General features: G+C 43.5%; 33 protein-coding genes and 4 tRNA genes. 17 read left to right on the forward strand and 20 right to left on the reverse strand.

Annotated elements, in window-relative coordinates:
- Nucleotides 1–225: 225 nt before the first annotated feature.
- Nucleotides 226–555: a hypothetical protein gene (locus QXD64_06530; protein MEM3396970.1), complete on the reverse strand. Its 330-nt coding sequence runs from the start codon at nt 553–555 to the stop codon at nt 226–228.
- Nucleotides 556–737: 182 nt separating this feature from the next.
- On the opposite strand from QXD64_06530, the gene QXD64_06535 reads away from it, so the two are divergent.
- The 3 genes from QXD64_06535 to QXD64_06545 are packed head-to-tail and all read left to right on the forward strand — an operon-like array spanning nt 738 to nt 14,136.
- The gene (locus QXD64_06535) at nt 738–7,397 is read left to right on the forward strand and encodes a CARDB domain-containing protein (protein MEM3396971.1); all 6,660 of its coding nucleotides are present in this window, start codon (nt 738–740) and stop codon (nt 7,395–7,397) included.
- On the forward strand, nt 7,382–13,708 hold the full coding sequence (locus QXD64_06540; protein ID MEM3396972.1) for a CARDB domain-containing protein: 6,327 nt from the start codon (nt 7,382–7,384) through the stop codon (nt 13,706–13,708). The genes QXD64_06535 and QXD64_06540 overlap by 16 nt, the downstream gene beginning before the upstream one ends.
- Before the next feature lie 44 nt (nt 13,709–13,752).
- Nucleotides 13,753–14,136, forward strand: a complete 384-nt coding sequence (locus QXD64_06545) for a DUF3198 domain-containing protein (GenBank protein ID MEM3396973.1) — start codon at nt 13,753–13,755, stop codon at nt 14,134–14,136.
- A 4-nt stretch (nt 14,137–14,140) separates the two neighbouring features.
- On the opposite strand, the gene QXD64_06550 is transcribed toward QXD64_06545, so the two are convergent.
- From QXD64_06550 to QXD64_06560, 3 genes are all read right to left on the reverse strand, one after another.
- Nucleotides 14,141–16,186 carry a phospholipase D-like domain-containing protein gene (locus tag QXD64_06550; protein ID MEM3396974.1) on the reverse strand — a complete coding sequence of 682 codons (2,046 nt, stop codon included), beginning with the start codon at nt 16,184–16,186 and terminating at the stop codon, nt 14,141–14,143.
- A 62-nt stretch (nt 16,187–16,248) separates the two neighbouring features.
- Entirely contained in the window at nt 16,249–17,094 is an 846-nt protein-coding gene (locus QXD64_06555; protein MEM3396975.1) for a Rab family GTPase, read from the reverse strand.
- A gap of 10 nt (nt 17,095–17,104) precedes the next feature.
- Nucleotides 17,105–17,962, reverse strand: a complete 858-nt coding sequence (locus QXD64_06560; GenBank protein ID MEM3396976.1) for a ribose-phosphate diphosphokinase — start codon at nt 17,960–17,962, stop codon at nt 17,105–17,107.
- Between the two features lie 103 nt (nt 17,963–18,065).
- Here QXD64_06560 and nadA point away from each other — a divergent pair, with 103 nt between their 5' ends.
- Both nadA and QXD64_06570 read left to right on the forward strand, forming a co-directional pair.
- Nucleotides 18,066–18,968 carry a quinolinate synthase NadA gene (nadA, locus tag QXD64_06565; GenBank protein ID MEM3396977.1) on the forward strand — a complete coding sequence of 301 codons (903 nt, stop codon included), beginning with the start codon at nt 18,066–18,068 and terminating at the stop codon, nt 18,966–18,968.
- A complete protein-coding gene (locus tag QXD64_06570) occupies nt 18,965–19,879 on the forward strand; it encodes a 2-dehydropantoate 2-reductase (GenBank protein ID MEM3396978.1) in 915 nt (304 codons plus the stop codon). The genes nadA and QXD64_06570 overlap by 4 nt, the downstream gene beginning before the upstream one ends.
- On the opposite strand, the gene QXD64_06575 is transcribed toward QXD64_06570, so the two are convergent.
- Nucleotides 19,856–20,926: a DNA primase large subunit PriL gene (locus QXD64_06575; GenBank protein ID MEM3396979.1), complete on the reverse strand. Its 1,071-nt coding sequence runs from the start codon at nt 20,924–20,926 to the stop codon at nt 19,856–19,858. The genes QXD64_06570 and QXD64_06575 overlap by 24 nt on opposite strands.
- 79 nt (nt 20,927–21,005) lie before the next feature.
- Here QXD64_06575 and aspS point away from each other — a divergent pair, with 79 nt between their 5' ends.
- Nucleotides 21,006–22,319: an aspartate--tRNA(Asn) ligase gene (gene aspS, locus QXD64_06580; protein MEM3396980.1), complete on the forward strand. Its 1,314-nt coding sequence runs from the start codon at nt 21,006–21,008 to the stop codon at nt 22,317–22,319.
- Here aspS and QXD64_06585 read toward each other — a convergent pair.
- Both QXD64_06585 and QXD64_06590 read right to left on the reverse strand, forming a co-directional pair.
- Entirely contained in the window at nt 22,302–22,964 is a 663-nt protein-coding gene (locus QXD64_06585; GenBank protein MEM3396981.1) for an HAD-IB family phosphatase, read from the reverse strand. The two genes, aspS and QXD64_06585, sit on opposite strands and share 18 nt — an antisense overlap.
- 44 nt (nt 22,965–23,008) lie before the next feature.
- Nucleotides 23,009–26,095 (reverse strand): PKD domain-containing protein, encoded by a 3,087-nt coding sequence (locus QXD64_06590; GenBank protein ID MEM3396982.1) that lies wholly within the window; start codon nt 26,093–26,095, stop codon nt 23,009–23,011.
- A 142-nt stretch (nt 26,096–26,237) separates the two neighbouring features.
- Between QXD64_06590 and QXD64_06595 the strand changes: the two genes are divergently transcribed.
- From QXD64_06595 to QXD64_06620, 6 genes are all read left to right on the forward strand, one after another.
- Nucleotides 26,238–26,741: a hypothetical protein gene (locus QXD64_06595; protein MEM3396983.1), complete on the forward strand. Its 504-nt coding sequence runs from the start codon at nt 26,238–26,240 to the stop codon at nt 26,739–26,741.
- Nucleotides 26,742–26,749: 8 nt separating this feature from the next.
- Entirely contained in the window at nt 26,750–28,720 is a 1,971-nt protein-coding gene (tgtA, locus tag QXD64_06600; protein MEM3396984.1) for a tRNA guanosine(15) transglycosylase TgtA, read from the forward strand.
- Entirely contained in the window at nt 28,692–29,222 is a 531-nt protein-coding gene (locus tag QXD64_06605; GenBank protein ID MEM3396985.1) for a DUF402 domain-containing protein, read from the forward strand. Before tgtA ends, QXD64_06605 begins: the two co-directional genes overlap by 29 nt.
- 233 nt (nt 29,223–29,455) lie before the next feature.
- Nucleotides 29,456–31,165 carry a hypothetical protein gene (locus QXD64_06610; GenBank protein ID MEM3396986.1) on the forward strand — a complete coding sequence of 570 codons (1,710 nt, stop codon included), beginning with the start codon at nt 29,456–29,458 and terminating at the stop codon, nt 31,163–31,165.
- A gap of 11 nt (nt 31,166–31,176) precedes the next feature.
- Nucleotides 31,177–34,008, forward strand: a complete 2,832-nt coding sequence (locus tag QXD64_06615; protein ID MEM3396987.1) for a fibronectin type III domain-containing protein — start codon at nt 31,177–31,179, stop codon at nt 34,006–34,008.
- Between the two features lie 248 nt (nt 34,009–34,256).
- Entirely contained in the window at nt 34,257–34,760 is a 504-nt protein-coding gene (locus QXD64_06620; protein MEM3396988.1) for a gamma carbonic anhydrase family protein, read from the forward strand.
- A 4-nt stretch (nt 34,761–34,764) separates the two neighbouring features.
- On the opposite strand, the gene QXD64_06625 is transcribed toward QXD64_06620, so the two are convergent.
- The 5 genes from QXD64_06625 to QXD64_06645 all read right to left on the reverse strand — a co-directional run bounded on the left by QXD64_06625 (nt 34,765) and on the right by QXD64_06645 (nt 38,091).
- Nucleotides 34,765–34,849: transfer RNA gene (locus QXD64_06625), tRNA-Leu, on the reverse strand.
- Nucleotide 34,850: 1 nt separating this feature from the next.
- A complete protein-coding gene (hypB, locus tag QXD64_06630) occupies nt 34,851–35,501 on the reverse strand; it encodes a hydrogenase nickel incorporation protein HypB (protein MEM3396989.1) in 651 nt (216 codons plus the stop codon).
- A 10-nt stretch (nt 35,502–35,511) separates the two neighbouring features.
- Nucleotides 35,512–35,667, reverse strand: a complete 156-nt coding sequence (locus QXD64_06635; protein MEM3396990.1) for a hypothetical protein — start codon at nt 35,665–35,667, stop codon at nt 35,512–35,514.
- Nucleotides 35,668–35,710: 43 nt separating this feature from the next.
- Nucleotides 35,711–36,895, reverse strand: a complete 1,185-nt coding sequence (locus QXD64_06640; GenBank protein ID MEM3396991.1) for an oligosaccharide flippase family protein — start codon at nt 36,893–36,895, stop codon at nt 35,711–35,713.
- Nucleotides 36,892–38,091, reverse strand: coding sequence for a PD-(D/E)XK nuclease family protein (locus QXD64_06645; GenBank protein MEM3396992.1), 1,200 nt, complete (start codon nt 38,089–38,091; stop codon nt 36,892–36,894). Before QXD64_06645 ends, QXD64_06640 begins: the two co-directional genes overlap by 4 nt.
- 55 nt (nt 38,092–38,146) lie before the next feature.
- On the opposite strand from QXD64_06645, the gene QXD64_06650 reads away from it, so the two are divergent.
- Nucleotides 38,147–39,241: a DHH family phosphoesterase gene (locus tag QXD64_06650; GenBank protein ID MEM3396993.1), complete on the forward strand. Its 1,095-nt coding sequence runs from the start codon at nt 38,147–38,149 to the stop codon at nt 39,239–39,241.
- Here QXD64_06650 and QXD64_06655 read toward each other — a convergent pair.
- Nucleotides 39,229–39,423, reverse strand: coding sequence for a DUF6485 family protein (locus tag QXD64_06655; protein ID MEM3396994.1), 195 nt, complete (start codon nt 39,421–39,423; stop codon nt 39,229–39,231). The genes QXD64_06650 and QXD64_06655 overlap by 13 nt on opposite strands.
- A 45-nt stretch (nt 39,424–39,468) precedes the next feature.
- Entirely contained in the window at nt 39,469–40,884 is a 1,416-nt protein-coding gene (locus tag QXD64_06660; protein MEM3396995.1) for a hypothetical protein, read from the reverse strand.
- Nucleotides 40,885–41,013: 129 nt separating this feature from the next.
- Here QXD64_06660 and QXD64_06665 point away from each other — a divergent pair, with 129 nt between their 5' ends.
- Nucleotides 41,014–41,802, forward strand: coding sequence for a sulfide-dependent adenosine diphosphate thiazole synthase (locus QXD64_06665; GenBank protein MEM3396996.1), 789 nt, complete (start codon nt 41,014–41,016; stop codon nt 41,800–41,802).
- Nucleotides 41,774–42,577 carry a hypothetical protein gene (locus tag QXD64_06670; GenBank protein MEM3396997.1) on the forward strand — a complete coding sequence of 268 codons (804 nt, stop codon included), beginning with the start codon at nt 41,774–41,776 and terminating at the stop codon, nt 42,575–42,577. The genes QXD64_06665 and QXD64_06670 overlap by 29 nt, the downstream gene beginning before the upstream one ends.
- A 30-nt stretch (nt 42,578–42,607) precedes the next feature.
- Here the strand turns inward: QXD64_06670 and QXD64_06675 are convergent, their stop codons facing one another.
- The 4 genes from QXD64_06675 to QXD64_06690 form a co-directional block, all read right to left on the reverse strand.
- Nucleotides 42,608–42,826: a hypothetical protein gene (locus QXD64_06675; protein ID MEM3396998.1), complete on the reverse strand. Its 219-nt coding sequence runs from the start codon at nt 42,824–42,826 to the stop codon at nt 42,608–42,610.
- A gap of 170 nt (nt 42,827–42,996) precedes the next feature.
- Nucleotides 42,997–43,124 (reverse strand) — tRNA-OTHER (locus QXD64_06680).
- Between the two features lie 36 nt (nt 43,125–43,160).
- On the reverse strand, nt 43,161–44,297 hold the full coding sequence (locus QXD64_06685) for a DegT/DnrJ/EryC1/StrS family aminotransferase (GenBank protein MEM3396999.1): 1,137 nt from the start codon (nt 44,295–44,297) through the stop codon (nt 43,161–43,163).
- Nucleotides 44,298–44,310: 13 nt separating this feature from the next.
- Nucleotides 44,311–44,859 (reverse strand): AAA family ATPase, encoded by a 549-nt coding sequence (locus tag QXD64_06690; protein ID MEM3397000.1) that lies wholly within the window; start codon nt 44,857–44,859, stop codon nt 44,311–44,313.
- 153 nt (nt 44,860–45,012) lie between these two features.
- On the opposite strand from QXD64_06690, the gene QXD64_06695 reads away from it, so the two are divergent.
- A tRNA-Pro gene (locus QXD64_06695) sits at nt 45,013–45,118 on the forward strand.
- Between the two features lie 6 nt (nt 45,119–45,124).
- Nucleotides 45,125–46,222, forward strand: coding sequence for a hypothetical protein (locus QXD64_06700; GenBank protein ID MEM3397001.1), 1,098 nt, complete (start codon nt 45,125–45,127; stop codon nt 46,220–46,222).
- Here the strand turns inward: QXD64_06700 and QXD64_06705 are convergent.
- Nucleotides 46,223–46,297: transfer RNA gene (locus QXD64_06705), tRNA-Thr, on the reverse strand. It lies immediately after the preceding gene.
- Between the two features lies 1 nt (nt 46,298).
- Nucleotides 46,299–46,652 carry a nascent polypeptide-associated complex protein gene (locus tag QXD64_06710; protein ID MEM3397002.1) on the reverse strand — a complete coding sequence of 118 codons (354 nt, stop codon included), beginning with the start codon at nt 46,650–46,652 and terminating at the stop codon, nt 46,299–46,301.
- Between the last annotated feature and the right edge of the window lie 180 nt (nt 46,653–46,832).

Here is a 46,832-nt window from a genome sequence, read left to right on the forward strand (position 1 = left end):
CTTAGAAAAGAGAGGGTGTCCCATCTTGCTCCAAATGGGACACACTGCGAATGCTTCCTTTCTACCCAAGGAGGTTTTTATATGCCTCTCCCAAATAAAGATTTGTAATGGCTATTCTTTATGACCCCAGGTTACGGCAAAGACAGATGAGAATGGTATTATTACTAGTTGTAACACTGTACTATCACCTCGCATCGTGAACATTAAGAGATCAGTCATAAATGTTCACGAGGTTCCCGTATAGTTTACCGAAAAAATGTATGGAAGAATCATTCTTCCCAGGAAAGAGACCTTGATTGACTCCCTCCCCATCTCCTTTATTTTTTCCTTATCTCCATCAAAGAGGACAAGAGAAGCGTCGAAAAATTTGCCGAGGGTGGTGAGGGGCACATGGTCATGGGAGTGCATTGACCTGATTTGTGATAATGAAATACCCATTTCCTTCAGTAGCTTATCAAGTTTGGCAACTCCCTCAAGTCCTTTTCTCTTCTTGATATATTCTATATTTCCATGAATCATACCAGCTCTGCACCAACCATCTGTAATCTCCATCATCTAACCTACATCTCCACAATATCCGCAGAGTATATCTATCTTTCGTGGTGCGGGCCGAAGAGGTGCAAACAGAGCCAGCAGCACTTGGTAGTATCCAAAGATTGTTTATATACCTCCTCTCGTATAACTATATCAACAGTCAATGTTCAAAATAATAATAAAAGAAGCAGGGGTGGTATAAAATGAAAAATAGAAAGTTTATGCTTAGGGAAAATGAGAGCGGTATTTCGGAAGTGGTAGCTACTTTGCTGGTGCTCGTGATTACAGTAACCCTATTTTCCTCAATCTTTGCATGGATTAACGCAATGCCTCCTCCGATGTCCAAAACCTACACAGAATTCTCTGCAAAGCTAGATACTGTTTATGTTGCAGGCAACTACTCCTTCTATGTGAACATCACCCATGCAGGCGGAGAAATTTTGTACGCATCGGCAACCACAATTATCATAAGGATCGAGAATTATTCTCAGAGTTTTACACTCGGGTTGAGTGACGGAGATAAGGATGGAACACTGACAGATGGAAAATGGGAGCCGGGAGAGGTATGGCGATGGAATTCCGCCCCTACATACTCCAACACTTCTACGGTTATTGTGCAGATAATTGATAAAGTGAAAAACCTTCTCGTTTGGTCTAGCATCCTCTATCCACAAATAACAGAAATTCCTCCTGCAATTCTGGAAAGGGGCGTATTACCAGACCCCGTTAGCATTGGGGGCAACTTCAAGGTATGGGCGAACGTAAAAGACGATGACCTGAACTTTGATTCGGTCTATGTGAACCTCTCTGCACTTGGAATATCAACACCAGTAAAAATGAATCAGACCTTTGGATGGAAATTTGAGACCTCGAACATAACCTGCAATGCCCAGGCAGGCAAATACCTTGCACTTATAAATGCTACAGATACAATGGGGCATGTTTCCACTGCAACTCTCTCCATAACCGTTAGTGCTGCAGCACAGGAAGAAACACAACCACCGAAGCTCATCGTTGAAAGGATTTTGCTCAGCAATTTCTCACCTACACGAGGCGACACAGTTACAATTACTGCCATTATCAAAAACCTGAATTCAATGCCTGCAGTGTCATCTAATGTCTCATTCTGGGATTATATCCCTCTAACTGACACATGGAGCTACATCGGATGGGCGAATGTATCCGTTGCGGGCTATGGTCAGAGCCAGGCCTACATGTACTGGACTGCAACCCCTGGTGGTTTGCACAAGATTTTCGTGAACATCACAAGTGTGATGCCAGGGAATAGCAATGGAATAGGAGCAAACATCTCTCTAGTTGTGACCCCAAAGATTCTGCTCGTGGATGATGATGGAGCGATAATGGGAAGTGGAAGCAACCTAGATGTCGCCTCCTATATGGCTGCTGCCCTGGATGCAGCTAACCTGAATTACCGAATTTATAGCGTCCCATTCGGGCTTGATGGACCGAAGTACGATAGCGGTCCTGTAGAAACCCAGATGCAGTACTTTGATGTTGTGATTTGGGTCAGCGGTAACACAAATAATTCCCTTACTTCAAACGACACTGCTGAATTGGTAAAATTCTTATCAGGCACTTCCACAGTACCTGCAGGCAAGCTTTGGTTGGTAGGAGAAAACATTCTAGAGGGTGTGAGCAGCACATTCATGAACTATATCGGAATAAATGGTCTCCTCCCTGCAATTTCTCTACCTGCTCAAATCTATGGGCAGAATCCTGGTGTAGGCTGGATAAATCTTTCCAACTGCCAGCCCCTCATGGATGGCAGTACATTTTCAATAGTTAGGCCTATAAATCCCCTTGCAAGTTTGAATGTACAGGCAGTGTTTATGAATGGAAGTGCAGATCAGTATTATGGGATTCAATACAAAAATGTGGTGAGTGGAAGAGAGTACAAGGTCGTTACATTCACATTTGAGTTTGCGGCAATGCGAGATATGGGAGACCAGGCAATCACAGCGTACAAAGTGGTGAACTGGCTTTCAGGCCTAGGAAATAGAACTGGGGAAGATTTAGCAGTGGCAAGCCAGTATATAGTGCCAATAAATCCAAGATACATGCAACCAGTGAACATCTCTGCAACTGTGCGTAATAACGGTGCAAGCGTTCAAGCAAATGTGGAAGTTGTTGCCTATATTTATGTTAACGGTGCATTACTGGATACAGTTTCGCCAGTTAATACATCAATCACATTACAGCCAGATGGAGGTTCTCAACTCGTGAATTTCACATGGGTGCCGAGGATGGTTGGCACATATGTAATTCGTGTCGTGGTTGACCCCAACAACAAGGTCACAGAGACGAATGAGGACAACAATGCCCTCAGTACTGCGGTAGGGATACACGAGATTAATGTGCTTTACACCTTGCTGGTAGTAGATGACGATTCTTCAGCAGAAAACGGTGGGGGAGGCACATTGCCCAATGTCGCTCAGTATGTGATTGATGCTCTAACAAGCCTGGGTTATGTAAACGGCACAGATATGGATATCCAGAAGGTGCCAAGAGGAGCGGACAGGAACAACACAGAATATAATGTCACGAATTATAATTGCATTCTTTGGGTTACTGGTTTTGCATCCAATGGTTCTGGTTACAATACCCTTACATCTACAGACATGCAGATAATCAAGGATTTCTATCTACCATCTGACCCTGCACAGCACACCTTTATTCTCATTGGAAGAGAAGTGCTGGGAGATAGTGGTGTAAGCGGAACAGCATTTATGACCCAGGTCCTGGGTGCCGCGAGCGCAGGAACAAAGTACACGGACGGAGTTGGGAAAGTAGTTTATGGTGTGAAAGAGAGCCCTGTAACAAATGGAATGAGAGTTGAGTACACCAATGGAACAAGCTTCCCATGCTATGCCTACACAAAAACAGCCTCTGCTATACCTCTGTTCTGGGCAAATGGCACCACTTATTGGGACAGAACAACGGATTTGGTGATGGGCACTGGTGTTAAAGACATTTCTGGCTGGCACTCTGCATTTCTTTCGTTTGATCTCTCCTATACAACCAATTTCTCTCTCGTAAAGGAAATTCTGTTTAACCTTATCCATTGGGGTGGTAGAGTTGATGCAATACCTGAACTTCGGGTCACTTCCCCTGACATTTACGCAGGAACAAACTCTAGGCCATACATCATTCTTCCAGAACTCAATCCCCAGATTGGCTCTTCCTACCTTTTGAAAGCAAACATCACGAATGTCGGTGGTTTGAGTGGCGATGTGATTGTTCGCTTCCTTGATGGCGATACAATAATTAACTCGGTTAACATTCATGTGCCAGAAAGCTATGCAGATGCTTCCAACAATGTTTACAATGGCAAATGCGTGGCTGAGATAATCTGGACACCGTTGTATGCGGGCTATGAGAGAATCTCCGCAATAATTGACCCGGACAATCTCTATGTTGGAAGCGAGAAGTTGCGTGAGAACAACAACGCAAGCCAGCAAATTCAGGTCTTTTTCTTCTACGATGATATGGAGGTGCCTGAACGAACTGCAGAAAACTGGAACCATGATGCAACACTGCTTAATATCAATGGCGAAAGCCCGCTTGATTTTCTTGCAAGAAAAGATGTGAGCACGCGGGTAATTGGGGACTGGGACTGGAATGTGAGCGGGAGCCAGGATTTTAACGGTACCACGACATTCAATGGCAATGGCACCTATCTCACAAACAATGCCACGGTACTGAACTACACAGGAGGCGCTGCCCACACTACACCAACTGCGTACTGGTTGCCTGAAACCCAAGGAAGAGTGACCATAAAGAGGAATGCAGATGTAATAATGATGTTCGACGTATCAGGGAGTATGTCATGGGACTTGCAAACTAGAATGTATGCGGCGAAAGCGGCAGGAGGAATATTATTAGACACCCTAAATGAGGGGGATAGAGCAGCACTTGCCCGCTTCAATACACAGTCATATTTAAATATTAGATTTACGTCTAATTTAGGAACGGTAAGACAGAGCGTTCTCTCTCTGTTCCCGGGTGGAGGTACAGCATTTTTAGATGCGACTGCTGTATCTGTCCGGTATGCTACAGGTGTGCCTTCTACATGGTCGTGGGCGAATAATTTCAACTACAACGATCATAATACATCAAACTTCCCAGCGGCAATAGTTCTCACAGATGGACAGACGAACTCAGATCAAACATTTACTACATATGATTCATGTATAAGCGAAATTACAAAATATGATGTAGCATTGTTTACGATTGCATTTGGTGGTGACGCAGATAGGGCAAACATGTGGAGATTGGCGTATGCAATGAATCATACTGGGAAGTCAAATGCAAATTACAGCAAACATTTCAATGTATCTACACCTGCTGAGTTAATCACGGCGTTCAAAGAGATATCTGCGATAATAAAGGAGGCTGCGGGGGGCGATGTGAGAGTACCATTGTTGGCACCTACAAAGGTGCGTCCTAAGGCGGTGGAGACAGTATATGCTCAGAACTTCGAGTTAGGCAGTGATTGGAGTATTGGAGGAACGGGTGCAAGCTGGGCAGTGGGACAACCAACTACATGGGTAGGCGGAGCCCATAGTGGTACGCGATGTGCAGCAACAAACTTAGGAGGAAACTATAATGACGGAGAGGCCTCTTGGTTTTGCTCGCCGCTTATTAATCTCACAGCTTACAAAAATGGAAACGTTACACTCACATTTTGGGCAGCATACAATTTTTACCATTGGTCATACTATTGGGCAGGATATCCATATAGAGATTATTATGACCACGCCCTGCTTCAGGTATCAATAGATGGAGGAGTTACATGGACCGTATTGCACAGTTTCCCAGACGAAAATGCAGATGGTAATGGACAGTTAGCTAGTTGGAGACAATATACAATAAACTTGACACAGTATGTGGGGAAGGAAATATACCTAAGGTTTACTATGCAGGATGACGACAATGTAGTTTACAGTTATTCGGTTCAAGGGAACGATAGGAACAGTGGGATCTATATTGATGATATCACAATAACTGCAGAGAGGGGAGAAAATGATGGAGTAGACATTGGCTACACACTCTTCCCAGCACACTATCGGTTCCTTACAACACCAGCAGTGCGTGTGGGCACGCCATACCTTTCCTTCTGGAACTATGCATCTGGGAGTTATGAAACAGGGAATCTACCAGATCATGTTGTGGTAATTGACTATGAGAATCACTATTATTGGTTGTACAACGATACAGGTGCAGTAGCATTTGAGGGCAACTTTGTGGTGCTCCAGAACAATTCTTACACAGGGAATGCGAGCAAAACTGGTGCATTGAATGTTGCACCTGTAACCTGCCTCTACAATCCCACACCAAGCCAGGATGTATGGTTTAACATAAACGATTACTACGGCTGGAAGATATTTTCACTTCCTGCGGTTCCACACGCAGTAACAGATATGCTCATTGCATGGGAGGACCTGTGGGGCACAGTGCCAAACAACCAGATAGATGGTAACGGTGACCAATGGGTGCGGGTCACATTGTTAGATGATGGCACCTTCCGCGTAGTGCCTTACAGGGCAAGCGGTGGATATGAGCATGATTTCTTTATAGGTTCAGATTGGGTGTACATAAAGCATCATGGGGAGGCCTGGAGCAATGGAGCAGGCACATCAGCAGACCCATACAAGGAAGTTACAGTGGTGCCCAGTGGTCAGCGTTTCCCTGTTTTCATGCGGAAATCAGAGGGAGGAATTTTGAGTTTTTACACAAAATACAGCATTACACCAGGAACAAATGGTGGTTTCCTCTATCTTTGGGGAAGCACGGATGGCAGGACTTGGGTGTGGGATAGAAATCATAGAGTGTATCTCTCACCCAGGCAACCTTACAACGGAAATTTGAAGATGGATGCATTAACCAATGAAACCACAACGGGAGGACTAACTGGTAATGGTTGGATAGACATAGATGGAAAAATGCCCTACTGGTGTTTCAACGGCAAGAGTGCAGGTGGCACTTACGGCTGGGAGAAGATAGAGGTGGATTTGGCGAAGTATGTGCGAACATTTGCGTCAATAAGGATTGTGTTTGTATTTGCACAGTTTGGAGGAATGTTGCCACCAGAGTGGAGACCAGATATGGGATGGTATATAGACGATGTGCAGATTCGGGTGAGAGGTGGTGTGCCGGACTACTGGAAGATAGTAGAGAATGCATCTCAAGCCCGTAGTGGAAGCAGGTTTTGGTATTTCAATTCACCTAGCGATTATCTCCCACTCGGTGTGGATTCCTCACTCTACACAATTCCAATTGATTTAACGAGAGCCTACAGAGCCACGCTCATTGCCTTCTTCAAATTCAACATCAACGATGGTGCTGGCTTACCGCCAGATGGAGTGAGAGTAGAGGTAAGCAAAGACAATGGCGAGACATGGTATTCCATAACATATGGTGTGAGAATTGGTTGGGGTTACACAGGAAGAGATTTAACTACAGTTGAAAACCGTGGTTACTATGGAGTTACAGGTGATGCCACAGGTGGAGAATTGCCGCAACGCTATTCTGGTGTGAGAGGGACACTCTACAAGACGAACTGGACATTTGTGCGAGCGAGCGATGCCAATACAGTGTCAGCGTATGATTGGGTGCCATCATTCACGCTTGTAAGGCTGAACTGTGATTTGAGTGGATTTGCAGGCAACACAATAATCTTGAGGATAAGAGTGTTCACAAATGCCACAGGTAGCGAAACCGATGCCGTACACTATGCCAGTGCCAGCTACAACAAAGGCGTCTTTGTAGACGATGTGTTTGTGATTGGTAACTCCATAATCCATGGACTGCAGGGAGGTGGTGAACGATGCGCAAGGCCATGAAAGGAGTAAGCAGCATCATTGGCACCTTTCTCGTGCTCGTGATTACGGTAGTGATATTCTCAACAATTTTTGCCTGGGTGCAAACATTTCCAACTCCCCAGCCCCGTGCAAACACGCAATTTGATGCAGAGGCATGGTATGAGGAAGCGGGTACTGGATCAGGATATTATGCGAATGTGAACCTAACGCACATTGCAGGTGAGCTGCTTCCGACAAGCTATATCAGAATAGTGGTTGAGACCGAGAATGGAACAAGATTCTATCTACAACCAAGTGATGGTGGAATTACTGGGCAGTATTGGGATTTAGGTACTGTCTGGAAATGGAAATCTTCTGCGTTGTTCACAGTCCCTCAGAACCTTACAATCCAGGTTATAAATACTGCAAAGAATCTCCTTTTCTGGCAGAAACTCATAATTGTTAACAACATCTGGTATCCACCACTAATTCAAGCTTCTGGTAGCTCGCCAACCCCGGTTGTGGCAGGGAATCCATTTAAAATCTGGGCGGATATTTATGACTTTGATCTCAACCCAAATTCTGTGTATGCCGACCTGACCCAGCTAGGGTTGGGCATAGTTAAACTAAATAACACTGCAGGGACGAGATTTGAAACTGCAGAGCTGACAACTTTTGTGAATCCAGGCACATACACATACACAGTCAATGCAAGTGACTATCAAGAGCACAGGAGTTTGAGAAAGTATTCCATTACAGTTGTAGTTTCGGCGGTAGAGGTTCCACTGCCAAATCTCGTGGTGAGTCAGATCTCTCTAAGTCCTTCCTCTCCAACCCGAGGAGAGACGGTAATTATCTCCGCAATCATCAAAAATTTTCAGAGCACACCTGCATCCTCAGCAACAATCACCACTTTTGATACGATTGTGGCTACGAATGCAACCACAACCCTTGACACGCAGGTAATTTCTGTGCCGGGCTTTGGAGAAACAGAGATTTATATCACATGGGTGGCACAACCAGGAGGTGCGCACATAATTGAAGTTACAATTACAGATGTGATGCCTGGCAATCTTACAGGCACGCCAAAAAATGTTTCGGTTGTGGTAATGCCTCGCATTCTCTTCGTGGATGATGATGGTGCAGGGATTGGGAGTCCAAATGATATGGGGGCGAATTTTATTGCTGCACTTAATGCAATCAATGTAAACTACACATCTACAACAGTGGCTCTAAACTCTCCAGGGCCAGGATACGATACAGGGCCAGCTCTTTACCAACTGAGAAATTATGATGTAGTAATCTGGGAAGGTGGTTTTACAAACAACACGCTCATGGCATCGGATGTGGCAAACCTTCAAAGATTCCTTGACAATGGGGGGAAGCTCTGGTTGGCGGGAGCGAACATTCTCGAGAATGTATCTGGGAGTTTTATAAATACCTATCTTGGAATCTCAGGAGTGTTACCCGCATCTACACTACCTTCTAAAATCTACGGCACGAACTATGGTAATGGATGGATAAACCTGACAGGATTTGAACCAAGCATAAACACAATTAGCTTTGCAGTTACGAGAACGCTATCAATTGCTGCGGGTGCACAGCCCTTACTGGTTAACGAAACAGGTGCCTTGAAATTTGCGAGTCAGTTTAAGAGAACTGCAGGTGTTTATGAAAGCAGAGTTGTTCTGCTCTCCCTGGAATTTGGGTCACTTAGGTACACTGGCGACCACGCCATTCTTGCCTATCACATAATTAACTGGCTGTCTGGCATTAATGCAAGGACCGGTGATGATCTGGCAATTTCGAGCCAGGAAATCTCCACGCTCACTCCAAGGTACAGGGAGCCGCTCAATGTGAGTGCGGTAGTGCGTAACAATGGTGACACAAGCCATTCAGATGTGGAAGTGCAGCTGATTGTCTATGCCTATGGTGTTGAGGTGGAGCGAGTGTGGCCTGTAAGTGGGCAAACAATTTCTCTCAATGCGTTTGGAGATTCAAAAACTGTGAATTTTACATGGACACCGAGGATTGTGGGAATTTTTGTGTTGCAAGTAATGGTTGACCCCTACAACAAAATTCCAGAGGTGAATGAAAACAACAATGTGTACAATAACACACTCTTGCTTAATCAGGTGAATGTGATTTACACGATGCTTGTTGTGGACGATGACGGCTCAGCCAATAATGGTGGGGGCTTGCCTGATGCATCAAGCGAAATCATAAATGCAATGCAGACGCTTGGCTACACGCTTGGGCGTGATATGGATGTCCAGATAGTTCCTAGGGGTGCAGATAGAAATAATTCTGAGTACAACATGAACAGGTACAATTGCGTAATCTGGATTACAGGAACCGCATACAACGGCTCTGGCTACAACACACTCACAGCAACGGACATTAATCTAATCCAGAACTTCTATCTCACAGATGACCCGAGCCAGCATGCGTTAATAATTATTGGCTCTTTCATTCTCAACGACTCTGCAGTTGCAAATACAGCATTCATGCGGAACATTCTCGGAGCCAACAACACTGGCACACCAGTAAACTACGGCTTAAACAATGTGCTCTATGGAGTACGAGAGAGCCCGATAACAAACGGTCTGGAATTTGTGATGAGCAATACATCCTTCGCAAGCTATCCTGCAAGGGCATACAACAGAACAGAGAGGGCACTGCCGGTGTTCTGGGGTGATGCAATAAATCACTGGGATAGATTGAGCGATAATGTGCTAGGCTCTGCTGTGTTTGACGCAGCGGGCTGGCATTCTGTCTTTCTCTCGTTCAACCCAGCATACACTGCAAACAGGACAATGATTTCAGAAATCATGCTGAGCATTGTGCACTGGTGTGGAAGAATTGATGCAAAGCCAGAAATAAAGATAACTGCACCTGATATTTATGCAGCAACGCATTCACGAGCTTACATCTACCTTCGTGATCTAAACCCACAGCTCGGTGCCACTTACCTTCTCAAAATTAACATTACAAATCTGGGTGGATTGAATGCATCTGTTACCATCAGATTCCTTGATGGCGATACAGTGATTGGGGCAAGAAATGTGAATGTACCGCCGAGCAGTACAAATGCCACTGGTTATGTGTCCAATGGCAGGGCAGTTTCCGAGGTGCTCTGGGTACCACTTTTTGTAGGTTATGAAACGATTAGGGTGATGGCAGACCCAGACGGAATTTATGCAAATGCAGAGTTCATCAGGGCAAACAACAATGCGAGCCAGAGAATCCAGGTCTTTTTCTTCTACGATGATATGGAAGTGCCAGAGCGAACAGCAGAAAACTGGAACCATGATGCAACACTGCTTAATATCAATGGTGAAAGCCCGCTTGATTTTCTTGCAAGAAAAGATGTGAGCACGCGGGTAATTGGAGACTGGGACTGGAGTTTGAGCGGGAGCATAAATCGCTCTGGGCTTACTCTCAATGGCAACGGAACCTATCTCACAAATAATGCTACTGTTTTCAACTACACAAAGGGTGCAGCCCACACAACACCGACAGCATACTGGTTGCCAGAGGTACCAAATCTTCCTGGTGTGACGGGAGAACGAGCACCCCTCGATATCTTTCTAGTCCTTGACAACTCGGGCTCAATGGCTGAAGACCCAGATGGAGACGGGAGAACAAAGTGGCAGGACCTGGTGGATGCTGTTACTAATTCAATTTTGAATTATCTTACCGCAAATGACTACATAACTGTAATTGCATTCGGGGATAGAAACCAGAATCTTGACCAGGTTGTGTTCACAGACATGGGAGTGACAGCGAGCAGATACAATTCAGACCTCAAGTCAGATAATGGAGATAATGAAGCAGTGCACATCTGGGTTGCAAGAAGCTTGGCAACAACTGCTACAAAACAGACAATTGTGAATTATCTCACTAATCCCGCACTTGGAATGACACCTGTGCTTGCAGGTAGATACGATACTCCAATCTGGGACGCAATAGGTGTTGGCATCGCCTATGCAAGATACTACAACAAGACCTTTGATTTTGCAAACGGAATTTTGCCAAGTGTGATCGTACTCTCAGATGGTATGGACTGGGGGAAGTACAGAGGAACGGGAGCGAAGGTCGGTGAAACGGACCTGGGTGGTAACAGAGGACCTGATGGAGGTAGTGAATTCTTTGGCCCATGGAGGTCCTGGTCTCTCGGTGACCAAACAGTGAATGGCGAAGTTACTTTATGTGCAGATTTCACAGCGTATGAGAACTGGTTCCCAATTACATTCTCAAATGCGGATAAAACTCGATGGGGCTTGATTGATACCTTCACCTCTACAGATGCCTGGGTTCACGTCCCAGTGTTCACAGTCGGACTTGGTGTGACCCATTTTGAGCATCCATCACTCGGGAAACTTGACACCAATCATTATGGCCAGGCGGCAGGGACACCAGAATACTGGCTCTGGAAAATTTCAAACACTTCTGCAGCTAAATTCACGAATTTGAGTTACGATGGGTATTTCTACGCCTCTCAATCCTCGCAGCTGAGCGGAATCTTTGCAGCAATAATGGCATCAATTGGTGCACCTGGGGACATAAGGGCACCGCCGCCAGTGCCGAATAAAAATTCAAAGTTCACACCAAATGCAGTGGATACAACGACCCTTTTCTTTGACGGATTCGAATCTGGCATTGGAGGCTGGACGGCGATTGGCGGAAACTGGGCGCAGAGCAATGCACAAAAATACAAAGGCACATACAGCTTGAAATACACAGGAGATAATACCGCAGGTAATGATTACATTCGTACTGCATCAGCAGTAACAATTCCCTCGGACATTGATTGGGCAATTGTAGCACTCTGGTCATACTACTATCTTGCATGGGATAAGCAAGCTTCTGGCAACAATGCAGTGTATATCCCAAAAAACAACTGGACAATAGAGGTGAGCACGAGCACAGGTGGTCCCTGGACAAGGGTAGCACCCTTGCATTGCTTCACGCCACTGAATGAAACAAGCACAACAGATGATGAATGGGTGCCAAATGCCTTTGACCTCACGAAATACAAGGGCCAGAGCATTTACCTCAGAATTGCAATGTACGATACTGGGATAAACGCCGGGGAGTATGCATACTTTGATGAATTCCGAGTTGTTTATGGAAAATCTCCCAGTGCTGCAAGTTCTCAACTCAATTATACAATTCCCTACAAGCGTTATCGGTTCCTCACAACGCCAGAAGTAAACATAAGCGGCGCTCCTAATGCCACGCTTTCCTTCTATACCAGATACTCCATCACAGAGGGTACAAACGGAGGATTCATCTATCTCTGGGGCAAGCAATCTGGTGAGACATCGTGGACCTGGGATGCCTCCCACAGAGTTTACATTCAGCCAAAGCAGCCGTATGGAGGTAATCTCAAGTTTGAGAGCGTTGAGAATGAGAGCACTGTCGGTGGCATAGATGGAAATACTGGATTGATAGATAGATATGGACGCTTGCCTTACTGGTGCTTCAATGGGAGGAGTGCAGGTGGTACTTACGGCTGGGAGAAGATAGAGGCTGATTTAAGTAAATACATAGGGACATTCACGGCGGTGCGTGTGGTCTTTGTGTTCGCACAGTTCGGAGGGCAGTTACCGCCAAACTGGACCGCTGACATGGGCTGGTATATAGACGATGTGCAGATAAAGGTGACAGGGATTCCTACAGATTACTGGCAGTATGTGTATAACCCTGGTGGAGGATATCTCGGGAGCAACAGATACTGGTATTACAATCAGGCATCTGGCTATCTCCCACTCGGTGTGGATTCCTCACTCTACACAATTCCAATTGATTTAACGAGAGCATACAGGGCAACACTCATTGCCTTCTTCAAATTCAACATCAACGATGGTGCTGGCTTACCGCCAGATGGAGTAAGGATAGAGGTGAGTAAGGACAATGGCGAGACATGGTATTCCATTACATACGGTGTGAGAATTGGCTGGGGATATACAGGAAGAGATTTAACTACAGTTGAAAACCGTGGTTACTATGGAGTTACAGGTGATGCCACAGGTGGAGAATTGCCGCAGCGTTATTCTGGTGTGAGAGGGACACTCTACAAGACGAACTGGACATTTGTGCGAGCGAGCGATGCCAATACAGTGTCAGCGTATGATTGGATACCATCATTCACGCTTGTAAGGCTGAACTGTGATTTGAGTGGATTTGCAGGCAACACAATAATCTTGAGGATAAGAGTGTTCACAAATGCCACAGGGAGCGAGACAGATTCTATCCACTATGCGAGTGCCAGCTACAACAAAGGCGTCTTTGTAGACGATGTCTTCGTGATTGGCACAACAATAACACATGGGATATCAAAACCATGAAAAGGTTTTTACCCACCTCCGTTATCAGGGCATTGGTGTAAAGGATGGCATGGAACCTCTGGCGAAATTACGGACACATTCTCTCAATCCTCATCATAGTTTTATCTGCAATCCTGACTTTCTTGGGTGTCTGCGGATTTGAGCAGATAAAAAATGTAATGCCTGAGCAGATAAAAGCAATTGAGAACGCAATAGGCAACTTTTACCTATGGTGCATCATTTTAGGGCCATTTCTCCTCCTAATCTTTGGCTGGCTTCTAATAGATTATTACAGCAAGAAGAGGGAATTTGAGAAACTCATAGACACTCAGAGCAAGGCACAATTCATAAAGAATTTACAGAGGATTGAAGAACTAGCTTTTTCCCTTCCCGAGCGATACGAGAAGAAAATAGAAAAGAAAAAAATTGAGCTGAAGGTCAAGCTCTGATCAATCATAGCTTGCACCTCAGCCAACTAACAAATTTTTTCACTCTCTTTTCCATCCCACCAAACTTCCATCCAACAATTGCCCCGAGCAGGATAGGAAGGAGAACATAGAGCCAGTTTTGATTTTCCTCCGCATGCACAGATTCAACCGCAGACACAGTAATCTCTCTAGATGTAGCGTTTTCATTTCCACAAGCATCAACAACTTTCAAAGTTACTCTGTATTTTCCAGGCGAGGGGAATGTGTAGTTCACTAATGCGCCACTTGCCTCAAATACACCATCTCCATTGAAATCCCAGAGATAGGAAACAATTTTTCCATTGTCGGTGGACCCTGAACCATCGAATCTTACTGTTTTATTGACCACAATTTTTGCGGGTACTCCTATGTAGGCAGAGGGCTTTCGTACATCCTCCTTCCAGTCAAATTCAAAGACACCATTAAAATAACTCGCAATTGCCTTACTCTCAATTAAAACACCCACTTCTCTGTTATCTTTGAACGAATTCTCACAGAAATTTGTGCTCCCAAGGTACACATAGGCATCATCAATAATGAATCCCTTTGTGTGGAGCATTCTGTAGCCATGTCCTCTAGCGTCAATAATCCTAGTGGAGATGTTTTTGTTCAACGAATTAAGATACTCTACAGTTTCTCTGTTTCCCTTTCCATTTGCCGCACTTCCATCTAGTAGAACTCTAACGGATACGCCTTTTTCAGAGAGTTTCACAAGTTTTTCCACAAATGGATTCACCACATTTCCCCAGTATAGTGGAAACTCCAATGCTTCTACGACCACGCTGTTCTTAGCAGAGGCTAGGCAGCGAAGGAGGTACTCTTGTGCATTGTCTGGTGCAGCAAGTAATGTCACATTGGAGACATCGGCTCTGGTTGTGAAATTTGAAAGTGTAGGGTTGAAATCTTTCACAGGAACAGAATTAGTTGTAAGGATTGTTTGCACTCCGGTATCTCCGTAAATGTTTTTTGCATCCTGATTAAAGAGCGAGATAAGCTGCTGAGCAAACTCAGAGTTTTCCACTATTACACCCCAGCCCCTGTTTCCGCATAGGCCCTGCTCTATATAGCTTGTTCCTTTGTAGTTTTCAGTGCTCACAACCGCCCATTTTCCATCAATCACAATGTATTTGGCATGCATGTAATTGTATCTGGTGTGTTTTGGTATTCCATAAAAGGTAAGGTTAGCAAAACCAGAAAGTTTTGAGAGCATGAATTTCTCTGCATTACCCAATCCTCCGACAGGAGAACCTTCAACAATTACACTTACGCATACATTTCTTTTGCTTGCATTTTCCAACGCATAAACAATTTCTGGTGAATCCAATGTGTATGTGCAGACAAGGATTTCCCTTGTGGCATTCTCAATTCTCTGAAGCACAACTTCCAAGCCACTATCAGGCGTCACGAAAGCAGTTAGATTTACATTCGTAAATCTCGTAGGAACAAGTGCAGTTCTTCCAATTCTTGTCGTGGTCCAGTCATTTGCGGTATCCGTGTCCTTAACTGTCAACCTCTTGTAAACCGTTCCAACTGACGGATTTTTCAGCATACTTCCATTCCAACCCTCCTGCACTCTTTCTTTGCCATAGGCAATTGCATCTACTAGAGAGCCATCAGGGGCATAAAGGTAAATCTCATCGTTTGAATTTGCAAGTTTAAATAGCCCCTTTACAGATACATCTTTTCCATTTTTGATTTCAATATCTGGCAGTTTCTCAAAATAATAGTAATAGCTAGAAGCATTGTTTGCAAGTGTGATGCAAGAGTATGCGGGAATTTCAACATCTCCAAACACAATTTTTCCCTCTCCATCAGAAAGCGAGAACCCGTTTAAGCAGAGAGCAGGGCCTGTGTTCTTCAATACCACATACTCAAGTCCATTTTCACAATTGGGTGCGAATTCCCAAATTAGCAGTTTTTTTTCTCCAACGGCCAAACATACATTTTGTTCGCCCTGCACTGCAACACCAAGAAAGCACTCGCTGATTATCAGAGCACCGATCAGTGTCCAGATTACTCCTTTTTGCTTCATGATGATTGCATCGCTGAAGTAAATATAAACCAAGGCACTACATGTAGGGCTAAATGTAGGGTTTATTCTATGCTCTCAAGTAATTTCAAGCGCCTAATCTTATTCTGTTCTGCAATCTCTGGCTGTACACCATTATCTACTTCTGCCTTTCTCAAAAATTCTATCAACAATTCAATTCCCTCTTTTGTAGGATATTTCAGATTTAGACCACAACTTCTGAAGCAAGCATTTAAAATTTCCATTGCTTTCTCTTCGCTCCCCATACTCTTAGTAAAATCTAGGAACAGTGCATCCAGCACGGTTTTATAGTTCACTTCATCATCTACCTCAATCTTTTCAAGTGCTTTCACTCTTTCTTTATAAGGGGTTACTTTGACTGGAGCCGTCATCATCACAGTGGCAAGTGCCATGAAAATTTTTTCCACATTTTCACCCGTCTTTGCAGAAGAGAGATAACAATTTTCTGGATTTATTTTCAAACTTTCCGCAATTTGTTTAACATCTTCTAAGGAGAAGCAAGCCACATTAATTAAATCGCATTTATTTGCCACTATGATGGCTGGCTTCTCACCGACAACGCTCACCATCAGTGGATGCCAGTATTTTTCGATGCTGTCAAGCGTATCTCTTCTAGTGAGGTCACAAACGAATATTGCACCTTCCACACCAACAAAAGCGTTTTTCTGCACACTTCTGTAGTCCTTCTGTCCCAAAATATCCCATATCATGAGGTTAATTTTGATTTCTCGCTCTCCGATTTTCAGATCAACAACTTTTTTTGAGACCTTTGTGCCAATGGTCTGGATATAGGAATCATCGAATGCGTTAAGCACATACCTTCTAATTAAGCTGGTTTTCCCTGTTCCCCAATCTCCGATTAGCGCAATCTTTTTCGTATAGGTTTCCATCTCCTCACCATTATATTATCCCAGATATAGCCCTTGCGATTTCCTCAGCAACAGAATAACTGGAAAACCTAGTTTCAATTGTATCTGAAGCAATTACTTCAGTGCACAAGGATGCAAGCTCGTTACCTGAATTTCCTAGGAAAAGTCCATGAGTGCATCCACATGAAACAGATTTTGCACCAGCATCTAACATTTGCTTTGCTGCAGTTTTTATTGTTCCACCTGTAGAGATGATATCATCCACTATGACCACATTTTTGCCTTTGAAATCGTAATCTGGCAGTTTTATTGTCACAGTGTGTCCATCCAATCTTACCTTGTCTAGATGTATATAAGGAATGCCTGAGAGTTCAGAGGTTCGTTTTACTCGCTCAATTCCTCCTTTGTCTGGTGAGACAATAACATCAATCTTCTTGCCTTTGAAATATCCAGCTACACAGGGAATGGCTGAAACTTCAAATGCAGGGATAGTGAACCATTTAATCACAGTGTTTGCATGGAGGTCCACACTAAGAAAAGCATCACAGTTTGCTTGGATTGCCCTTGCAATTGCTCTTGCCGAGATTGCTTCGCCTTGCTTAAATACCTTGTCCTGTCTAGCATAGCCGAAGTAGGGGGCGACAAAAATAATCTTTCTTGCATTTGCCTCCCGTGTAGCATCGCAGAGCAAGATTGCCTCCAGAATTTTTTCGTCACTAGTTGTGCTCTGCACAATCACTGCGTCCTTGCCTCCAATTTCGGAACCGATTCTAATATACATCTCTCCATCTGGAAACCTTTTTCTCTCAACACTTGCAATTTCGCAGTTTGTAATTTTGGCAATTTTCTGGGAGAGTCCGGGCGATGCAGAACCAGGAATTACAATCATTCTGCCACCGCTATCTAAAAGCAAATGGGTAAATATAGGTTTTTGTTGGGATATTCCATCCACTTCCAAAAACTATAAACTTACCTTGTAATATTAGAGAACCATGGATTACGCTAAAAGGATAATGGAACTCAAGAAGGAGCTCAATGCCGTCTTGCTTGTCCACAATTACCAGCGTCCGGAAATTCAGGATGTCGCAGATTATCTCGGAGATTCGCTGGGGCTCTCCATGGAGGCGAGCAGGACAGATAAAAAAGTAATCGTATTTTGTGGTGTCAACTTTATGGCGGAGACCGCTGCAATTCTCAATCCAGATAAGCTTGTGTTACATCCAGAACCTGATGCGAAGTGTCCAATGGCAGGGATGATAGATGTAGATGGGCTTAGGAAGTATAAGAGCGAGCATCCAGAAGCAAAGGTTGTTGCCTATGTCAATACAACTGCAGAGGTGAAGGCAGAGGCGGATATTTGCTGCACCTCAGCCAACGCTGTAAAGGTCTGCCAGAGCATTCCAGATAAGGAAATAATTTTTGTACCCGACACAAATCTAGGGCTTTATGTGATGCGATTTGTAAAAGATAAAAAAATTCATCTTTGGCCGGGATATTGTCATACTCATAGAGACATAACCAAGAAGGAGATAGAGGAGTTGCTTGTCCTGCATCCAAAATCTGAGGTTCTCGCACATCCAGAATGTGTACCTGAGGTAGTTGACATGGCGGATTTTGTGGGTTCTACAGAGGGGATTGTGAAATATGTGAGAAACTCTCCGAAGCACGAGTTCATAGTGGCAACAGAGAAGGAAATGTGTTATAGATTGAAGAAGGAAAATCCAAACAAGGAATTTTATCCGCCTCCCTCCGCGCTTTGTCCTAATATGAAAAAAATTACAATTGAGAAGGTAGTTCAGAGCATGGAACAGAAAATTTACCCTGTTAGAATTGACGAACGCGTTCGTGAGAAGGCCTACCAGCCAATAAAAAGAATGTTGGAGTACACAAAATGAAGGTGCTGATCTTTGGTGCAGGCGCCATAGGAAGCTTTGTTGGTGCGATGCTGAGCCAGCAGCATGAAGTTATCCTTGTGGGAAGAAAACCACATGTGGAAAAGATAAATGAAGAGGGTCTTAAAATAGATGGAGTTCTTACAAAATTGGTAAAAGTTAGTGCGAGGGAAGAAATTCCGGGAGATGATTGGGATTTTGTTTTTATCACTACAAAGGCCTACGATACAAGGAATGCGGTAAGAGAAATCCTGCAAGCCATAGACAAGGGCACAATTGTAAGTATGCAGAATGGATTGAATAACCTTGAGGTGATTGCGAAAGAGCTAGAAGTTAGTGGGAAGAAGTTGGAGATAGGGGCCTGTATTACGAGCATGGGAGTCACTTTTCTTGAGCCCGGAAAGATAAGGTTCAACGGTTGGGGAAGAACGGTTGTGGGAAGTTCTAGCCATAATGTCGCAACGACCTTATGCAAGATGCTGAACGACGCTATGATTTCCACAGAAGTCAGTGATAACATCCTTCAGGATATTTGGGTAAAGGGTGTTGTGAACTCTGCAATCAACCCTTTGACAGTAATCTTCAATGTGAATAATGGAATGCTTCTGCGAAATGCTTATCTGAAAGAGATGCTCGTGAGTGTGGCGGCGGAGAGCGAGGAGATAGGAAAGGTCTCAGGTTATATAAGTCCAGATGTTGACTGTGTAAGCCAGACGCTCAAAGTTGCAGAGCAAACTGCAGAAAACTATTCAAGTATGCTCCAGGATGTGATGAAAGGAAAGAGGACAGAGATACTGGAAATTAATGGACACATTGTAGAGGTTGCTGAACGTACTGGAAAAAAAGCACCGCTCAACCGATTTCTGGTGAACGCAGTCTCCGCAATACAGTCAACTGGGAGACGGCTTTGCTAATTTCTGCTTTTTCAACTCCCGTTTCTTATAGCGATAGTAGACCCATGGATGTTTCAGCCAATCCTTCTTGCAAAGTTCATCGTCACCAGGATTACAGAGACCATAGCTCTTCATCGTAGCACAGCCAGGTGATTTATATGTGGTGTGTGAACTCTTGCCTGTGATGTGTTCCACCTGGTATTTACTCTTACTCAAGTCAAAGTCAGGCGATGTTGAAAACAGTTTTAGAATTTGTTCAGAATCAAGACCGAGCCCTTTCAGGAATGCCACAATTGCGAATCTAGCCATGTGGGGAGCATTCTCACCAGCTCTGATAATTTCAAGAATTTTTTTCATGCATGGAGGAAATGCGTCCTCTTTAAGCTCGCCAATTTCTTGGCTAGGAAAGGATTTTTTATGTTTTTCCATGATTTCTCTAATTTGGGCTATCTCTTCCTGAAACTTTTCTCTGATTCTAGCATCTACTGGAAGTGGAAGTTCTGCTTCGATCTTTCGTTTTAGTGCTTCCTCTAGAATTCTCAGGATTTTATCTCTTCCAAGATGGACCCAACCCTTGTCCAGTGCTTGATAAGCAAGTTTCCAATCAGGGTCACCACGAAACTGCGAAGTGTAGGTGAGATACTGGGTAAAATGAATTGCAAAATCTGGTTCAATTCTCTCTCCAAGAAACTGAACCTCAATTCCAAGGTCCCTAGCGATTTGGACAAGTATCTCCTGCCGTTCAGATGCAGCAACTGCAGAAAAGTTTTTTGATTCGGCAACCGCATACCTATTGATCACAGTTTTATCCCTTACTGCAGAGATTATCATTCTAGCTACAGGGTAGCTTAAGAGAGAATACAAAAGCCCGATTTCGTCAGTATATGGCAAGTTGAATGGGGTTGTTGGCGTTTGCACTGCAGAAAGGGCCCTCTTACTACCAAGTTGTCTAGCAGTGGCATAGAGGTCATCATTGAGCAGATGATCCAGGTCTATTTTCTCATTTCTTATGTATTCGACAGCGTCCCTGAGAAAAGGATATCTGGCAAGTATTTTCAACTCATGCATAAAAGAACAACGGAGAGGGGAGAGATAAAGATTTTTGTTTTGGGAAAAACTTTAAACCCATCGCCTCATTCCTGCCCTCATGCAGCGAAAATACAGCAGTGAGTTGAGTGCGGAGATGGACGGACAAGAAGTAAGAATTGCTGGCTGGGTAGAGGATGTGCGGAAGCTGGGTAGTATTGCATTTATTGTGCTAAGAGATAGAGAGGGTAGAATCCAGATTACAGCAATAAAGAAGGAGATGGGTAAGGAGAAGTTTACAGAGATTACAGGACTCCCCAGAGAGAGCGTGATTGAAGTTATAGGTAAAATCCAGAAGAGTGCAGAGGCAAGAATGGGATTTGAGATTCTACCGAGGGACTTTACGGTACTCTCCAGGGCGGAAGTTCCCCTACCGCTGGGTGTTGTGGATAAGGTGAATGCAGAACTTGACACACGGCTTGACAATAGATTTATGGATTTGAGAAAAGATGAGGTACTGGCAATCTTTAAGATTAAGAGCTTGGTTTGTGCAGGCATAAGGAATTACCTACTTGCAAATGGGTTCGTGGAAGTGCAAACGCCAAAGATAGTGTTTGCGGGAGCTGAGGGAGGCGCCACACTATTCGAAATCGAATACTTTGGTAAAAAAGCCTTTCTGGCTCAGAGCCCCCAACTCTACAAGCAGATGCTGATGGCAACAGGGCTCGACAGGGTTTTTGAGATTGCACCGGCATTTCGTGCTGAACCCTCGGACACAGTTAGACATTTGGCAGAGTTCATCTCTCTGGATGTGGAGCTAGCCTACATAGATTCTTCAGAGGATGTAATGAAAGTGCTAGAAAATCTGGTTGCTAGCACAATTGAGTATGTGGTACAGAATGGCACGAAGGAGCTCAATCTTCTGAAATGCGAGGTAAAGGTACCGAAGCTACCGTTTAGACGAATTTCCCACAGAGAATGCATAGAGATTTTGAGATCGATGGGCTGGCGAGGAGGGAACGACATAGATACAGAGGGAGAGAAAATGCTGGGAGAATACATAATGAAAAATTACAATGAGGAATTTCTCTTCATTACCGAGTTTCCAACGGAACTAAAGAAGGGCACATTCTACGCTATGCGAAAGGATGAAAATCCCGAATTGACCGGATATTTTGATCTTGATTACAAAGGCCAGGAACTCACATCTGGAGGGCAGAGAGAGCACAGATACGAAAAACTCAAAGCGCAGATGCTTGAAAACAATTTGAAGCTTGAGGCATTTGAACCCTATTTGAAGGCCTTCAGGTACGGAATGCCACCGCATGGTGGCTTTGGTCTAGGGGTTGACCGCCTTGTCCAAAAAATGCTGAATCTTACGAACATAAGAGAAGCAGTACTTTTCCCGAGAGATAGATTAAGGGTTACCCCCTAGAATCGTTTCAAAGATTGGAATCAGAGCACTCATGTCGCTCTGTTCAACGACATAATCCGCAGCACTGCAAATTTCCATATCTACAGGTGAGAATGCAATTCCAATGGCTGAGACCTCGAACATGCTCGTATCTATGAAGCTATTTCCTACAGAAATGATTTGGCTCTTTTCAGCACCAATTTTCTCTGCGAGTTCTCGTAATGCCTCTCCTTTTTCAAGTAATTTTACTCTAAGCACCCCTTCGCCAGTAAGATACCCAAGCTCGTCGGTCTTAAGCGCATTCGCAACTACATGCTCTATTCCGAGTTCTTTTGCAACTCTGTGTGCCAGTATGTCTATACCTCCGCTCACAATAGCAGTAGAAATTCCAGTGTTTTTTAAGAACCTGAACAACTCCTTTGCACCCTTTTTAATAGGGATTTGCGACAGAATTTCCGCAATTTCACTGAGATGAATTTTACTTTTCTTCGAAAGCCATAGTTCTATGTCTCTTCGCATAAATTCCAGATCATCAATTTTTCTCTCTAGAAAGGCATGTAGTGCTGCATCATTATTCACGGAATAATGTCTGTGGACCCATGACCAGGAACTATCTACATCTACCAGTGTACCATCTAAATCAAAAGCAACAAGTTTATACATCATCAAATCACCAATAATAAATAAAAATTAAAAAAGTTGTTGGAAAATTATTTTTTCTTCTCTTTTTTCTCTTCCTTCTCTACCTTTTTCTTTCCTTTTGTCTCTTCTTCCTCTTCTTCTGCCACCTTACGTCGCTTGCTTATAAAGTATATCACCAGCAATGCAATGATCACTGCTGCAATTCCTCCACCATACATAGCATAGGTCTTCCAGGCGGCCTCGTTTATGGTTATGTCCTTCTTCATCACATTGTTATCTGCATATGTGTAGTATTCGTCATCAGAGTAGACACTCACATTTAGCGTGAAACTGCCTGCAGTATCTGGTGTCCATGTAAACTCTACAGTCATAGTTTCATTGTACCTGAGCGCGGTGCCATTTGGGTATGTGAAGGAAGAGATATTACCAACCTCTCGTGTAGAGCCATCTCCTGAAATCAACACAAACGCGAGATACTTCAGTACCGCACTGGAGTTTTCGCCGCCAATGTTTCGAATTTCCACCTTTATTGTGGACTGCGTTCCGACTTCAAACTTCTCTGGCAATGTTATGTTTGTGATTTCAAGATCTGGTCTTGCAGTGGTGTTCAATCGCACATTGAGTACTAGTGTTGTGTTCTTCGAATTTCCTGCTACATCCCAAACAGTAAGTGTGACATTCCAGTCACCTGGCTCTAGTCCACCTCCAAGCACATAGGTCGTGTTGTTGCTCTCCACCGTCTTGAACACCTCACCTTTCTTTTCAATTGTCCAGTTGTATTTCACAATGCTTCCGCCGTGTGGGTCATAGGATTCGCTAGCATTGAATGTAATATTAGTTTTCTCAATCACACTAGTTGTCTCTGTGCCTTCCATATCCAGAATCTTAATGACAGGCACAGGTAACTCTGTGTCATTAACAACTACCTTCATTGTTGCATTTGCCCAATTTCCCGCAATGTCTGTGACATTCAAGATGACATCGTAAATCCAGCAGCCCGTAACTGTAATCAGAGTTCCAGAAACATTTATTGTAGTTTTGTTTGTGTAGTCGACTTCTCCACCTATGTATGTGTGTGAGATGTTGTAAATGCGGTTATCCAGCGTTTCCGTTGTGGTAGTGTTATCTCCGAAGTCCCATGCCCAGCTCCTTATTGTCCCATTGGTATCATTTCCTGTTATGCTGTCTGTTGAATATGAACCGTTGAAAATTACTGGTGTAGTCACATTTGTGAACACATAGGTTGTGTTGTTTCCATTTGCATTAATCACGGGTTTTGGTGCGACACCATCCACATTAAGGGTCATGTTTGTAGAGTTTGTTTGTCCACCGCTACCGATCACAGTGAGCGTTACCTTCAGGTTTTCTCCAGGGTTTGCATAGGTGTGGTTGATCGTCATATTCTCTGTGGTCTCTACCTTTCCATCTCCAAAGTCCCAGATATACTTGGTGATGTTACCTACAGCCACAACAGAGTTCTGGGCGCTGAAAGTTACATTAATGTTGGCTTTGACAATCACAGTGTAATTTTCATAGGTGTTGTTGAGGATGTTGTAGTCACCCCAGTCCTCAGCAGTCACATTTATCACTGGTTGGACATCACTAAATTTCTCGAATTCCATAGTAGCAGTGTCTATTGCATGTCCCTCTCTCACATTTGGGTCGACCTCAAACTTCTGCCAGTTCTTTACTGGAATGAGATTTACAAAGCCCCTATCAAATGTGTGGTCTGTAAGAACATACCCTTCACCAAGGGAGAACTGGTATTTGTAATCTGTAATCGCGTTATCATAGTTGAACCCGAAACTGCATGTATAGGAGTCGCTCGTATTTATTGTGTTGTCCGAGATGAACGTGTAGGAATAGTTCACATAGATTGGCGCATCTACTGTGACATCGATAGGCACACTTGCATTTGTGATACCCTCATCCCTTACATCTACACTGAAGCCAGAGACATTTGTGTACGCGGTATCGTTTATCTCAAATCCCATCTGGTTGGGCACATAGAATGGACCCATTTTCACTAGGTAGTTCTTGAAATTGTTTAGTTCTGTTTGGCTCAACATGAAATCTCCGTTTCCAAAAGCAAAGTCAATCTGAAGGCGTACCATGTATGTATTTGCCATCTTCAAATAAGGTAGTGAGAAATAGGGCTCCAGCTTGGCATTGGTTTTAGCAGTGAGATTATTTATTTTTGTGAGGTCGAAGGAGGTAAGAACCTCGCTTTTCTTGACTTCCTTCACCATTGCATCCTTAATGTTCAGAATTCCATCTGTCACTGTAACACTCTTGTTTATGTAAGTTGTGTAGCCCTCTGAGGCCACAATCAATATGAAGTTACCTGGGTAAGCACCTATTTCAAAGTATGGATTGTTCTCAATTTCGTTTGTAAAGGTAAACATAGTAGCGGTCTCAATAAGAGTTATGTAGGTCTTTTTAACTTCGGTTAAAATGTTTCCGCTAGAATCCCTTAGATATCCTTTTACAAAGGTCTTGTACAAGGTCACATTTTCTTCAATGCCAGTTCCTTCCGAGAGTAGAATTGTTTTGTTAAATGTGGGTGCATAACCAGGATACTCAACAATTAGGTTGTACTTGCCTGCATAGAATGAGATGTTATACTCCTGTTTCTTGGGGTCTGTGGTGTTGTCTGGTAAGACCACACCCCATGAAGTAATCCTTTCGCAGTAGTTGTTAGCAAAGTCCACAACTTTCACCGTGGCATTCGTGGTAAATGACGCCCCGAGAGCCAATGTAATAGTACCACTCACATAAGAATTTATCTCCTTTTTCTCAACCTCTAGTTCCTTCTCCACCTTCTGAGTAAACACACTAAATGGCTCTGATTCTGCATAGAGGAACACTTCGTTTCCTTTTCTCTGCGATTCGAATGTGAGTTTGTAATAGCCAGGATTAACAGAAAATATGAAGAAGCCACCATCTCTAGTTGTGGTTGAGGCAACAACATCATTTTTTGCAAATGAATACAGCTTCACCGTCAGGCCTTCTGGTGCAAAATCCCCATCTTTTGTAAGCACTGTCCCCGAAACTGTCACTGTCGGGGATGTTCCAATCGCCGGCACTGCTATAGTCGCTAGTAGTCCTAGCACCAACATTGCGCTTAGCAATTTCGCACACTGTTGTTTATTCATTTTCCATCCTCCAATTGGCTATCTGAAGGGGGACTAATAACTACTTGTTAATATATTTTTGCCTTAAGATGGACCAAAACACCTGGCATCCACAATCTAATAAATACAAAGTATTATATACCGTTTTTCACTAGCACCTCCTATGATACGGAAATATCTCGGGTCACTTATAGTGGTGTTTGTGGTCACAGTAATTTTGTTTCTATCTGGACACAGCACTGCGACAAACCTTAATTCTAAATTTGTAAATACCCCCAACATTTATCAAACAGGGGAGAATGACACAGGTGGGAATCCATTTGAGAATTTCACACCAGAGCAATTGTTTGACCCCGCCTCTCCGATGGCAATTCTCGGCTACCTTTCCATGTTTTTCTGTCTAACAATCCCGATCTCCCTTTTGATAATTGCAATTGCAACGCTCGCAATTTTTGTAAGGATGGGCAAGATAAAGAAGGAACTGAGCCAGCTGAATCAGAGTAGACAACAAGCACCAGCCCACTATGTTCAACCTCAGTTTGTGCAGCACCCCCAGCCAGCAACTACACCCACCGTTCAGCCCCACTCACCCCAGGCACCACAGCAACCTCCACAGCAATCACCGCAGAGCCAGCAGGTGCAGGGGCAGCAGGGCAAACAATTCTGAGTCCGACCATGTTTGAGTTAAAGGAACGCTCCGGGCTTGCCAGAATTTGCGTGTTAAGAACAAGGCATGGAAGTGTGGAAACCCCTGCATTGATGCCTGTGATAAACCCAAATAGACAACTAATCTCGCCTAAAGAAATGCAGCAGATTGGTGCCCAGATTGTGATTACAAATGCTTACATCATTAAAAAGAGTTTTGGTGAGGTTGCAAAGGAGAAGAAATTACACCAGTTAATCGGTTTTGATGGGCCGATAATGACGGATTCAGGCACATTTCAGTCCCATGTTTATGGAGATGTGGAGACCACTAATGTTGAGATTGTAGAATACCAGCGGGAAATAGGGAGTGACATAGGCACAATCCTTGACGAATTTGTGGAGCCAGACGACACATTTGAAGTTGCGAAAAGGAAGGTGGAGGAAACAGTTAGACGGGCAAAGGAAGCAAGAGAGCTAGCAGGCGAAATGCTTCTCTCCACACCAGTTCAGGGCGGTTTGTTTTTCGAGTTGCGAAAGCAATGTGCAGAACAGCTTTCAGGAATAGGAGATTTCTTCCCGATTGGTGGAATTGTGCCGCTCATGGAAAATTACAGATTTGGAGACCTTGTCGATGCTGGCATGAACTCAAGAATGCATCTGCCGCCTTCCGTGCCAGTCCACTTCTTCGGTGCAGGGCATCCAATGGTGTTTGGATTTGCCTGCATAATGGGTGCGGACTTTTTTGATTCTGCATCGTATGCAAAGTATGCTGTGGATGGACGGTATTTAACGCAGACTGGCACCTTACATTTAGAGGAACTTGAAGAACTTCCATGTGAATGCCCAATCTGCAGTTCCACGACTGGAAAAGAGTTGCGGGAGATGGATGAAAAGGAGAGAGTGCGAAAGCTTGCCTTGCATAACCTGCATGTGTGTTTTGGAGAGATAAGAAGGTTGAAGCGGGCAATAAGAAGCAACGAACTCTGGGAGTATGTGGAGGAAAGAGCCAACGCCCATCCAAAATTGCAGGATGCCTTATTCAGATTACTCAGATACAGAAAATTTTTGGAGCAGTATGAGTCCCTGGGCGGTAAATCCTTTTTCTACAAAAGCAGGATATCTTTCCAAAGGCCTGCAGTATCTAGATTTCGAAGAAGAGTTTTTGAGCGATTTTTCAACCAGCGAAAAAAGCAAGTGCTTGTTGTATTTCCAAGCACCCTGCCCCCTTATCTGGAGAGATGGCAAGGTGTTGTTGAAAAAATTCAGAAACTCACTGATGCAGATTTTGTGGTGCCAACACCGTTTGGGCCATTACCTCTTGAACTTTCTCTCCTCTATCCCCCAGGTGTTGCTGTGCTTCCAGAACACATGGGAAGAGAGGCAACAGCCTGCCAGAATGCCTGGATGCTCAAGCTTGCCCATAGTCATGAATATGGTGTGGCTGTTTACTGGGATGGCGAGGAGACAATGAATGCATTAGAAATGTTGGCACCTCAAACTGGATGTTCAGAAAATTTGCTTATAAGGTTAGTAAAGTGTGTTTCTGATTTCCAATTTGGTGTGGGTGCTGGCGAAATTCTCTGCTCGGGCAAGATTGAAATTGTTTGTTCGAAGAATACTGGGAGGATAAGAAACATTCTGTGTGATGGTAAACACATTCTTTCAATGCGGAACGATGGTTATCTTAACCTCAAGATAGAAGGGGCTAAGTTGCTGGCGAAACATTTCCAGAAGCCAAGGCTACGATGCATTGTGAGACAGGAATCATTTGAATTTAATGCAAAAGGTAAGAATGTATTTGCAAAGTTTGTGCTAGAGATGGACCCAGAACTGGTGCCAGGAGATGAGGTGATTGTTGTTAATGAGGTGGACGAAATTGGTGCCATTGGGAAGGTTTTACTCACTGCAGATGAAGCAAAAAGTTTTAAGCAGGGGCTGGCTGTGAAGGTGCGGGAGAGCATAGGTGGAAAAAATGGAGAAAGTGGAACTAGTAGCGATTAGACCTGGTAAACCTACAGAAATCTGGCATAATGAAAAAATTTACGAGGATGAGGATGTGGTGGTTTCACTCTTTGATTTCTCAAATTTGAAAAAGGAGTTCGTGGTAGATGGTAAGGTTGTGATAGATAGAAGCTGCAGGGCATTTTGTGCGGATTTTATCGGAAAACCCTACGAAATTCTCGTTGTGCTGGACAAGGAGAATGCTCTGAGGGGTTATTATGTAAACATCAACAGAAAAATTGAGAGGCAAGAAAACAAAATTTTTGTTCATGACCTCTTCCTGGATATCTGGGTATTTCCAGACATGAAATGGCAGGTGCTCGACGAAGAGGAATTTGAGGCTGCAAGAGAGAAAGGATTGCTTCCAGAAGAAGATGTTGAGCTAGCAAGGCAAACACTCAAGGAGTTTTTGGAGAAGATAGATAGCGGAGAATTCAGGAAAATGATAGAGAAGTTACCAAAATATGAAATTGGGTTGGTGATACCAAAGTCCTTGCCTTAATGCGAGTATTGAGGGTGCAACCCCTCGCTCGGAAAGCATGCAGAGAAAAACCTCAATTCTTTTTTGAAACTGAACAGTGAGCACAAAACCACAGGGTAAACGGATGCAACCTAGATTGTCCGTAGCATGTATCTACCAGAATAGCAAAGATGTAGTTTTATTTTCAGATTTTTATAATTGAAAATACTTACCTCCAGACAATTTTATTTTCCGCTTTCGTGCCAGAGCCACCTATGCCTTACACAATTAACTACACACCTTCCCCGTACAACCTGCATGATTTAAATAGCACAAAATCATATGTGGATGTGGAGGTGTATGGAGACTTGAAGAACGGCTATGTTGAGTTCACGCTCTGGCATGAGCGACTGAGCGATTTGGTTGTGTACATGAGACCTGCAAACTATCCCTGGCAGATATCATGGAAAGTGTGGAATACAAGTGAGGCAATTTTGTTGATGCCCACAGTGTATGGAAGTACAAGTCATACATCTAACATTGTGTTGCATTTGCCAGGAGCACAAAGCACTATGCATGCAAGATGGGAGTTTCGGGCACATTTCGGTGGTGCAAACTGGGAAGTGCCATACAAGGTTTATCTGGATACAATTACGCCTCAAAACGAAATTAAGCGAAATTGGCTCTATTTGCAAGACATAAATCCTCACACACTAATCTTCGTGCCACAGACACAGGTAGATGTGAGGGGGTGGGCAGTGGCACACCCGGGAATAACAAATCCCTCTGCTTATGATTCTGATCAGGATTATCTCACGGATTGGGAAGAGTGTATGATTTACTTCACAAATCCCACTAATGGAGATTCAGATGCAGATGGCTTTGGAGATTGCTGTGAGTGCATTGGGTTTGTTACAGACCCGTGGAGTTACACGCAGGATAGTGATGGAGATGGAATGCCTGATGAATATGAGGAACACGCTGCAAAACAAGGAAGTTGGCAAAATCCCACAATTCCAAATAAACGTGTTGCATTAATTGTTGTTGGTGGAATCCATCCTGGGATGGAGGGTGGAAATTTTCCGTGGTTCTGGAATGATATTATATTCATGTGGGATATTCTCCATTATTGTTGGAACTATAAAGATGATGATCTCAGGGGGTATTCCCAAGGTGAAGAGATTATAGTGTTTTACGCAGATGGAAACGTCCCAACCATAACAAACTGCGAAGGTTGTGCTCTTATTCACGATCTCTCTTACAAAAATCCAGAATTTACTGATCCCATCCATCGGAAAATTATAGATTATCCTGCAACCACTGACTCTTTTATTCAGTTTATCAACACCCCCCATCCTGAATTTGATTTTTCTTTCCTCCTTTTAGATGATCATGGGAGTTTAGATGGAAATTATTCAACTTTTCACTTGTGGGGCGAAGAGGAGATATCCCCTTCGGATATAGAGCTATGGTTTTCTCCTCAGACAGGATACAATCGAGTGGCTATAGTGGTTGAAGCTTGTCACAGTGGAGGATTTGTAAATTATTTTAAAGACCGAGCTATCTGGCAGTTTAATGTATATTCCTCTTCTTCTGTGAGTACCCCTTCGCACTCTACAGATTTGTGGACACCAGAGACCACCCATGCACACTCCTCTAATATGTATGGAATTCCGTATGATGCCCTCTATGAAAGAGAATACAGTGAGTACCTCTACTATTTTATGAGTGCTCTCAGAAAGTGGACACCAATATGGTGTGAGGAAAAAGGTTTTTTTGTATCTTGGCAAAATTATTCTAATGATCCTTTTGTTTTTCTTGGTGAAGCACATACATGGGCATGGGAAAGAGATAGCATAAATCCGGGCTACTGGATATTGTTGCCCCTGTCAGAATATCCTGTTCCTCCACCTCCCCCGCCGGAAGGCGCATGGTACGAGGAAGTGCCACAGAAATGGGAAGGAATGCCCATGTGCTTTTTATGAGAGGTGAAAATATGATAAAATTTAAATATATTTTAATAATAATTTTTTTACTTACAACATTTTTATTTTCAAATGATGAAAGAGGCATAGTGGCTTCTCAAACAAATGTCCATGAACCAATATACATAAACGGCAATACTGGTTTCGTTTTTGAGAATGGAGTTGTGGGTGGAAACGGTACATTTGATAATCCATATATAATTGAAGGATGGACAATCACCGCATCAGATGATTGGGGGATTAAGATTTGTAATACAGATACTCACTTCATCATAAGAAAATGTAAAGTAAAATCTCAAAATACATGTATAGAATTGATAAATGTGAGATATGGAAAAATAATCGATGCTGAACTTACCTCATCAAGATACAGTATTTCAATAACCCAGGGAAAAAATATATCGTTAGAGAATATGAGTTTTGCTAAAGGTGTAAATGTAGTGCACACATACGAACTTTTCCTCTCCAATATAAGTTTTATGATGTGCGGAATTGATTTTGAAAACCTATTTTCACCGTTAGAGATACCTACATTCTTCAATGTAACGGTAAATGGAAGAGAACTCCTCATAATTAGTAATAAAATGAACATTACCATGGAGAACAGATGGATAGGGCAACTAGTGTTTGTCAATTGTACTAACATATCAATTAGGAGATGCATAGGGTATGAGACAACTAGAGCAATCCAAATGTTCATGTGTAGTGAGATCTTTTTTCAAGAGAACATCTTTTATAAAAATATTTTTGCAGGGATACATTTGAGTTTATGTAAATCAGTATCTATAGATTCTAATATATTCATTGAAAATGGAGATGGTTGTAAAGTGATAGGTAGTAGAGATGTAAAGCTAGAGAGAAATTGGTTTATTGGAAATGGATTTGGAACCACATTTGTTGAAGAGACATCAAATCTTTCCATAACTCACTCCATTTTTTACAATAATACCTATGGTGCAATATTATTTGTAAGAATGTCCTACGCGATAGTTACGAATGTTTCAATCTGGGACAATTTGTTTATTTTCAATAACTTTAATTGGAGTACATACCAATATGAAGGGAGACAAGCTCTCTCTTATGGAAAACCACCTCCATGTTTTCCATGGAATACTACAACCAAAGGGAATTTTTGGTCAGATTGGATAACTCCAGATAACAACAATGATGGGTTTGTTGATGAACCTTACCCTATTGAAATGCTGGAAGGGGACATAAATTATTCCGCACAAGCATATGACTACCTACCATTGAGTAAACCTTCATTTGTTAGCATTATACATACTCCTGTCATGAAAATAGTTACTAGGAGAGTCAATATTAGTGCTACCATGGTACACTCAGGAGAAAACATTTCGAAAGTGATTTGTTATATTCGTTTCTCAAATGATTCCGAATTTATTCCTGTAAATATGACGCCAATTTCTTCTGGTGAATGGATAAAACACTACTCGTGCATAATAGATATCCCCCCTGGTAAGCCTGTTCTTCAATATTATATATATGGTGAAGATTGGACAGGGAAAAACGCTACAACAATAGTGTTTGAAGTGAACTTGAGACCTCCGCCACCGCAAAATCTCTCAGTAAAAACGAACAATGGAAATATCTATCTCCAATGGAATTGCGCACTCTCAAATCACGAGCCTCCTCTTCTATCTTTCAACGTATACCGTGGCCTCACCCCAGAAAATAAATCCCTTCTTGCCTCTGCTGATGCCAACACTACATCCTATATTGATTCCAATGTCACACCTGGCATCACATACTACTACCATGTCACAGCCGTGAACGCAATTGGCGAGAGTGAACCCAGCAATACTGTTTCTGCTACACCTGGCTCCGTTGCTTCGCCCCCACAGAACCTTACTACTGAAGCGAAGGAAAGGAGTATAGTTTTGGCATGGAATTTGCCTGTTGATGCAGGTGCTCCGCCGCTAACTGGTTACAACATCTATCGTGGACTTAGCATGGAAAACAAAACGCTCATTGCTACGGTTGATGCCAACACCACAACCTTTGTTGACACCAATATCACACCAGGCATCACATACTACTACCATGTCACAGCCGTAAACGCAATTGGCGAGAGTGAGCCCAGCAACACAGTTTGTGTTACAGTGCCTCTAGCAAAACTGACTGCAAAAATTCTTGTGGCAAAGAGCAATCTTCGCTCTGGCGAGGAAATTGAGACAAGAGTGGTTGTTGCTGATGCAGAGACAGGAGAGCCAGTAAAGAACGCAACTGTTTCTCTTTCCACGCAGTTGCCGGGTAAGTTTGAGAGCCTGGCAGGGCAAACAGACGGGAATGGAACATTTACAACAAAATTTATTACAGGAAATGTAAATGCTAGTATCTTTGGGAAACTGGTTGCGAACATAAGTGCTGAGCATTACGAGAATGCAACAACAAGTATTTTGCTTGGAATTCTGCCAGGAGAAATGAAAATAAGCGTGGAGATTGATAAAACAGCGGTAAAAGTTGGTGAGAATTTTACTGTGGTTGTTAGTGTGAAGGATGAGAATGGGGATTGTGTGGAGGACGCAAGTGTGGAGATTCTGGTTGGTCAAGATGGAGCAGTTGCTGGCGAATATCAAAAGTTTACGAATGCTGAGGGAAGAGCAGTGTTTACTTTTTCTGCATTAAAAGAGGGAAATCTCGTGTTCCAGGTGGTTGCAAAAAAGGAGGGCTATGCTGAGGCAAGATCTGGAGTTGGTGTTTGGATTAAGGCAGTGCCAGAGCAAGGAATTGATTTCGGAATACCATTTGCATTGCTTCTAATTGTGCTTCTAATTGTAGGGATATGGGAAGAGAGGAAAGGGGGGCAGAAAATCTCTTCTTAAGAGAGGTAAATAAGGGCAACACATAGACCGCACGAAAAATGGGTAGGTTTGGGGAACCCTTTTGGTCGCTAACGCTCGCAAAAGCGTTCACGGAAAAAATGGACAGGTTCGGGGATACCGAAGGTATCCCCTTGAGGCAGGTTACCGTAAGGGTGCCAACCCTCGTGGTACCGTAGGGTGCAACCCCGTCCGTAAGGGGCGCAGCCCCTCGTAGAAAAATATAAAACCCAGAGAGAATTTGCCCAAACATGCCAAAAATTCATCCAAGCTGCTATGTGCATGAGACGGCTGTGATTATTGGAGATGTGGAGATTGGCGAAGATTCTTCCGTCTGGCCGAATGCAGTGATTCGTGGAGACCTTCTCCCAATAAAAATTGGAAAATGCACGAACATCCAGGATAATTGCGTAATTCACACATCTCCCAGAGACAAAGTTTTTATCGGGGACTATGTCACGCTCGGGCATGGTGCAGTGGTGCATGGTGCAAAGCTCGGTAATTACATTATTGTGGGAATGAATGCGGTGGTTCTCAACGGTGCTGAAATCGGTGATGGATGCATTGTGGGTGCTGGAGCAGTTGTGAAAGAGGGAATGAAGATTCCTCCTTACTCTGTTGCAGTTGGAATCCCAGCGAAAATAATCAGGGAGAATGACCAGAGCTTGCTCGAAGCCACGAAGAGAAATGCAGAGGAATATCTGGAACTTGCAAGAAACCATAAGGCAAACAAATACGAGGAATACAAAAAGTAAACAGTGCGGGAGCCAGGATTTGAACCTGGGAACCCCTACGGGACCAGACCCTGAATCTGGCGCCTTTGACCAGACTTGACTACTCCCGCATTAAAGCCCCATTTCTTTCATCAACTCATCGATGCCTTCTCCGTGTTTGGCATCAGTGAGCAGGATTTTCTTGTGGGGTAGTATTCTTTTGTAATCTGAAATTATCACATTCATGTCCACATCCACATAGCCCGCAAGGTCTTTTTTGTTGAGCACAGCCAAATCTGCATTTGCAAAGATGACTGGATGCTTTCGCACCATATCATCGCCTTCGGTTGTGGAAATCACCACAATGCGCATGTCTGCACCAAGCGGGAAATCAGAGGGACAGACCAGATTACCCACATTTTCAATGAAAAGCACATCAATTGAATGTAGGTCAAGTTGATCTATGGCATGATGGATGTAGTGAGCATCAAGATGACACTCCTTACCCGTGTTCACATTTACCGCTTGAGCCCCATGAGCGATAAAACGGAGATAATCATCGTTACCAGAAACATCGCCAGCAATCACCGCACAGCGAATTCCCTTCGCCTTCAATTTGTCAATTATCCGCTCAATTATCAAGGTCTTGCCAGAACCAATGGAGCCCATGAACTCATAGCTTTTTATCCCGTGCTCCTTTAATTCCCTGGAAATTTCCTGGGCAATTGAAAGATTTGCTTTCAAAATGTCAGTGCCTATCTGGACTTCCGTTATCTTGTGCATTTCTTACACCTCATTCGTAGGTAATGAGATATACAAAGCCTGTGCCGAGCCAGGTGATTCCAGCCACCAATCCCCAGATGTTCCATTTCATTGCCACTGATGCAACGATTAAGAGAATGGGCAGCACGAAGAGCAGGAAGAGTGGAAGTGCCTTCTTTGACTTCATGTACGAAAGGAATAGAATTTACAATAAAAAGGTTGTGCTTTCATTATTGTCTCAGAGGTTTTTGAAGAGAGTGTGAACCTGCAATTCCAGCCCAGAGGAATATGGCAATTCCATAAGCAATGAGCAGGGCAAATGCCGCACCCGGCATTCCCATTGTTGGCACCAGTAACCAGAGCAATACTACGTCTGCAACTGCGGCGATGCCAAGCACAAACCCCTCGTATAACGGTTTGCCAGCACCAGTCCAGACAGAAGCAAAAACATCAGAGCAGGCAAAAAGAACCATCGCAATACTGAGCGTTGGTAGCACCTGAGATGCAGGCAGATAACTCTCGGGATAAATGATGCCTAACAAGGTTGTGGGAATCAGTAGAAATGGGATTGCAAGGAGAAACGAGATGCCTGCAGTAAGGGCAAGCCCGAATTGCAGGTTTTTCTTTATCTCCATATTTTTTGCGGTTTCTGGCAGCATCACAGTACTCACAGCGAAAGGTGCAAACACAAACACAGTCATCAAAGTTTTAGCAGCCATGTAGTAAGAAAGTTCAGCAGGGCTCAGAAATTCTTTGACAAACACGGCATCCAGATTGGCTACAAGAATGTATGCGATTGAAGAAACATAGAGGGGAAGTGAGAACCTAACCAATCTTTTCAGCAGGTTTTTATTGAGTAGGCCATGGGAGGCACAGAGTGCCTTTCTTGAGAGCACGAAAGGCAGGGGAAGCAGGGTTGCAACAAGGTAGATGAATGAGAACAGCAGAACCTCTGGGGAACACAAATAGAGAAATCCAAGAAGGGCAATTCTGATTGCATTTGCGGCAACGAGATAAAGAGAAAGTTGCTTGTAAGCATGAATGCCCCGAAAATAAGAATAAGCAAACTGGGAAACAAAGAATGAAAGGGCAAGGAGGCAGAGAGAGATGCCGCCAATGAAAACCATGATTGGAAGCGAAGCAAGCAGGAGAATTGTGGAAAATCCCAGCACATTAAATCCAATTGTCTGTTTCTCCTCCGAACTCAGAAACCTGGTCATCGTGGTGTAGATGCCAGCAAACAGGGAATTGTAGAAAATCATTCCCAAAGAAACTAGGTATCTGAAGACACCAAAATCTTCAAAGAGCAGGAATCTGGCTGCGAGCAGGAAAAACACGAAATTCAGTGCATAACCCACAAGGTTGCCTGCGCCCACTACAACCGTGCTAGCCAGATACTTTCTGTAAACAGTCATAATGTGTATTCCTTCTTTTTCGTGCTGCAGTAAAACTTTGCGTATTTGGAGAATCCGCAAAGCTGGTTTATGGTCTGGAGAAGAGATGGAGGAAGATTTTCACTCTTCAGTTTTTGTGAAAGATTGAAACGGTCAATCTCCAGCAACTCTTCAGCAAGCCCTGCAGCAAAGATTGCCTCTTTGAGCATGGTGTACTCAGGACTCTCTTTTGCTGGCAGCTCTATGTTATCATACTCCCTAATTTTTACCTCACAATCTCTCCCAACGACTGCCAGATAGTTATTGGCTCTTGCATACTCCAGCAGTTTTTTCTTCACAGCATCCAATTCATCCTCGAGTTCCCGAATTTTTTCATGGAGTTCTCCGTAACGGGTAGCAAGTTGAAAACCTTCTTCAGCAGTAATTTCTTCTGGTCCAAACTCCTCCAATTTCAATGTGTGTTTTTTAAGCGGGCAGTATTTCCAGTACTGGCACCAGTTGCAGAGCACACTCTTTTTTGCTTCAAATTCTTTCTGGTTGAGAATTTCAAAGGCGATGGTTCTCAGATTCTCCTTCAGCATGTTCAGTTGCTCGGGTGTGCGGAGCACCTCCCGCTCTGTGTCAAAACGGAGATAGTGCCAGATTAATCGCACCTCTTTCACATCGTCAAACTGCTCCTGGAGAGCAATCTGATAAATTGCAAGCTGCTCGTTTTCCTCGCACCAGTCCTTGTCAGGCAATGTGCCGGTGGTCTTGTAGTCGTGGATTTCATACTTCCCATTTCCTGCCTTATCCACACGGTCAATCACACCAGTAATCTCTACGCCCTCGCCAAGGTCTATTGTAAAATCTTTCTCTACCCAGAGCGGCAGTGCCTGGTTGAAAGGATAGAATTTTTTGTAGTAGCTGATGATACAATTTTTTCCAACATCAAAGTAATTTTCCGCAGTGTACTCCTGTTTCACAATCTTTACCTTATCAGGGTCCCATCGTGTCTTCCACTCGGCAGTGTAGAAATCCTCAAGTTCTTTCAACGGATCAAGCTTCCCATTGATCAAATCAGTGTAGAGTTTTTCTAGTGTTTCATGAACAAGTGTGCCCATGAATGCTTCTATGGTCGTTCCTTCTGGCTCAATTTTGTCAATTCTAGACAATTTATACTGGAGTGGGCAGTTTTTGTATGTCTCTATGCTAGAATATGAGAGTTTTATTCCCATGGGGTTGAGTAGGGGAAGAGAGTATATAAATATGGTGCAGAACTGCAAAAAGTTTATGCATGTGCAAAGCATTGTCGTATTGATGAGAAGAAGGGCCAGGGAAGTGGCACACACCATTGTTTCTATAGCGTCAGAACATAACTGCTTACCTTTTTACATTGTCGCACATGCAGATGCAGACGGCATTACCGCATCCGCAATAATAACTAGGGTGCTTAATGCTCAAAAAATCATGCCGATAGTTGTGTTCACAAACTCAACGGAAATAAACGAGATAGTTTATCACGGCACGATAAATCCAGTACTACGAACTCCTACGGATGCAAAAGAGGGCATCTGGATTTTTTTGGATACTGGTTTCAACTCCCTCAATGTCCTCGAGAAACTCAAAAAGAAGATAATAATAGACCATCACTTCTGCAGCGAACAACACTTGAAAAAAGCACAAACTGGCACATTTAATAAATCTATTAGCCATGAGTCTTGGACATTGCTGTTATCCCCGCATCTTTTTGGAGTTGCGCACAATGAGTGCACTGCTGCGTTTCTTGCTTACCTCATCGCTAAGAATGTGCGGGAAGATAGAGAACATGGGCCGCTTGCAGTAGTGGGGGCGTTGGGCGATGGCATCTATGGAAAAGAGTTTACAATTTCAGGAATTGCAAGAGAGGCTGTTCAGGAATCAATAGAGAAGAATGAAATTCAGATAAAGAGAGACCTCCTAGTTCCAGGCAAAGAGACCCTTTCCATTAAGAACCTACTCATAGAGATGAACCAGATGTTAGAGATGGGCTTTGAAACTGAGGCGCTGTTATCTGAAATGGTCTCAGATTTAAAAATTCCGAAAAATGAAATTGAAGAAAATAGATGGATTGATCTCTTACCGAAAGAAAAGCGGAATATTCTCTCATGGATTGCAAAAAAAAGATTGAAAATGGGGCACGACGCAGGAGCGGTTCTTGGGATGGTGGGTGAGGTTTACCACCTTAAAAAACATAGGCCAGGTATACATATGCATGACTGTGCCGAATTCGGAAAACTTTTGAACGAATGTGGCGAGAGAGCACTTGCCCATGAGGCCTATCACCTTTGCCTCCAGCAAACCGAAGAAAATTACAGAAATCTTGTCGACAAACTCTATCTACGCTGAACCTTTACAAAGTATTCAATGCTTCTGTCGTAGGTGCGTTCTGCTTCAGGAGGAAACAGACACCCTGGCAATTCTCCATGACTCCTGTGGTAGGCGATGCATTCGCAGCAAATGCCCTTTCTCGGGCACGGCTCGTATGTGCAGGTGCATTTTCTCGCATTTTCTGCCTTTCTGCAGTCCATTATCTCACCTTGTTGTGAGAATGAAGAGGGTATAATAAAAGTTATTCAATGTAAGAACAGGAGGCAATACAGTGTGAGAATCAAAAGACAGCTAGAAAAGACGGTGATGAAGATTGTTTTCCCTGGAAAACTCAGTTTAGTAGGTATGAAGGGCAGGAGCACCAGAGCAAAGATGAATGTGAGAAGAGCTGCGTAGGGAATGCCAGAAACTAATTCTAGTATTCCACATGCGAGCATGAAGATCAGGAGGGTGAACACAACACTTTCCCTTAAACCTATGTAGAATTCCATTATGGTTTTCTCATGTAGGCCAAATGCAGCGATGAGCAGTAAACCAGTGATGAAGTAAAATCCTAGGAGGACCGTGTAGAATGAAAGAGGAAGGAGCCACATCAGTGCTACAGCCGATAGTACTATGCAGATCCCAGCTGTAGGAAGAGTAAATTTCACAATTTTCAGTTTAGGTAAGCCGCCCACAAGTCCAAATGCAATGAAGAAAGCCCCATTCAGGGGAAGAAGAAGTGAGGGTAGAAATTCTGCAGTTCCGAAGGGATATGCGGATACTGGAAACCATATCATAAAGACCCCACAGAGAATCGAGATTTCGCGTAGCAACCTCTTGTTTTCCTGATAGACCAAAAAATGAAAGATAGCCAGAGGAGAGAGATAGTAAACGATCTCAACTTCGTTAAACTCGACAAAGAAAGAATAGCCAAAGACCAGCACTGCATTTATGAGGGTCTGTGCCCTACAAATTCTGATCAATGTCGGTGCAGTCGGAGCAAGTGGAAATAACTTGAGATAAAAAACAACAATCACAAAAAAAGCAAGGCCCTCAGCTCCCAACAGGCAGCAAACCGTCCCCATTTGAAAGCTAAAAACGTTTTTTTCAAAAATGTATAAAAGAGTAGCAACCAGAGATGAAAGTCCCAAGTTCGCAGCAATGGTTCGGTTTTTCAACTTCTTAATTTCCTCTGGGTCCACTTTGTCAGTTTCCTGGTTTCGACTGAGTTCTTTCGCCTGGCTTTTCAGCGTAGGCTCCTCTCCTTCTAATTTAGTTGCTACATCTTTATCTCTATGTATGCTCTGGCACTCTTCTTCCAATTCTACACCCTCAAACATCTCCTGAGTTTCTTTCTTTTCAAGTTCCAGAATTTCTCTTATTGTTTTAATGCCAAACTCTTTAGCAATTCTTTCCCTTGTTTTTATTGCCTCGTTTCTCCCTTTCTGGGTTAGAAAATAAACTTTTACCTTGCGTTTCTGTCCCTTTACATGCTCCAGTGTCTCGCCAACAAGCTCTAGCCCTTTCAACTTTTTTATAGCAATTGACACATGGGCACGGTCCATCTCAAGTGCCTCGGCAATACCGTACTGGGTGAGTACATATCTGCCCAGCAAGCCCTCTTCTGTCGCATTTTTCTCAAGGAGATAAACTAAGATTTTCTCCCATGATTTTACCATAACGCTCCAATTTAGCAAAATGCTAAGGTGGTATTTATTGCCTTCCCTAGTGCGACTGCACAACAAAAAAAATCTCATGCAAAGATAACCCTATATACTCCTTCCAATTCCATTTCAACAGGTGATTGTATGGCAAAGCTCTTCTCAAAGGCAAGTGAAAAGGATGTGACAAAAGCGATAGTTAGCCAGTTTGCAAAGGATATGGTGGACTTCACAGAGGTGGATGTGGCAATTATTGGTGCAGGCCCAAGTGGCTTGCAGGCAGCAAGAGACCTCTCACTCAGTGGAATAAAAACACTTGTGATAGAGAGAAACAACTATCTGGGTGGTGGTTTCTGGATTGGCGGTTTCTTGATGAACACTGTTACACTGCGTGAGCCAAGCCAGAAAATTCTTGATGAAATAGGAGTTCCCTACACGGAATACACAAAGGGTCTCTACATAACACCTGGACCGCATGCCTGCTCCAAACTGATTGCAAGTGCCTGCGATGCGGGTGTTAAATTCCTGAACATGGCAAAATTTGACGATGTGGTAATTCGTGAGAAAAACAGAGTTGGGGGTGTTGTGATTAACTGGACGCCGGTTTCCGCCCTGCCAAGAGAAATTACATGTGTTGACCCAGTTGCTTTAGAAGCAAAGGTTGTGATTGACGCAAGCGGACATGATGCCGTCGTTGTGAAAAAGCTTGAGGAGCGGGGGCTCATCAAGACACCTGGCTTCGGTGCAATGTGGGTTGAAAAGTCAGAGGATGCAGTCGTAGAACACACATGCGAGGCCTACCCTGGCTTGATTGTCACAGGAATGGCTGTTTCCACGACCTTTGGGCTGCCAAGAATGGGCCCCACATTTGGCTCAATGCTGCTTTCAGGCAGAAAGGGGGCTGAGATTGCAAAGAAACTTATCAAGAAGAAATAAAATTTACATCTATCCATCTGCTTGGAAAATAGAATACGGCGAGATTGCGAGCTTCCTTTCCGAGCTCACAGGCATTCCAGTGGAGCTACGTAACTCTTTTTTTGACACCTTTGTGATCGATTCTGAAAAGCTCGCAGTGGACTTTGCAGCAGCTAGAATCTTTGACATCTTTTCTACATCCTGTGCAGCAGTGCATGAAAGCTATGCAATTACCGCAATAGAAAAGGAGTTTATAACAGAAGGGAAGCCAGTTTATGGGGTGCTCTACGATGCTGGCAGAGTTGCAGCAGCCCTGAGAAAATGGATTCCAAAACAGGAAAGAAGACTTGAAACTCAACACATTGTATTTCTGGATAGATTAATTGCCACCTATGATGCAGAAAGATACCATGCCAGAATGCTCTATTGTTCCTTCCCTTCTCTGATATCCACCCTTGGTATGATTCAGGCACCTGCAAGACCAAAAGAATTCTACATTCTCAGAAATTCAAACCCCAACATACCTGAAGAAGTATTGCTTGAGCAGTTTAAGGAAAAGGTCCTCACATATGATGACCCTCGGCTTACAGAAGTTGCAAAAGGACTTACACTTCAAACAGTTCTCTGGACCAACGGCTTTGAACCATTCTGCAAAAATCGTTCCTGCAGACTCTACAATGCGCACTGGCAGGAAGAATTAATTACCTCCCAGATGCAGGGAAAAATTTGTGGAAAACACCAGAAGATTATTCGAATAATAAAGGACAACCAGAATATAACCAATAAAAAACAATAAGTAAATAAAATAAAAAGGAAAATGTTTTGTTTAGGCCTTCATTATCTTCATCCAGCCGTTGGACTCGTAGATTGCAAGCTTTCTCTTCTTCAGGAGTTTCTCGAACTCATCCCAGTCCACGACTTCAATTCTCTCGTTCTTTCCCTTTGTGAACTGGATTCCCTCAGTTCCTTTCACTTTCCCTGGCTTCAGTCCCTTCTTGGATGCAATCTTCTTGGCGTCGTCCAACGATATCTTCTGCATTACCATTTTTCTCACCTGAGTGTTACATACACTCCAGATAACCATATAGCATACTGGTTTATATATTTTTCGCTGGCTTGGACATCCCTCTTACCTATTTAAACCCTACATTATGAGATTGTTAAAGGGGGTTGAAGAAAAGCAAGCAAATGTGTTAATCAAATCTGCATGAAAGGCGCGGGGAAGGGGATTTGAACCCCTGAGGGCAATGCCCAACGGATTAGCAATCCGGTGCCTCGGCGTAGCCCGACCAACGAATCTTACGAGGCAAATCCGTCGCCTTACCGGGCTGGGCCATCCCCGCTTTCTTGAAGAGGATAAAGCAGTTTTTATATTAAACTTATTCTCTCTTCTTATAAAATTCTGCGATCGTGTCCACAATGTAGTTCTGCTCCTCCTCCGTCAAAGCATAATAAAGCGGCAATGTAAGAATTTGCTGCCAGATTTTTTCAGTCACTGCAAGCTTTTTCCTGTATCTCTTGTAGGCAGGCTGGAGGTGGACAGGCATGTAGTGCACTCCAGTGGTAATCCCCTTTTCCGCAAGGAATGCCATCAAATCATCCCTTCTTTCACATTTTATCACATAACTGTAGGCACTTGTTTTCACATGCGGGAGTAGTGTGGGGGTTTTAACCTCTGGGATTCCCTTCAATTTCTCAGTGTATCTGTTGAAAAGATAGGTTTTTCGTTCTAGGATTGAGGGAAGTTTTCGCATCTGGGCGATGCCTATTGCTGCAGCAACATCATTCATGTAGTATTTGTAGCCCACATCCTCGCAAATAAAATGCCAATACCTTTCCTTTGCCTCCTTCAACCTCGTCCAGGTATCTCTGTCTGCCCCCAGAAACCTGTACTGTCTGAGTTTGTTGTTCAATTCATCGGAGTTTGTGGTAATGGCTCCACCTTCACCAGTAGTTATGTTTTTGGTTGCATGGAAGCTGAAGCAGGTCATTTCAGAGCCGAGCGAACCAATTTTTTTGCCTCTGTACTCTGCACCAAAGGCCTGGGCAGCATCTTCGATTACATGCATCCCTCTCTCTTTTGCAATTTCCAGGATTTCATCCATTTCACAGGGGTGCCCAGCATAATGAACTGGGAGAACGCACACGGAATTTTTCGCAATTCTTTTTTTCAGGTCATCTGGGCTGAGACATAGTGTTTCCTCGTCAACATCTACCCAGACAGGTTTTCCGCCAGCATGGAGCACTGCATGGGCGGTAGCTACGAATGTAAGAGAGGGAAGAAGCACGGCTTTTCCTCTTACCCCAATCATTTCCAGGGCCAGATGAAGGGCCGAGGTGCAGGAATTTGTGCAAATTGCGTGTTTTGCACCAAGATATTGACTAATTAATCTCTCGAATTCAAGGGTTTTTGGGCCGAGCCCCACCCACCCACTTTTAAATGCCTCCTTTATTTGTTCAAGTTCTTCTTCCCCGAGATAGGGTTTAAACAGGGGAATTCTAAAAGCTTTTTCCATGTTTCTCATTCCACTACAGTCCACGCTCTTTCAAAATCTTCTTTATCAGATTCTCAGCGTTTGTTCTAAATTCCTCAACTGTTCCTTCATTTACGAGCATATAATCTACCATGGCCAGTGCACTGCCGAGCCCCCATTTCAATTCTCGCTGGTCTCTTAAAATGCATTTCTCGAGTGTGATTTCATCGTCACCCCTTGCCCTGGCAAGAATTCTCTCATATCTTGTTTCAGGCGAGGCATGAATTCCTATTGTCACAAGTTTATCGCCGAAGTTGTGGCGGAAAATGTTGAGTTCTGCATCTCCTCTCGTGCCATCAATTATTGTCTTTTTTTCTGTCACCCTAGGCACAACAAGTGTTGCCCAGTAACCCATACCATGTTGTTCTCGACGTTCAGATGCCACCTTCGCCACGTTCTCTGGCGTATCAGGTAAGTTCATCTTTTTTGTTTCCTCCCGAACTATATCTCCCATTCTGATAGGCACGAAACCATATTTTTTAGCGACATTCAGGAATTCTTCCTTGCCTGCACCAGGCATACCAACGGTTACTATCACGAGCATTATGAACACCGCATCGGAAATAACGAGGTTGTTTATTTGTTTTTTCAATTCGGGATTTGGCAATGTAGAAAGAATTTTTCGAAAAAAGACAGATATTTCAGTGTTGAAGTAAGGTATTTATTTTTCCTCTGTATTCTGTTGCTAAGCATAGCAGGGGCCGTGGGGTAGCTTGGCCTATCCTACGAGCTTTGGGAGATGCCACTGGTGTAAGTGGTATCGAGAAAAGCTTGAGACTCCAGTTCAAATCTGGACGGCCCCATAAGCTATGAGAGAGTTCGTGGTGGTTGTTGTCTTGGATGCCGAGCAGAGTCAGACCCTAGTTCAGCTTGCGAACCAGATTCAGGAGATGTGTGAGAGATTAAAAAAGCGGGAGAGGGAAATTAAGGAGAGGGGGAAACAACTAGAAGAAATCGAGAAAGAGCTCGGGGCAAGGGCAGAGGAGCTTGAGAAACGAGAGAAGGCATTGGCAGAAGCGAGCAATGAGATTACAGAGAGGGAGAAGATAGTGGCTGCAGCAAGTGCAGAAATAGCAAGGAAAGAGGTAGAGTTAAAGGCCATAGAGGAATCTATGAGGGCCAAATTGGACAAAACGACAGATTTGGAGAAGATACTAGTTGAGAAAGAGCGGGAACTTACTGAACTGAGAGCTAGGTTTGAGGAAAGAGAGAAGGTGCTGCTGAGCACGGAACAGGAACTCGGAAAAAAGCGAGAGGAGATAGATAGAATTGAAAAGGAATTATCTGAGAAACAGAAGATGCTCGAGCAAATGGCAAAGGAGGCAGAGAAGAGAGCAGTAGTGGATGTTGACGTAGAAAAACGTTTAAAAGAGATTGAAGAACGGGAGAACCGTGTGCAAGAACGCGAACTAAAGGTTGCGGAAAGAGAGAAAAATGTGGATGTGCGACTCACGGACATTGAGAGAAAAATCCGTGAAGCAGAGAAGCGTCTTGCTGAGATTGAGGAGAATGAAAAATTGATAAGTGAGGAATGCAGAGATAAAATTGAGTGGGCATCCAGCGAGGAAAAGCGAGTTCAAGCACTTCTTTCAGAGGTAGAGAAGAAGAGAAGGGAAATTGAGGAAAAGGAGAAAGGTATTTTTGCAAAAATGCGGGAAATTGAGATAGAGCGAGAGAAATTGATAGAATTGAGAGCCGAGATTGAATATAAGGAGACAAAGTTGAAAAACTCAGAAGCCCTGATGGAAGAAAAAATAAAGACACTTTCAGAAACAGAGAAAAAGCTCATGGAGTGGGAGGAGAACCTGAAGAAGAAGGAAGCTGAGATTGAGAATCTGGCGAAGAAAGCAGAAGAGGACATGGCAAAAATAAGAGAGTATCTTGATGCGTTAGAAGGAAAAAAGTAATGGAGCCGCTGAAGGGAATTGAACCCTCGACCTACTCCTTACCAAGGAGCCGCTCTACCACTGAGCCACAGCGGCATTAAATCTCTTTTTCAGACATTATTTTCAGAATTGCCTCGGCAGGTTGTCCATCTGTTTCTTCCAGGGCTTTCCTTGCCTCTTCTTCGCTCACATTGGTTTGCTGGACTACGAGGAGCACATCTTCGTGTGTGTACTTTTGCTTTGTAACTTTTTCTACAATTTCTGGCTCACCAATGAGTTGAAAGATTTTCTGTCCCTGGATGGTGACGATTGCGACTTCTGCCTTTCTGAACACATAGTCCCTTGCCTTTGTCTTTATGATGACCTCTTCAACGCCTTCGATTTCTTCCGTGGAAATGCCCATCTTTTTCATCATTTTCTGGGCTTCTCGAGGCCGCATCCTGCCTGGCATCATGTTATCTACAAGCAGTATTAGGAAGGGAATTTAAAACTTTTTGGTTGCCCTCATGACTTCGGAAGGTTGGTATGAGCCACACAAGCTTTTACGCTGTCCCTTACCAATTTTCCACAGAGAAAATGAAATCAGAGGAGTAAACCATACTTTCATGTATTTGTTAAATGGTTCGTATGA

This window comes from Thermoplasmata archaeon (assembly GCA_038874435.1).
Taxonomy (GTDB): domain Archaea; phylum Thermoplasmatota; class Thermoplasmata; order Lutacidiplasmatales; family SKW197; genus SKW197.

Excerpts from the sequence above, each read along its gene's own strand:
- QXD64_06530 (MEM3396970.1), bottom strand. The coding sequence starts at position 555 with ATGATGGAGATTACAGATGGTTGGTGCAGAGCTGGTATGATTCATGGA.
- QXD64_06535 (MEM3396971.1), top strand. The coding sequence starts at position 738 with ATGAAAAATAGAAAGTTTATGCTTAGGGAAAATGAGAGCGGTATTTCG.
- QXD64_06540 (MEM3396972.1), top strand. The coding sequence starts at position 7,382 with ATGCGCAAGGCCATGAAAGGAGTAAGCAGCATCATTGGCACCTTTCTC.
- QXD64_06545 (MEM3396973.1), top strand. The coding sequence starts at position 13,753 with ATGGCATGGAACCTCTGGCGAAATTACGGACACATTCTCTCAATCCTC.
- QXD64_06550 (MEM3396974.1), bottom strand. The coding sequence starts at position 16,186 with ATGAAGCAAAAAGGAGTAATCTGGACACTGATCGGTGCTCTGATAATC.
- QXD64_06555 (MEM3396975.1), bottom strand. The coding sequence starts at position 17,094 with ATGGAAACCTATACGAAAAAGATTGCGCTAATCGGAGATTGGGGAACA.
- QXD64_06560 (MEM3396976.1), bottom strand. The coding sequence starts at position 17,962 with ATGATTGTAATTCCTGGTTCTGCATCGCCCGGACTCTCCCAGAAAATT.
- nadA (MEM3396977.1), top strand. The coding sequence starts at position 18,066 with ATGGATTACGCTAAAAGGATAATGGAACTCAAGAAGGAGCTCAATGCC.
- QXD64_06570 (MEM3396978.1), top strand. The coding sequence starts at position 18,965 with ATGAAGGTGCTGATCTTTGGTGCAGGCGCCATAGGAAGCTTTGTTGGT.
- QXD64_06575 (MEM3396979.1), bottom strand. The coding sequence starts at position 20,926 with ATGCATGAGTTGAAAATACTTGCCAGATATCCTTTTCTCAGGGACGCT.
- aspS (MEM3396980.1), top strand. The coding sequence starts at position 21,006 with ATGCAGCGAAAATACAGCAGTGAGTTGAGTGCGGAGATGGACGGACAA.
- QXD64_06585 (MEM3396981.1), bottom strand. The coding sequence starts at position 22,964 with ATGATGTATAAACTTGTTGCTTTTGATTTAGATGGTACACTGGTAGAT.
- QXD64_06590 (MEM3396982.1), bottom strand. The coding sequence starts at position 26,095 with ATGAATAAACAACAGTGTGCGAAATTGCTAAGCGCAATGTTGGTGCTA.
- QXD64_06595 (MEM3396983.1), top strand. The coding sequence starts at position 26,238 with ATGATACGGAAATATCTCGGGTCACTTATAGTGGTGTTTGTGGTCACA.
- tgtA (MEM3396984.1), top strand. The coding sequence starts at position 26,750 with ATGTTTGAGTTAAAGGAACGCTCCGGGCTTGCCAGAATTTGCGTGTTA.
- QXD64_06605 (MEM3396985.1), top strand. The coding sequence starts at position 28,692 with ATGGAGAAAGTGGAACTAGTAGCGATTAGACCTGGTAAACCTACAGAA.
- QXD64_06610 (MEM3396986.1), top strand. The coding sequence starts at position 29,456 with ATGCCTTACACAATTAACTACACACCTTCCCCGTACAACCTGCATGAT.
- QXD64_06615 (MEM3396987.1), top strand. The coding sequence starts at position 31,177 with ATGATAAAATTTAAATATATTTTAATAATAATTTTTTTACTTACAACA.
- QXD64_06620 (MEM3396988.1), top strand. The coding sequence starts at position 34,257 with ATGCCAAAAATTCATCCAAGCTGCTATGTGCATGAGACGGCTGTGATT.
- hypB (MEM3396989.1), bottom strand. The coding sequence starts at position 35,501 with ATGCACAAGATAACGGAAGTCCAGATAGGCACTGACATTTTGAAAGCA.
- QXD64_06635 (MEM3396990.1), bottom strand. The coding sequence starts at position 35,667 with ATGAAGTCAAAGAAGGCACTTCCACTCTTCCTGCTCTTCGTGCTGCCC.
- QXD64_06640 (MEM3396991.1), bottom strand. The coding sequence starts at position 36,895 with ATGACTGTTTACAGAAAGTATCTGGCTAGCACGGTTGTAGTGGGCGCA.
- QXD64_06645 (MEM3396992.1), bottom strand. The coding sequence starts at position 38,091 with ATGGGAATAAAACTCTCATATTCTAGCATAGAGACATACAAAAACTGC.
- QXD64_06650 (MEM3396993.1), top strand. The coding sequence starts at position 38,147 with ATGCATGTGCAAAGCATTGTCGTATTGATGAGAAGAAGGGCCAGGGAA.
- QXD64_06655 (MEM3396994.1), bottom strand. The coding sequence starts at position 39,423 with ATGGACTGCAGAAAGGCAGAAAATGCGAGAAAATGCACCTGCACATAC.
- QXD64_06660 (MEM3396995.1), bottom strand. The coding sequence starts at position 40,884 with ATGGTAAAATCATGGGAGAAAATCTTAGTTTATCTCCTTGAGAAAAAT.
- QXD64_06665 (MEM3396996.1), top strand. The coding sequence starts at position 41,014 with ATGGCAAAGCTCTTCTCAAAGGCAAGTGAAAAGGATGTGACAAAAGCG.
- QXD64_06675 (MEM3396998.1), bottom strand. The coding sequence starts at position 42,826 with ATGGTAATGCAGAAGATATCGTTGGACGACGCCAAGAAGATTGCATCC.
- QXD64_06685 (MEM3396999.1), bottom strand. The coding sequence starts at position 44,297 with ATGGAAAAAGCTTTTAGAATTCCCCTGTTTAAACCCTATCTCGGGGAA.
- QXD64_06690 (MEM3397000.1), bottom strand. The coding sequence starts at position 44,859 with ATGCTCGTGATAGTAACCGTTGGTATGCCTGGTGCAGGCAAGGAAGAA.
- QXD64_06700 (MEM3397001.1), top strand. The coding sequence starts at position 45,125 with ATGAGAGAGTTCGTGGTGGTTGTTGTCTTGGATGCCGAGCAGAGTCAG.
- QXD64_06710 (MEM3397002.1), bottom strand. The coding sequence starts at position 46,652 with ATGCCAGGCAGGATGCGGCCTCGAGAAGCCCAGAAAATGATGAAAAAG.